Origin of the sequence: Thioalkalivibrio sp. ALMg3 (assembly GCF_000381225.1) — a bacterium.
Classification (GTDB): domain Bacteria; phylum Pseudomonadota; class Gammaproteobacteria; order Ectothiorhodospirales; family Ectothiorhodospiraceae; genus Thioalkalivibrio; species Thioalkalivibrio versutus.
Genome location: NZ_KB906222.1, coordinates 134,341 through 189,703 on the forward strand (window position 1 = coordinate 134,341; position 55,363 = coordinate 189,703).

A 55,363-nucleotide genomic window follows, 5' to 3' on the forward strand; every position below is an offset into this window, starting at 1 on the left:
CCTCGCTGGGTCGATTCTTTGCACTCAGTCGTTCATTCGACATGCCGATTCCTCACTACCTTGAGATAGGGTGTATCGGCCGCTGTCCCCGTGTCGGCCTGCTGCTCCAGCAGCACCTTCTTCAACTGCGCCCGAGCCCGGCTCAGGCGACTCATCACGGTGCCGATCGGTACGTCCAGCACCTCCGAGACCTCGGAGTAGGCAAAACCCTCCAGGTCCACCAGCGCGACCACCTGCCGGTGATCGGTACTCAGTTCGGCCATGGCCCGGTGAACATCCGCGACCATGCGATTGCGCTCGGTCTGCTGCTCCGGGCAGTCCTCGCAGGACAGCTCCATGCTGTCCACATCCACCGTGTCCTTCTGCCGCCGGCCCCAGTCGCGGTAACAGTTGGTCATGATGCGGAACACCCAGGCCTTCAGGGCGTTCTCGTCCTGCAACGACTTCAGCCGGGTCAGGGCCTTCATCATTGCCTCCTGCACCAGGTCATCCGCCAGCGCGGCATCGTGACACCACGCGAATGCCATGCGGTACATCTGTGGCCGCAGGTCGCACACCTTCTGACGCAGCCTGCGCTGCGCGAACCAGTTCGCCATGTTGTCGATTCCTCCATCCGCAGGCCGTACATGCGGCCTTGCTTGTTCTTGTACCCTGTAGGACGCTACGGGGCGCGAGGCTATTCCGGCCCCTCCACCGCAGACGCCGCACATCCCGGGCTTCGTCGATCAGGATACCCAATGCCATTCGATCCGCAACAACTGGAGCGCGCTTTCGCCTTTGACCCCGATACCGTGCGGGATCTGCGCGAACGCTGGGCGCGCCTGATCACCGATGCCGTCTGGGGCGAGCTCAAGACCGGCACCATCGGCGCCGTCCCGCGCCTGCGCAAGCGCCTGCTGGAACTGGGTGAGAACCTGCGCTCCATGCTGTCGGACCGCGCCTGGATCCCGCACGAGCGCGAACGCGTCAAGGGTGCGATGGCCGCCAGCCTCAACCTGCGTGACAGCCTGCAGCAGACCGACCGCGCTGCCAAGCTGCTCAATGGCGGGGCGGACTTCGAAGCCTTCGAGGCCGACTATCTCGCCTTCCGCAAGAGCCTGCTGACCTTCATCGAGCACCACGAACAGATCTGGGGCGATCTTCTGGAGAGCCTCTATGACGACGCACCGGACGACGACCGGGACGAGGACTAGGCCTTGGGCCGCGAGATCCGCGAGGAGCACTTCGGCGCGGCGGACTTTGACCGCTTCCACCAGGCCCTCGCGGACGAGACGGCCCAGCTGCTGGACTGGCTGCGCACGCAACCGCCCGAGGACCCCGCCCCACCCCCGCGGCTGGGCTTCGAGATCGAAGCCTGGCTATGCGACACCCAGGGGCGACCGCTACCGGTCAATGACGCCTTCCTCGCCGCGATGGACAGCCCGCTGGCCACCCTTGAACTGGCGCAGTTCAATGTCGAACTGAACAGCGGCGTCTTCCGCGCCGGTCCCGGCTGCTTCAGCGCAATCCTCGACGAATTGAACGAGACCCTGCGCCGCGCGCGCCGGGCCGCCCGCCACGCCGGGGCGGAACTGCTGATGGCCGGCAGCCTGCCCACCCTGGAACCGGACGACCTCGGGATCCACCACATGTCGCAGCAGGCCCGCTACCGGGCCCTGAACAGCGCGATCCTGGAACAACGCGCCCAGCGCCCGCTGCAGGTGGATATCGTCGGTCACGAGCACCTGCAGCACCGCCACGCGGACGTGATGCTGGAGGCCGCGGCGACCTCCTTCCAGGTGCATATCGAGACCCGCCCCGAGGTCGCCCACCGCGCCTACAACGCCTCTCTGGTCGCCGCGGCACCGGTGCTGGCCGCCGCCGGCAATACGCCCTACATCTTCGGCCACGACCTGTGGGCCGAGAGCCGCATCCCGTTGTTCGAGCAGTCGGTGGAGGTCGGCGGGTTCGCCAACTCGGCGCGTGGCCCGATCCGCCGCGTGACCTTCGGCACCGGCTATCTGCACGCATCCATCGGCGAGTTGTTCACCGAAAACCTCGAGCACTTCCCGGTGTTGTTGCCGGTAGCCCTCGACGAGCCGGCCGATCAACTGGCCCACCTCGCCTTCCACAACGGCACGATCTGGCGCTGGAACCGGCCGATCGTCGGCTGCGACGCGGATGGCCGACGCAGCCTGCGCCTGGAGTTTCGCTGCCTCCCGGCCGGCCCGTCGCTGATCGACATGCTGGCCAACACCGCCTTCACCCTGGGCCTGATCGAGTACCTGGTGGCCGAATCGCCCAACGGAACGCTGGAGACCCCGTTTTCTGAGGCCCGCGACAACTTCTACAATGCCGCCCGCTACGGGCTGGATGCTCGCCTGCGCTGGGGCCATCGCGACCCCGTCCCGGCGCCACGCCTGATCACGCGGGAGCTGCTCCCCCGGGCGGCCGAGGGTCTGGAGCGCCTGGGCATCGACCGCAGCGAACGCGACAACCTGCTTGGCATCATCGCTGCGCGCGTCGCCAGCCGCCAGACCGGCACGCACTGGCAACGCGACTGGGTCGCGCGCCACGGCCGCGACTGGCCGGGCCTGGTCCACGCCTACCGCGGCTGGCAGAACACCGGCGCGCCGGTTCACACCTGGGGACTTTGAGGAAACCCGTGACTCTCTCGATCAACGAATACTTCGAACTACCCGACGGCTTCCTCGAGGCCACGCCCGCCACCCTGCACCAGTACGTGCCCGGGCCGGCGCTGATCCACCTGGAAGGCCAGCGCGAGCCTGCGGTGGCCGTGGTCCTTCTGCTGCACGGAAACGAGCCGGTGGGCCTGCACGCGGTGCAGCAACTCCTGCGCCACTACACCGGGCGCCCGCTGCCGCGCGCGCTGACCCTGGTCGTGGGCAACCCGCAGGCCGCAGCGCTCAACCAGCGCCACCTGGACGACCAGCCGGACTTCAACCGCATCTGGCCGGGGACCGAGCAGGGCGGCTCTCGCGAGGCCGACGTCTTCGCCGAACTCTGCCGGCGCCTGGAAGGACGCGGCCTGTTCGCCGCAATCGACCTGCACAACAACACCGGGCGCAATCCCCATTACGCCTGCATCAACCGTCTGGAGGCGCCGTTTCTCAATCTGGCCGCGCTGTTCGGACGCACGGTGGTCTACTTCACCCGGCCGCGCGGGGTCGCCTCCATGGCACTGGCGCGTATCGCACCGGCCGTCACAGTGGAATGCGGCCACCCCGAGGACGCGGCCGGCGTGGACCACGCGCGCGAGATGATCGATGCAGTGCTGCACCTGGACCACTTCGCCCAGGAGCCGCCGCGGACGGGCGCCATCGAGATCTTCCACACCGTGGCCCAGGTACGGGTGCGCCCCGGACTACAGGTCGGACTGGACGCGCAGCACGACGTCCGCCTGGAACCCGACCTGGACGGCCTGAATTTCCAGCTACTGCCCGCCGGCTCGCGCCTGGTGAATGTGCACGCGGACGCCCAGGACCCGCTGATCGCGATCGCCGAGGACGGTTCGGAGGTGACCGGGGAATATCTGGAGCGGGCCGGTCAGGAGATCCGCCTGAAGCGCCAGGCGATGCCGTCCATGCTCACGCTGGACACCCGCGTGATCGCCCAGGACTGCCTGTGCTACCTGATGGAGCCGCTGACGCTCTGATCCCGCCGCTGTTCGCGACGGATTCGAATCCGGCTCAGGCGTCGCGTTCGACGCGCTCGAGGACCTGGGCGACGTGATCGCCCTTGCGGTAATTCGGGAGGTCGCGCTGCATGTCCGCCAGCGCCTTGTCACGCTCCAGCGCACTGTCATACCAGCGATAGGATTCCCAGTCCGCCCCCAGCAGGTGCGGCATGGAAAGGGTGCTGCCTTCCGGCAGGCGAATGCGGATTCCGTAACGTTTCATGGCGTTCATCCGAGGTTGGTCCCAGTGAGCCGGGCCGGCCGGCGCGCAGTCTAGCCGAGCCCCGAACAGGCGGCAATAAAGCCCTCCGGCGCGCCTATTGGCCCCGGCCGACCACAAAATCGAAATAGTGATCCGGAAAGGGCTCGTCCGCCAGGGTGAAATGCCACCACTCCTGCTCGTAGGGCTCGAAGCCCGCCTCTACCATCAGCCGCTGCAGAAGCATGCGGTTGGCCCGCTGCTGTGCGGAAACACCGTCATCCCCGGGCCAGGAGCGCGGACTGAACCGGTCAAATCCGGTGCCCATCTCCAGCGCCTCGCCGGAATCGCGATCAATCAAGGTCAGATCGACCGTCGAGCCACGCGAGTGACTCGACCGGGCCGCGATATAGCCATGCTCGAACAACTCGTCCTTGGCAACTTCCGGGTAATACCGTGCCTGCATGCGGGTATCGCCGAGGTCCTCAGCCCAGCGCACGAAGTGCGCGACGGCCCGCGCGGGCCGATAGCAGTCGAATACCTTGAGACCAAGCCCGAACGCCGCGAGACGTTCCTGCACCCGGGCGAGGGCATGGGCGGCCGGGGACGTCAGGATGCAAACGGGGGACTCGTAACCATCGATCCGTTCGCCCACGAAGTTGTCGTCGCCAAAGTACCGGATCTCCTCGACCAGGTCCGTTACCACGTCACCCGCCGCAACAAACCCTGCCGGGCGCCCATCATCCGCGACCGTGGCCCCACTTGCCGCCATTGCGACCAGCAGCCCAAGCCCCGCCAGAATCGTCCGCTTGCTGCGCATACCGCCCCCTTGCCCACGCCTTCGTCACTGCCAGGATACGCAAAGCCAAAACCGGTAGCAGCGCCCAACACCAAAAAGGGCTGCCGGAAGGCAGCCCTTTTGGAGAATTCGGTGGTGGCTACGCCCTGATTCGAACAGGGGACCCCATCATTATGAGTGATGTGCTCTAACCAGCTGAGCTACGTAGCCACGCGGGCTGCGAATTCTCCGGAGGCCGGCGCATAAAGTCAAGCCAGCGCGGCGCCCGGCGGGGTTCAGATCTGCAGGCGCTCGACCACGCGGCCGTTCTTGAGGTGCTCTTCCAGGATCTCGTCGATGTCGCGTTCGTCCTGGTAGGTGTACCAGACGCCCTCCGGATAGACGACCGCGACCGGTCCCTCGTTGCAGCGGTCCAGGCAGCCGGCGGTGTTCACCCGCACCTGGCCCTTGCCGTGGATGCCCATGGCCTTGGCCTGGTTCTTGGCATAGGCGCGCATCTCGGTCGCCCCGTGGTCCTCGCAACAGTTGCCGTCCTCGCGGCAGTTGGTGCAGAAAAAGATATGGCGCTGGTAGTAGCCCATGGAAGTCTCCGGTGATCCCTGCGGCTCATGATAACGCTGCCACCGGCAAAACGGCGGGTGGCAGCGTGCGCTGTCCGTGCATTCAGCGGAAGCGGTAGACCAGGCTCACGTCCGTGATGGTGTCGGTATTCTCCACGCCGGGCTCGACGTCGGTGTTGTGCTTCACGGTGAAGCTGGTACGCAGGGACATCCGGCTGGTGACATCCGCGGTCAGGGCGAGGATGTTCTCGATCTCGGTGTTGTCGCTACCGGTCAGGATCAGCAACTCGTCGGTGAGGCGGGCGCTTTCGCTGATCTCCCAGCGGAAGTTGCCGGCCAGGCGGCCGACCGGTTCGCTGTCGGTCTCCCCGGTCGTGCGGATGCGCACCTGGCGCATACCGGCACCGATCTCGCCGTCCAGCTGCACCCGCTCGCCGTCGATCAGGCGACGACCATAACCAGCCGTGGCCGAACCCTGGTAGTCATAGTTGCTAAAACGGTCACGCTCGTAGCGCAGCGCCCCGAACAAATAGTCGTGCTCGCCCAGCTTGCGGTCCGCCTGATAACCGGCGATGTAGCGCTCGCCGGTGGTTTCGTCGTCTTCCTCGTGAAAGTACGCGTCCAGGCGGATGCGATTGCGCCAGTCAATGGTGGTGTGCTCGGCGCGGAAACGGCCCGTGGCCGTGGTGGACTCGGTGTTCCCGGTGGTCTTGGAGGCCCCGAGCTCGATCGTCGATTGCCAGCCCTCGGCCTCCCAGGCCAGGGCCTGCGAGACTGGTATGCTCAGCAGGATGAGCGAGGCAAACGCAGACCCGACGGGCCGGAACGAACGCACGAGCATGGGAGACCTCCCGGAATCGAATGAGGGCAAGACCCTAGCAAAGCCGCTCGGCGCATCGGACCAGCCCCTGAGATTCCGGGGACTTTCCGCCGCGGACCAGTGCGTGCACTGCGGGCTGTGCCTGCCGCACTGTCCGACCTACGGCTGGCACGGGGTCGAGGGCGACTCCCCGCGCGGGCGGCTGACCCTGATGCAGGGCCTGGCCCAGGGCCGGCTGGAGCCGGAATCCGAACGCCTGCGCAGCCATCTGGAAGGCTGCCTGGGTTGTCGCTCCTGCGAGACGGTGTGCCCGGCACGCGTGCCCTTCGGGGCACTGATGGACCGCGCCCGCGAGATCCTGACCGAACACCCCACCACGCCGTCGCGCGGGGAGCGCTGGCGCCAGGCGCTACAGCACCAGGCCCTGCTACATCCGAGCCTGCGCAGCCTCGGGGGGCTGGCGGCGCGCACTGGCGCCCGCCTGGGTGTAGACCGCCTGCTGCCGCGCGGCGGCTGGGAACGCAGTCTCGCCCACACCCGCGACTCCCTGGCACCCGCCCCCCGGCTGCGAGCGACCGCGACCCCGGAAACGGCCGACGCCTTGCTGTTTACCGGCTGCATGGACCGCTTCTTCACCGGACCCGACCTGGAGGCCGCGCTGGAGGTCCTCGACGCCCTCGGCGTGCGCATCGCCATCCCGCAGGGCCAGGTTTGCTGCGGAGCGCTGGACCAGCACACCGGCCACCGCGCGGCGGCGCAGGCGCTGCAGGCGCGGAATGGCAAAGCCTTCGGCACCCGCGAGGTGCCGGTGATCGCGCTGGACAGCGGTTGCGAGGCCACGCTGCGCGAATACCCCGAGGGCACTGTGTCGGCACGCAGCCAGAGCCTCACCCGGTTTCTGGCGCAGTGGCTGGACACCAACACCAACGGAGATATCTGGGACGCCACACCGATACGCATCGCGCTGCATCGGCCCTGCACCCTGCGCAACGTCACCCGCGAGGCCCACGAGCTGCCCGCGCTCCTGGCACGCCTGCCTGGGGTCACGCTGGCGCCGGTCGCCGACGCGCCGAACTGTTGCGGCGCCGGCGGCACCGCGATGCTGACGCAGGCAGCCATGGCCGACGACCTGGGCACCGAGACCCTGAAGGTCCTGACCGCCGATGCGCCGGACGTGATCATCAGCCCCAATGTCGGTTGCAGCGTGCACCTGCGGGCGCTGGCCAGCGAACAATCGGGCCTGCCGGAGATCCTGTCGCCCGCCCGCTTTCTGGCACGGCGTCTGAAAAACCACACCCACCACTCCGCCGGGCGCTGATCCCTGCCCGCGCTTGCGGTACCCTTGAGGGGTACACCACGACGCCCCAACCGGACCGGAACCATGCGCCGACTTTCCCCGCTGGACCACCTGATCAACCAGGCCGACGCCTTCGTGAAGGTCGTCTCCGGACAGGCCCGCTCCACCGGCCGGCCATCCCCGGGTGGGGACGACATCGGGCCGCACCTGGAGGATCACGAACGCGACCTGTCCGCCCGCCTGATGCGGGTCAATCATGCCGGCGAGGTCGCGGCGCAGGGGCTGTACCAGGGCCAGATGCTGACCGCCCGCAACCCGGAGATCCGCGGCCACCTGGACCAGGCCTCGCGCGAGGAGGGCGATCACCTGCACTGGTGCGCCCGCCGGGTACACGACCTGGGCGGCCGCACCAGCCTGCTGGGGCCGTTCTGGTACATGGGTTCGTTCGGGATGGGCGCGCTCGCCGGCCTGACCGGCGATGCCTACAGCCTGGGCTTTATCGACGAGACCGAGCGCCAGGTGGAACGCCACCTGGACCGCCACCTGGAGCGCCTTCCGGCGCACGACGAGGTCTCCGCGCGCATCCTGGCGCAGATGAAGCAGGACGAGGTGGAACACGGCGCGCACGCGATGGCACTGGGCGGCAAGGCGCCCCCGTGGCCGGTGCGCAACCTCCTGATGCCGCTGACGTCCAGCGTGATGACGCGCACCGCCTACTGGATCTGACCCGCAACACGGGACGCCCGAAGATCATCGCCGCGTGCAACACGCGGCGAGCACGGCCTCAGCCCGGACTGCTCATGTTCTTGCCGTAGAAGATCTCCATCATCTCGTGCTTGAGCAGCTTGGAGATGCGCTTGGCCTCCTTGGCCGAGTAATCATCCTTGCCCAGCCCGAACAGGTAGCTGTCCAGGTCGAAGTCCTTCAGCACCATCTTGGTGTGGAACAGGTACTCCTGGTACACGTTCACATCCACCATCTGGTACTTCTCCTGGGTGTCACGCGACAGGAAGTCCTGGATGGAGTTGATCTTGTGATCGATGAAGTGCTTCTTGCCACGCACGTCGCGGGTGAAGCCGCGCACGCGGTAGTCCATGATCACGATGTCGGACTCGAAGCTGTGGATCAGGTAGTTCAGGGCGCGCAGTGGCGAGATACGCCCGCAAGTGGACACGTCGATATCCGCGCGGAAGGTCGCGATCCCGCCCTCCGGGTGCGCCTCCGGGTAGGTGTGCACCGTGATGTGGCTCTTGTCCAGGTGGCCGACCACGGTCTCCGGCAGCGGGCCGGGGCCTTCGGTGTAGCCGATCTTTTCGGTGGCCACCGGCTCTTCCGAGATCAGCATGGTCACCGACGCGCCCTGCGGATCGTAGTCCTGGCGGGAGATATCGAGGATGTTGGCCCCGATCAGGTGGGCCACATCGGACAGGATCTGCGTCAGACGCTGGGCGTTGTACGCCTCGTCGATGTACGCGATGTATTCATCGCGATGCCGGTCACCCGAGGCATAGCAGATATCGTAAATATTGAAGCTCAAGCTCTTGGTCAGGTTATTGAAACCGTGGAGCTTGATCTGCTTCTTGTGACGAGGCATGGCGTGTCCTCTTGGCCCGGGCCGCAGCGAGCGGCGAATTGTAGACGCCCCGGCCCGCAAGTCCAAGGACGGGCCCAGGGAGACGCGGCTTCAGCGCGGCGCCGGCCCCTCGATGATCTCGAAGTCATGGGTCACCTTCGCCGAGGCCCCCAGCATCAGCGAGGCCGAGCAGTACTTCTCGGCCGAGAGCCCCACCGCACGCCCGACCTGCTTCTCCGACAACGCGTGGCCGTACACGCGAAAATGCACATGGATGTCGGTAAAGACCTTGGGCACGGTCTCCGCCCGCGTGCCCTCCACGGTCACCTCGCAGTCCAGCACCTGCTGGCGCGCCTTCTTCAGCATCGCAATCACATCGAAGCTGGTACAACCGCCCATCCCCAACAGCAGCATCTCCATCGGGCGTGCGCCCAGGTTGCGCCCGCCAGCATCCGGCGCCCCGTCCATCACCACCGCGTGGCCGCTGTCGGTCTCGCCGACAAAGGCCACCTGATCCAGCCATTTCACTTTCACCTGCATCGGGCTTGTCCTTTCACACTGTTGGATGGAGAAATCCACGCCTATACTCGGGTAGAACTCTACTCAGGGCGGACCTGCTGCACAAAACAGGGCCCTGCCGGCAGATTTTGTGAACGGTGCCAGTTACCCCGGGGTGCAGGGCACGGATGCTGCATTACACTGGCGCTCATCCTCAGGAAGCTGATATCGGACGTGACCATGGAAGCCTTGAACAACCCGTTCATTTACCGCCCGGCGCAGCCATCGCCCGCGCTGGAGCGTTTCCTCGGCTACTGCCACCGGCGCCAGTACCGCAAGCGCACCACGATCATTCACTCGGGCACCGTACCCGACACACTGTATTACGTGGTCAGTGGTTCGGTCTCGGTACTGGGCGAGAACAACGGACATGAGCTGGTACTTGCCTACCTGAACAAGGGCGAGTTTTTCGGCGAGCTGGGCATGTTCGAGGACGACCCGCGCAGCGCGACGGTCACCACCCGCGAGGACACCGAGACCGCGGAGATTCCCTACACCCAGTTCCGCGAGATCGCCCAGCGCGACCCCGAGATCCTGATGCTGCTCACCAGCCAGATCGCGGCCCGCCTGCGTCAGACCTCGCGCAAGGTGATGGACCTCGCGTTCGTGGATGTCACCGGCCGCATCGCCCACACCCTGCTGGACCTGGCCCAGCAGCCCGACGCGATGACTCACCCCGACGGCATGCAGCTGCGCATCACCCGGCAGGAGATCGCGCGTATCGTGGGTTGCTCGCGCGAGATGGCCGGACGCGTGCTGAAGGATCTGGAAGAACGCGGCCTGATCACCGCCCACGGCAAGACCATCGTGGTGTTCGGCACCCGCTGACACGAGCCCGCCCGGGTCGGGCCCGCGGGGCCGTTATTCGCCGCGGAACAGCCGGCCCAGGGCCGCGCCCGGGTCCTCGGTGCGCATGAAGGCCTCTCCCACCAGAAAGGCATTCACCCCGGCCGCCTGCATGCGCGCGACATCCTCGCGCGTGTGGATGCCGCTTTCGGTCACCAGCAGGGCCTCCTCCGGCACCTGATCCTTCAACTCCAGCGTCGTCTCCAGCCGCGTCTCGAAGCTGTGCAGGTCGCGGTTGTTGATGCCGATCAGGTCGGCCCCGATGCGCTTGGCCCGCTCCAGCTCCTCGGCGTCATGTACCTCCACCAGGGCATCCATGCCCAGCTCGCGGGTCAGGAAGAAGAGCTCGTGCAGCGCCGTGTCATCCAGCGCCGCCGCGATCAGCAGCACGCAATCCGCACCCAGCACCCGCGCCTCGTAGACCTGGTAGAGATCAATCACGAAATCCTTGCGCAGGATCGGGATCGTGCAGGCCACACGCGCGTCGCGCAGGTCGCCGTCGCGTCCCTTGAAGAAGTCCACGTCGGTCAGCACCGACAGACAGGTCGCACCATGCTCCTCGTAGCTGCGCGCAAACGCCTCGGGGTTGAAGTTCGGGCTGATCTGGCCCTGGCTCGGGCTGGCCTTCTTGATCTCCGCGATCACCGCAGGGCGCCCGGCGTCGATATCGCGCTGCAGGGCCGCGCGAAAACCACGCGGCGCCGGGGCGGACCCCATCCAGCCGCGCAACTCGCGCAGTGGCCAGTACACCTCGCGTTCCTTCAGCTCCTCGCGCTTGCGCTCCAGGATGCGCTGCAGGATGTCGGGTACTGCGTTGCCTTCACTCATTGTGCTTCCTTGTTTGCCAGTCTTGCGCTGGTCGCTTGCAGGCGCTCCAGCCGTTCGCGCGCCGCGCCGGAATCGATCGCCCGGGCGGCGGCCTTGATCCCCGCTGGGAGTGTGTCCGCCCCGCCACCGGCGTAGATCGCCGCCCCGGCATTCAGCAGCACGATGTCGCGTGCCGCACCCGCCTGTCCGTCCAGCACGCCGCGCAGCATGCTGGCCGAGGCCTCCACGCTGTCGACCCGCACCGCATCCAGCGCCGTGGTGGTCAGCCCGAAATCCTCCGGACGGATGGTGTATTCGCGGATCTCGCCATCCTGCAGCTCCGCCACCCGGGTCGGCGAGGCGATGCTGATCTCGTCCAGACCATCCTCGGCATGCACCACCAGGACGTGCTCGCTACCGAGCCCCTTCAGGGCCTCGGCCAGCGGGCGCACCCAATCCTGGGAAAACACGCCGAGCACCTGATTCGGCGCCCCGGCGGGGTTGGTCAGCGGCCCCAGCACATTGAACAGCGTACGCACGCCAAGTTCCTTGCGCGGACCGATCGCGTGCTTCATCGCGCCGTGGTGGGCGGGAGCGAACAGGAAGCCAACACCGACCTCGTCGATGCAGGTCCCCACCGCTGCCGGCGACAGGCCTAGCGAGATCCCCAGCGATTCCAGCACGTCGGCACTGCCGGATTTCGACGACACCGAGCGATTGCCGTGCTTGGCGACCCGCACGCCGCCCGCCGCCGCCACCAGCGCCGCGGCGGTGGAGATATTGAAGGTGCCCGAGGCATCGCCGCCGGTTCCGCAGGTATCCACCAGCCCGGTACGCGGCACATCCACGCGCGTGGCCAGCGAGCGCATCACGCCGGCAGCCGCGCGGATCTCCTCGATGGTCTCGCCCTTCATGCGCAGGGCCACCAGGAACGCGCCGATCTGGGCATCCGTGGCCTCGCCGGTCATCACCGCCTGCATCACGGCGGTCATGGTCGCCTCGTCCAAGTCGCGGCGCTCGATGAGGGCCGCTATCGCTTGCTGCACGGTCACGGGCTTGCTCCTGCGGAAATTCGAAGCGGCTAGTGTAACGTCCGCGCGGTGCCCGCACGACCACCGCCCGGCGCGACCAGCCAGGCGACCAGTGCCAGGGCCCAGATCAGCAGCGCGGCGAGGACCAGGTGGCCCATGGCCTCGTCCAGCCAGTCGACCAGGAACAGCGCCAGCAACGCACTGAAGCCCAGTTGCACGAAGGCCTGCATGGCCGCGGCCATGCCGCGCGCGCCCGGGTAACAGTCCAGCGCCAGCAGGGTCAGCGACGGCATCGCCGTGGCCAGGGCGAAGCTGTATAGCGCGAACGGCCCGGTGATCGCAGCCACCGGGCCGTCGGCCAGCACCGCCAGGCCCACCAGCGCCAGCGACAGCCCGGACAGCCCGAGCCCGATCGCCACGGCCCGCCGCGGGCTCACCGCCCCGGCCACGCGCCCGGCGACGAAGCCGCCCACCACCAGCCCGGCGACCAGCGGCCCGAACAACCACCAGAAGTCCTGTTCCCCGCCTTGCAGGTGCTCGTAGATGATGGTCGGGGACGCGGCAATGAACAGGAACATCGCCCCGAACATCCCCGCATGGACCGCGACCGGGAACAGGAACGCCGGGTTGTGCAGCGTGCCCAGGTAGCCCCGGATGACCGGACGCGGGTGACTGGAGACGCGGCCGACCGGCGGCAGGGTCTCCGGCATCCAGGCGCGCACCGCCAACAGCAGGAAGACGCCGTAGAGTGTCAGGAAGGCGAACACCGAACGCCAGCCAAACGCCGCCTGCAACCAGCCGCCGATGATCGGCGCGGCGGCCGGCCCGATCGCGAACATCATGGTGACCAGCGCGAACACCCGCCGCGCGTCGGTGGGATCAAAGCGATCGCGGATCAGCGCTCGCCCGACCACCACCCCGGCCGCCGCCGCCAGCCCCTGTCCCATGCGCAACGCCAGCACCTGCCAGTACTCCATCGCGAACACCAGCAGCACCGAGGTCAGCACGTAGGCCAGCAGGGCCCACAACACCACCGGGCGCCGGCCATAGGCATCCGACAGCGGGCCGGCAATCAGGGTGGCAACGGCGAACGCGACCAGATAGGCGGACAGCGTCGCCTGCATCGCCACACCATCGACGGCCAGGGCCTCGGCCATCGCCGGAAACGAGGGCAGATAGGTATCCAGCGAGAACGGCGCCAGCATGGACAGCGGCGCTACCAGCAGGGCGAAGCGCAGCCGCGTGCGGCGTTCCGTGGCGGCGCCCCTCAAGCGAGGCATGCGCGCCGGAATCGAGAGTGAACACCGGTCGGGCACGACCCGCGAGAGGCCGCCGCGCGAGCGGTGCGAGCCGCAATACCGCCAGCAGGCGCGGCCAGGCGAACCCCACCTGCCGTCCAGAACAAGCAGTAAGGGCCGCGTGAAAAGGTGTCTATTGACCTGCGCTTCACGCCGGCTGGGGCAGGCGACTCAGGAAGTTGCCGAGCAGTTCGTGCCCCTGGCGGGTCAGGATGGATTCCGGGTGAAACTGCACGCCCTCGACATCCAGCTCGCGATGACGCAGGCCCATGATCTCGTCGCGCGAGCCGTCTTCGCGCTGGGTCCAGGCGGTGACCTCCAGACATTCCGGGAGGCTTGCGGCCTCGACCACCAGCGAGTGATAGCGCGTGGCCTCCAGCGGATTCTCCAGCCCGGCGAACACCCCGGCCCCGGTGTGATGCACCGGCGAGGTCTTGCCGTGCATGATCTCGCGCGCCCGCACCACGCGGCCACCGAAGACCTGGCCGATCGCCTGGTGCCCGAGGCAGACCCCGAGGATCGGGATCTCGCCGGCAAAACGCCGGATCACCTCCAGCGACACCCCCGCCTCGTTCGGCGTACAGGGGCCGGGGGAGATCACGATACCGGTGGGGTCGAGCTCCGCAATCTGTTCCGGGGTGATGCAGTCATTGCGGTGCACCACCACCTCCGCCCCCAGCTCGCCCAGGTACTGGACCAGGTTGAAGGTGAACGAGTCGTAGTTGTCGAGCATCAGGATCATGGCGAACGTCCCTGGAGGCCGAAAGAAACGGGCAGACGAATGAAACCGAGGTCATGCGCACCCAGGCAGGAACCAAGCATACCCCGGGTCCCGAGTGGTTGCGCCGCAACCGCAATCGCGCTGGCGAAACCGTGCGCCCTCATCGGGGCAGCAACAGCGCCACCAGCAGGGTACCGTCGGCGGCCTCCAACCGGTGCCCGCCAGGGCTGGGCAGGGTATGCGCCCGTCCGCGCAAGGCCGGGAGACGGTTCATGTCCTGACTGGCGGCATCCACCCACGGATCCGCCAGCCGCACCACCGATACATAGCGGATGGGCGGATGCTCCCGCGTGTTCAGCCACTCCAGGTGCGTCGCATCCGGCGAGCCGCCCTCCGGCCCCCACAGCCCCTCGCGCCGGTGCAGCCCCTGCATTCCGGCGAACGGGGCGTACAGCCCCAGTGGGGAATCGGCCAGCGCATCCGTCACCGAACGCGCCAGCGCAGACCAGCCGCCCCCCGCATGCGGCGCGGAGAAGGTCACCAGGGTGGAGATGGCCGGGTGCGGCTGACGCACCAGCAGCTCGCGCGCCACGACCCCGCCGGTGGAATGCCCGACCAGCACCAGCTCGCGGCCGGGGTGGCGCCGGGTCAGACCATCGACCACCTGGCCGAGCGCCCGCGCCCGTTCCGGTGGAGCCACAGCGGTCGGCAGATCCACGGTATAGAACTGGCGTGCGGCGGGGTCGGGGGCTCGCTCGAAGTGCGCAGCGCCCACGTTTGCACGGGCACGCCCGCCATCAGCATAGCCGGCGGCGTTCAGGGCCGCGGTGAACCCGGCCTGGCGAAAACCGTCACCGCGATCCCAGCCCCCGGGTACCAGCACCACGATCTGCGCCGCCGCCAGCCCCGGCAACAGCCAGAGCCCGAGCACCACCAGCAACAGGATGCGAAGGCCACCGCACCGCATGACCGGCCCTCAGTCGCGGTGGCGCCGGGGCCCCAGACCGCCCAGGGCAGTCTCGGCCGCACGCACCACCGCGCGCCCCTTGTTCAGGGTCTCCTGCCACTCGTTTTCCGGCACCGAGTCGTGGACTACACCGGCCCCGGCCTGGATGTGCAACTCGCCGTCGTGCAGCACGGCGGTGCGGATCGCGATCGCGGTGTCCATATTGCCCGACCACGAGAGGTACCCCACCGCACCGGAGTAGGGCCCGCGCTTGACCGGTTCCAGCTCGTCGATAATCTCCAACGCGCGGATCTTCGGTGCCCCCGAGACGGTCCCGGCCGGGAAGGTCGCGCGCAGGACATCCATCGGCGAGTGGCCCGGGGCCAGCCGCCCCTCCACGTTGGAGACGATGTGCATCACATGCGAGTAGCGCTCGATACTCATGGTGTCAGTCACCTCCACCGAGCCGATCTCGCAGACCCGGCCGACGTCGTTGCGCCCCAGATCGATCAGCATCAGGTGCTCGGCACGCTCCTTTGGATCCGCCAGCAGTTCGGCCTCCAGCGCGCGATCTTCCGCCTCGGTACGCCCACGCGGGCGGGTGCCGGCGATCGGACGCACCGTCACGCAGTCGTCCTCCAGGCGCACCAGGATCTCCGGCGACGCACCGACCACGTGGTGATCGTCCAGGTCGAGGTAGTACATGTAGGGCGACGGGTTGAGCGCCCGCAGGGCACGGTAGAGGTTCAGCGGCGGTGCGGAGAACGGCACGCTCATGCGCTGTGCCAGCACTACCTGCATCACGTCGCCGTCCATGATGTATTCCTGCGCCCGCTTGACGGCGGCCTGATAGCCCTCGGCCGACCAGCCGGACACATACTCCGGCACCGCGTGTGGATGCGGCGGATCCTCCGGCGGTACCAGCGGCTCGCCCAGGCGGGTCTCCAGCTCGTCCAGGCGGGCGGCGGCCACGGCCTGGCCACCGGCCTGGGTCGTATCCGCGTGTACCACCAGATACAGCCGCCCGGAGAGGTTGTCGTAGACCACGACCTCCTCGGAGACCATCAGCAGGATATCCGGCAACCCCAGGGCATCCGGCTTCTCCGGCCCCTCCAGGCGCGGCTCGATCAGGCGCACGGTCTCGAACCCGAAATAGCCGACCAGGCCACCGGTGAAACGTGGAAGCCCCGGCAGCTCCGCGGCCTTGAAGCGCGCCTGATAGGCCTCGATCCAGGCCAGCGGGTCCGTCTCGGTGGTCTGCTCCACCACCGCACCGTCGGTCTCCACGGTGATGTCGTGGCCATGCACGCGCACCAGGGTGCGCGCCGGCAGGCCGATGAAGGAATACCGCCCCCAGCGCTCCCCGCCCTGCACGGACTCGAACAGGTAGGAATACGGCCGGTTGGCCAGCTTGAGGAAGATGGACAGCGGGGTCTCGAGATCCGCCAGGACCTCGCGCACCAGCGGGATGCGGTTATAGCCCTCGCGGGCCAGCTGATCGAACTGTTCGGGGGTCATCACAACGGTTCCTGACAAGGGGGATGGATGGCGTGGCGGTTCATTCGCCGTCTCGCCATCGCCCCATTGTCCGGTCCGTTGCCGACATCACGGATCACGCCGCCCGGGCGGGCAGCAGGTCCGGCAACTCGTCCAGCCGATCGAGCACCGCGTCCGGGTGCTCGTCGCGGATATCCTTGCCGTGGTTGTAGCCGTAGGTCATGCAGACGATCTGGAAGCCAGCGGCGCGGGCGGCCTTCACGTCGCTCTTGGAGTCCCCGACCATCAAAGCCTCGGACGGGTCCACGCCGAGCTTGTCGGCCGCGTGCAGCAGCGGGGCCGGATCCGGCTTCTTCTGCGGCAGGGCATCGCCGGCGACCACGATCTCGAAGTCGTCGAGGATGCCCTTCTCGCGCAGCAGCGGCACGGTGAAGCGCTCGGCCTTGTTGGTCACGCAGCCCAGGCGGTAGCCCGCGGCCTTGAGCTGGTCCAGCCCCTCGCGCACGCCCGGGTAAAGCGGCGAACGCCCGGCGGTGTTCTCCTGGTAGATACGCATGAACACGGGCAGCGCACGTGCGAACTGCTCCGCGTCCGGCTCGCCGTCGAGGTCGTTGACCAGCGCACGCTTAACCAGCCGTTCCACGCCGTTGCCGACCCAGTTGCGCACGGCCGGCTCGCCGCGTTCGGGCAGGCCCAGCTCGCGCATCATCGCATCCACGCTAAAGGCCAGGTCCGGCACGCTGTCAATCAGCGTGCCGTCCAGGTCGATCAGGATCATGCGGGGGCGTTTCAGGGACATCCCGGTCTCCGGTAACCGTCGATTCAGGCCTTGGCCAGCTCGTCGCGCATCTGCTGGATGATGCTGTCGTAGCGGTTCGGGTCGGTGTCGCTGCCGGCGCCGAAGATCGCGGACCCGGCCACAAAGGTATCGGCACCGGCGGCCTTGATCTCGCGGATATTGTCGGCCTTCACGCCACCGTCGATCTCGAGGCGGATATCACGCCCGGAGTCGTCGATCATCTTGCGCGCAGCGCGCAGCTTGTCCAGCGTATTCGGGATGAACTTCTGGCCACCAAAGCCCGGGTTCACCGACATCAGCAGGATCATGTCGACCTTGTCCATCACGTACTCGAGATAGGACAGCGGGGTTGCCGGATTGAACACCAGCCCGGCTTTGCAGCCCTCGGCCTGGATCAGCTGCAGGGTGCGATCGATGTGGTCCGACGCCTCCGGATGGAAAGTGATGTAGCTGGCACCGGCCTGGGCGAAGTCCGGGATAATGCGATCCACCGGCTTGACCATCAGGTGCACGTCGATCGGCGCGGTCACGCCGTGCTTGCGCAGGGCATCGCAGACCAGCGGGCCGATCGTCAGGTTCGGCACGTAGTGGTTGTCCATCACGTCGAAGTGCACGGTATCGGCACCGGCCGCCAGGACGTTGTCGACTTCCTCGCCCAGGCGGGCGAAGTCGGCGGAGAGGATGGACGGAGCGATGAAATCGGGTTGTGCCATGGAAAGCCTCGCAGGGATCGCTGGTGAAGCAGGGCCGACCGTCGACCGTGCTCTCGGAATCGCCGAACTTTACCGGATGCCGGGATGCCAGGCAAAAGCCAGTGGTCGCAGCGGGCGGCACTCCAACGCAAACGGGCCGGGGAAACCCCCGGCCCGTTTGCTGCCTTCGCTTGCCTCTACCAAGGCGCCCGGATCAGTTGAACTCGGTCGCGATGTAGCTGGACAGGTTGGCGATGTCGTCGTCGCTCAGGCCCTGGGCCTGCGGACGCATCAGCGCGGTATGATCACCGACCTCCTCGCCGGCGCGATAGCGCTCCAGCAGGCTGGCCACGGTTTCCGCGTCCTGGCCGACCAGCGCCGGGAAGATCGCCTGCCCCTTGCCCTCGGCGCCGTGACAGCTGGCACAGGTGTTCTGGTACTTGGACTGGCCGGCCTGGATATCGGCGGCCTGGGCCGCGGTGGACAGCATCAGAACGCTCCCGGCAATACCGGCCAGCACGAACAGCTTGGTTTTCATTGTTGTGGTCTCCTCGTTCAAGTTCCTGGACGGGGTCCTCGCCCCGTCTTGATGCGAACGTTAGCAGGGCTTTCCTGAATGGTGCATTAACATATAACGCAACAAGGAAATGCCCGCAGGGCGCCGCATGTCGCCGATCGCGACATCAGCGTCCGTGGATGTAGCGCTCGTCCGACCAGGTCGCCAGCCATTCGGGACGCACCATCACCAGCCCGGTAACCACGATGCCGTTGATCACCGCCTCGGGCAGCACCAGCAGGGCCAGGTAGCGCAGGTAGTCGCGATAGATATCCGCCCAGGCGAGCTCGGTGAACAGGCCGTAGGTCGCCGCCGAGGCCAACACGGTGGCCACCACCGACAGCGCCCCGCCGAGGAAGCCGACGGCATAGAGGTAGATGAACATGTGCGCGGGCAGGCGCGCCTCGGACAGCCGCAACAGCCCCCAGGTGACCGCGACCGGAAGGATGCCCGCCAGCAGCACCGTCAACGGGAAGGCGGCCAGCGGGAGCACGCCGAACAGGGCCAGGATCGCCACTACCAGGAAGACCATCAGGATCGCCAGCTGCCAGCCGAACATCAGGGTCACGGTGGTCATGCCGAGGAAGTGCAGGGCCAGTCCATCCAGGGTCTGCGCCCGCAGGCTCCAGATCAGCAGCAGGCACAGCGTGGCGATCACGAACAGCTGGGCGCGGCCGGGCACGAAGAAGGTCTCCCAGGGCATGCGCCGCAGCATCACCAGCATGCCGCCACCCAGCAGCACGGCGGACAGCACCCGGAGCGCAACCGGCAGTTCGCCCGCCCCCTCGACCATGCTCAGTCGGGCTCGCGCACCGCGGCCGCGACAGTGTACTCGCGGCCCTGCTTGACCTTGTCGTAGTTGCCGAACACTTCCTTGAACCCCTTCTCGATGAACCGCCGCAACCCGGTAATGGTTACGACATAGATGCGTCCACCCGGGTTCATCTGCTCGTGGGCGTCCAGCAGGTAGGTGTAGAGCATCTCGCGCCCCACCTTGGCCGGCAGGTTCGAGGTGACCAGATCGAAACGCCGGTCACGGATCTGCGCGAAGCCGTTACTGGTCACGCAGTCCACATTGGTGATGCCGTTCAGCTCGGCGTTACGCCGGCTGTACTCCACCGCCAGGAAGTTGGTGTCCACCAGCGTGCAGTGTCCCTGCGGCGCCTTGCGCGCCAGCGTCAGGCCGATCGGGCCATAGCCACAGCCCAGATCCAGGCAGGCATCGGTTGGCTCCACCTCGATGCGCTCCAGCAACATCCGCGTGCCATCGTCGATGCGGCGCGGCGAGAACAGACCCCAGGTCGTGCGGAACCGCAGGTGTTCTCCGGCCAGCGTGTCCTCGAACTCCAGGTCGCGCTTCAGCTCCGCCTGACGGGTACGCCGCGCCTGGATCGTGGGGAAGCCCTCCTTCATGCCACCCCTCCGTCCGCAGTCCGCTCCACAGCCTCGGCCAGACCCTGCCACAGGGCCTCGGCGGTGGAGGCCGCGGCGCCGGCGTCGTCCTCGCCCGGCAGACCGAGCACGTTGACGTGCCCCATCTTGCGGCCGGACCGGGCCTCGGCCTTGCCATACAGATGCAGCCGCGCGCGGCCGGCAGCCAGCACGCCCTGCCAGTCGGGTTCCGCTGCGGCGGGCCACAGGTCACCCAGCAGGTTGACCATCGCCACCGGCGTGGTCAGCAAGGCCGGGGCCAGCCCCAGCCCGCAGACTGCGCGCACCTGTTGTTCGAACTGGCTGATGGTGCAGGCATCCTGGGTGTAGTGCCCGGAGTTATGCGGACGCGGCGCGATCTCGTTGACCAGCAATTCACCCTCCACCGTGAGGAAGAACTCCACCGCCAGCAACCCCTGGTAGTCGAGCTGCTCGGCAATGTGCCGCGCGATCGCCGTGGCGCGTTCGCGCGGCTCGTCGCCGACTCGGGCCGGCACCCGCGTCAGGTGCAGGATGCCCTCGTGATGGGTGTTTTCCGCCACCGGAAAGGCCTCGTTCGCGCCGTCCGCGGTTCGCGCCACCAGCACCGAGAGCTCGCGCTCCAGCTCGACCTGGGCCTCCAGCACGCAGTCCACCAGCCCCAGCTCGGCATGCGCCGCGGGCAACTCGCCGGCCTGCGCCAGCCGGACCTGGCCCTTGCCGTCATAACCCAGGCGCGCGGTCTTCAGGATCGCGGGGAACGTCGGCCCCCCCGCGTCCGCTCGCACTTCGGGCGTCTGGCCGGCCAGGACCGCCTGCCAGGGGGCTACCGCCACATCGATCTCGCCGAGGAAGGCCTTCTCCTCCAGGCGATCCTGGGCAATGCTCAGGGCGCGCGGCCCCGGGCGCAGACAGGCGCGGGCATCCAGCCACTCCACGGCCGGGCGCGGGATGTTCTCGAACTCGGTGGTAATGACCGCGCAGGCCCCGGCCAGGGCCTGCAGCGCATCGGGGTCGTCGAAGGCCTGGCACAGGTGCCGCGCCGCCACTCGCCCGGCCGGGCTCGCCGGGTCCGGGTCCAGGACCCATACGGGATAGCCCATACCCTGTGCGGCCTCCACGAAATAGCGGCCGAGCTGCCCGCCACCGAGCAGCCCGAGGGTCGCAGGGGGCTGGATCATGACGGGTCCGGTGGCAGGGTCTGCCCCAGCACGGCCTGACTCTGGGACTGGCGAAAGGCATCCAGACGCTCACGCAGATCGAGATCGTGGTTCGCCAGCATCGCGGCGGCGAACAAGGCGGCGTTCGCCGCGCCCGCCTCGCCGATCGCGAAGGTCGCCACGGGGATGCCGCGCGGCATCTGCACGATGGACAGCAGCGAGTCCTGCCCCTTCAGGTGGCGCGAGGCGACCGGCACGCCGAGCACCGGAACCGGGGTCTTGGAGGCCAGCATCCCCGGCAGGTGCGCCGCCCCCCCGGCCCCGGCGATGATCGCCTGGAGGCCCCGCTCGCGTGCCTGCTCGGCGTACTCGAAAAGCAGATCCGGTGTTCGGTGAGCCGACACCACCCGGGCCTCGAACGGGATCCCGAGTTCGTCCAGCACATCCACCGCCCGCTCCATGGTCGCCCAGTCGGAGGTGCTCCCCATCACGACGCCCACGCGAGGCGCCGCCGAATTGCCTGCCATCTCAGTCATGGCCCGAACGATAGCGACCCCGGCCCCACCCGACAAGCCATGCGCACCACGAAGCGCTCCCGGACGCGCAGAAAAGCCCGGTCAAGGAGCGATCCACAGGGAGACCCAAAGGCCGGAAGGGCTCACTGGTGAGAGCGAAGCGGGGGGCGTGAATGGCCGGTGGATAAGGCTCGACGCGCCCATGCGCTTGCTGCCGATCGTCGCGTCTCCTTGTGGATCGCTTTTCTTCGTGTCTTCGTCCGCTTCGTGGTGCGCAAGGCCCGCGCCCGGTAGAATCGCGGCATGACTGACACCCTGCTTGAAAGCCAACTCCCCGACCTGGAACTCGTGCATCGCGGCAAGGTACGCGATCTCTATGCGGTGGACGCCGACCACTGGCTGATGGTCACCACCGACCGCCTGTCCGCCTTTGACGTGATCCTGCCCACGGCCGTGCCCGAGAAGGGCCGAGTGCTGACGGAGATCACGCAGTTCTGGATGCACAAGGTGGAGCGCGAGCTGGGCATCCCCAACCAGTTGACCGATATCCCACTGGAACAGGTGATTCCGGACCCGGCCGTTCGCGCCCCGCTGGAAGGACGCAGCCTGGTGATCCGCCGGCTCGAGGCCCTGCCGGTGGAGGCAGTGGTACGCGGCTACCTGATCGGCTCTGGCTGGAAGGACTACCAGGCCAGCGGCGCGGTCTGCGGCATCCCGCTCCCGGCCGGCCTGGAGCTCGCCTCGAAGCTCCCCGAGGCGATCTTCACCCCCAGCACCAAGGCCGACGTCGGCGACCACGACGCCAATATCGACTTTGATGCCGTGGTGGCGACCATCGGCGAGGACCGGGCGCGGCAGGTGCGCGATGCGGCACTCTCGATCTACGCGATGGCCCGCGACTACGCCGCCGAGCGCGGCATCATCATCGCCGACACCAAGTTCGAGTTCGGCGTCGATGCCGCCGGCACCCTGCATCTGATCGACGAGGTCCTGACCCCGGACTCCTCGCGCTTCTGGCCGGCCGACCGCTACGCGCCAGGCACCAGCCCGGAGTCCTTCGACAAGCAATACGTACGCGACTACCTGGAGACCCTGGACTGGGACAAGCAGCCGCCCGGCCCCGAGCTGCCCGCGGAAGTGGTGGAACAGACCGCGGCGCGCTATCGCGAGGCCCTGGAGCGCCTGACCCGCGACGCATGAGCCCGGCACAGACAGGAGCGCCCCCGCAGGGCCTGTTCGTCACCGGCACCGACACCGGCGTCGGCAAGACCTTCGTCAGCTGCGCGCTGCTGGAACTCTGGCGGGATCGTGGGCTGCGGCCGCAACCGCGCAAGCCGGTGGAATCCGGCTGCCCGCCGGGCCCCGATGGGCTGTGGCCCGAGGACGGGATGAACCTGACCCACGCGGCGGGCCTTCCGGACGCCGCCATCGAGCAGGTCACGCCCTGGCGCTTCCCCGATGCCATCGCCCCGGACCAGGCCGCCGCGAACCAGGGCGTGCGCCTGACGATCGCGGAGCTGGCCGCGGCCTGCGCAGCCGACGGCACGGGCCCGCGGCTAGTGGAGGGTGCGGGGGGCTTCTACTCGCCGCTGTGTACCGATGGGCTGAACGCGGACCTCGCCGAGGCCCTCGGGCTGCCGGTCCTGCTAGTGGCGGAGGACCGCCTGGGCACACTGAACACCTGCCTGTTGACCCTGGAGGCCCTGGAACGACGCGGCCTGCAACTGGCCGGGATCGTGCTCAACCGGCGCCGGGAGGATGCCGACCCGCGCCTCGACAATGCGGCCGCGCTGCGTTCACGCACGAGCGCCCCGATCATCGAGTCAGCCGAAGGCATCACCCGCGCGGCGCTGGTTCAGAAGCTCTCCACCTCGAAGTTGTCCGGGCGCACGCCGCCGGAGGACTCGCGCCCCTGACCACGGGACTCGGAGGCCGCAGGGGCTTCCTCTTCGTCAACCCGGAACCCGGCCAGGGTCTCGCGTAGGGCACGGGTCCCTTCACGGTCGACGCGGCGGCTCTCGATGATATGCACCGGGCGCTGGGACTCGCCGTAGTACGCCTCGTTGAAGTCGTCGCGCACGGTCATGCGCGAGCCGGACAAGCTCATGCCCAGGTAGGCACCCCGCGCCCGCGAGTAGGACAGGAAGTCGGCCGTCGGGGTGGCGCTCCGGCCCGCACCCACCGGACCGGCAGCCACCGAGGCATCGCCCCCCAGGCGGATGGCGGACCCGAACATCGAGTCCACCGCATCCTGGGTGCGCGCGACCATCACCACCTCGGCGGCATCACCACCGAACTGCATGCCGAAGCTGACCGAACCGAGGGAGTAGAACGCCACCGGCGAATAATCGCCGCGCTCGTCGTCCCAGGCAAGGAACACGCCGATGCCGCCGGAGCCTCCGATCAGGAAGGCCCCGCGAGCCACGCGCGGGAAGATCACCACGCCGCGGGCGTCGCGCAGGTCCTCTTTAAGGGACTCGTACTCGGGGTGGGTCGCCATGTTCTCCACCGTCGCCTGGGCGCGATCGATGATGTCCTGCGGATCGATCTCGCGGCTGAACGGGTTCGCGTGAGCGCTCCCCACTATGGCGGCAAACACCAGCGTCGTCAGGCAGAAAAGGATCAGTCGTTGCATCGTGGAAACCTCCAGAAAGGCCAAGGGAGACGCGGCCGCGCGAATGCGTCGGCGTCTCCCTAACGAATACATTCATCATGGCACAAAAAAAGGGGGCCGAAGCCCCCTTTTTCGTGCTGCAACCCGCAGGATCAGTTGACCTTGGGATCCAGCTCGCCGGACAGGTAGCGCTTGACCATGTCGTCCAGGGAGATCGGCTTGATCTTGGACGCCATGCCGGCGCAACCGAAGGCCTCGTAACGGGCCTGGCAGAGGTCCTTCATTGCGGCGGTCGAGGCCTTCAGGAACTTGCGCGGATCGAATTCCTTCGGGTTCTCGGCCAGGAACTTGCGCACCGCACCGGTGGAGGCCATGCGCAGGTCGGTATCGATGTTGACCTTGCGCACGCCGTGCTTGATGCCTTCCTGGATCTCTTCGACCGGCACGCCGTAGGTCTCGCCCATATCGCCGCCGTACTTGTTGATGATCTGCAGCCACTCCTGCGGAACGGAGGAGGAGCCGTGCATGACCAGATGGGTATCCGGGATGCGGGCGTGGATCTCCTTCACGCGCTGGATGGCCAGGATGTCACCGGTCGGCGGACGGGTGAACTTGTAGGCGCCGTGGGAGGTACCGATGGCGATCGCCAGGGCATCGCACTTGGTGTTCTTCACGAAGTCGGCGGCTTCGTCCGGGTCGGTCAGCAGCTGGTCGTGGGACAGCTGGCCCTCGGCACCGGAACCGTCTTCCTCGCCGGCCATGCCGGTTTCCAGGGATCCCAGGCAGCCCAGCTCGCCTTCCACGGACACGCCACAGGCGTGGGCGATCTCGGAGACCTTGGCGGTCACGTCACGGTTGTAGTCGTAAGAGGCCGGGGTCTTCATGTCAGGCATCAGGGAGCCGTCCATCATCACCGAGCTGAAGCCGGACTGGATGGAGCGCAGGCAGACTGCCGGCTCGGAGCCGTGATCCTGGTGCAGCACAACCGGGATGTCCGGGTACTGCTCGATGGCGGCGATGATGTTGTGGCGCAGGAAGGGCTCGCCGGCGTACTTGCGGGCACCGGCGGAGGCCTGAATGATCACCGGGGAGTCGACCGCAGCGGCCGCTTCCATGATCGAATGGACCTGTTCCATGTTGTTGGCGTTGTACGCCGGCATGCCATAGCCATGTTCGGCGGCATGGTCCAGAAGCTGGCGAAGTGAGATTAGAGCCATGGATTCCTCCTTACGGGATTCGGACTGAGGTAGTGAAAAAGTCGATTAATCTGGTTGGCGACTGCGGGCGGTGCGCGGTTCAGGCCAGTTCGCCGACGCGCACGATCTTCATGGCGTTGGTGCCGCCATGCTCGCCCTGCAGGTCGCCCTTGGTAATGATGACCAACTCGCCATCCTGCACGACGCCCTCGCCCTTGAGCAAGTTCACCGCCTCACGGTTCACGCTTTCGTGGCTCTCGGGGATCGGCTTCAGAGTCACCGGATAGACGCCGCGATAAAGCGTCATGCGGCGGCTGGTGGATTCGTGCTGGGTGAGCGCGTAGATCGGGATGCCCGAGCTGATGCGCGACATCCACAGCGCCGTGGAACCGGACTCGGTCAGCGCGGCGATCGCGGAGACATCGAGATGGTTGGCGGTGTACATGGTGGCCATCGCGATGGCCTCGTCGACCCGGCCGAAGGTCGAATCCATGCGATGGTCCGACTGGCGTGCGGCGCGCTGGCGCTCGGCAGCCTCGCAGATCCGGTCCATGCTGGTGACCACGCGCGCAGGATAACGCCCGGTCGCGGTCTCGCCGGAGAGCATCACCGCATCCGTGCCGTCCAGCACCGCGTTGGCCACGTCGAACACCTCGGCGCGGGTCGGGATGGGGTTCTGGATCATGGTCTCCATCATCTGGGTCGCGGTGATGACCAGACGATTGAGGCTGCGCGCGCGCGTGATCAGGGTCTTCTGCACCCCCGGGAGCTCGGCGTCACCGATCTCCACACCCAGATCGCCGCGGGCGATCATGATGACCTCCGAGGCGGCGATGATCTCGTCGATCACCTCCAGGGCCTCGGAGCGCTCGATCTTGGCGCAGATCCCGGCCTCCCAGCCGGCATCCTTCAACAGGCCCCGCGCCAGGTGCAGGTCCTGGGCGGAACGCGGGAACGAGACGGCCAGGTAGTCCACCTGCAGCTCGGCCGCCAGGCGGATATCGTCGCGGTCCTTGTCCGTAATCGCAGGAGCGGACAAGCCGCCACCCTGACGATTGATGCCCTTGTTGTTGGACAGCTCGCCGCCGACCTCGACGGTGGTCTCGATCCGGCTGCCATTGACCGCCGTGACCTTGAGCACGATACGGCCGTCATCCAGCAGCAGGATGTCGTCCGTGCGCACGTCGTCCGGGAGGTCCTTGTAGGTCAGGCCGACCTGGGTGGCATCGCCCGCGTCGCGATCCAGCTCGGCATCCAGCGCGAAGGGCGCGCCCTCTTCCAGCTGCACCTTGCCCTGCTGGAAGCGGTCGATGCGGATCTTGGGGCCCTGCAGGTCGCCCAGGACACCGACGCAACGGCCGGCGCGCTCGGAGGCGGCCCGCAGCCGCGCCAGGCGCTGGCGGTGGTCATCCGGATCGCCATGCGAGAAATTCAACCGGACCACATCCACACCGGCCCGGATGATGGCCTCCATGGCCTCGTCGCTGTCCGTTGCCGGCCCCAGCGTGGCTACGATCTTGGTACGTCTCATCCGCGCGTGTCTCCGTCAGCGGGGAAGGACAAGGGCCTCAGCCCTTGGCCCGTTCTTCCAGGATGGCGACGGCCGGCAGGGTCTTGCCCTCGAGGAACTCGAGGAAGGCGCCGCCGCCGGTGGAGATGTAGCTGATGCGATCCGCCAGGTTGTACTTGTCGATCGCGGCCAGGGTGTCGCCACCCCCGGCGATGGAGAACGCATTGCTCTCGGCGATCGCCTCGCCCAGGGCCTTGGTGCCACCGGCGAACTGATCGAACTCGAACACGCCCACCGGGCCGTTCCAGACGATGGTGCCGGCATTGCGCAGAGCCTCGGCATAGGTGGCCGCGGTCTCGGGGCCCACATCGAAGATCATGTCGTCGTCCGCAACGGCGTCCACGGCCTTGGTCTCGGCCGGGGTGGATTCGGAAAACTCCTTGCCCACGGTCACGTCGGTCGGGACCGGGATCTCGCCGCCCTTGGCGCGGGCGGCCTCCATCAGGCGCTTGGACTCTTCGACCAGATCCGCCTCGTACAGCGACTTGCCGACACCATGGCCCTGGGCCGCGATAAAGGTGTTGGCGATGCCGCCACCGACGATCAGCTGATCGACCACCTTGGACAGCGACTCCAGCACGGTCAGCTTGGTCGAGACCTTGGACCCACCGACGATCGCCACCAGCGGGCGCTTCGGGGTCTCCAGGGCCTGCCCCAGGGCCTCCAGCTCCTTGGCCAGCAACGGGCCGGCGCAGGCCTGCGGGGCGAATTTGGCCACGCCATGGGTGGAGGCCTGGGCGCGGTGGGCGGTACCGAAGGCGTCCATCACGAACACGTCGCACAGCGCAGCGTACTTCTTGGCCAGCGCCTCGTCGTCCTTCTTCTCGCCGGCGTTGAAGCGCACGTTCTCGAGCAGGATCACCTCGCCCGGCTTGGCATCCACGCCGTCGAGGTAATCCCGAACCAGGCGCACTTCGCGCCCGAGCAGGCCACCCATATGCTCGGCGACCGGGGCCAGAGAGTCCTCCTCGGAGAACTCGCCCTCGGTCGGGCGGCCCAGATGCGACATCAGCATCACGGCCGCGCCGGCGTCCAGGGCCTTCTGCACGGTCTCGAGGCTCGCGCGGATACGGGCGTCCGAGGTGACCTTGCCGCCCTTCACCGGGACGTTGAGATCCTGACGCACCAGCACACGGCGACCCTGCAGGTCGAGATCGGTCATCTTGATGACAGACATGGGAGTACCTCTCGAAATACGGTTGGAAAGAGAAAAGGCTTCGGGCGAGCCCCCGCAGGGACTGGCCCCAGGCCTCTTGGACCCAGGCAATGCAAATGGCCGGACCCCGAGGGGCCCGGCCATCCGGCCTTACTTGGCGACGTGCTCCACCATGCGCAGCATGTTGCAGGTGTAGCCGTACTCGTTGTCGTACCAGGCGACGACCTTCACGAAGGTCGGGTCCAGCTGGATGCCGGCACCGGCGTCAAACACGGACGGGGCGGTGTAGCCGCGGAAGTCGGTGGAGACCACCAGGTCTTCGGTGTAGCCCAGCACGCCCTTCAGCTCGCCCTCGGAGGCCTTCTTCATGGCCGCGCAGACGTCGTCGTAGTTGGCGTCGCTGTTGAGCTCCACGGTCAGGTCGACCACCGACACGTCGGAGGTCGGCACGCGGAAGGCCATGCCGGTCAGCTTGCCGTTCAGTTCCGGCAGCACCTTGCCCACGGCCTTCGCGGCACCGGTGGAGGACGGGATGATGTTCTCCAGGATGCCGCGACCCCCGCGCCAGTCCTTCATGGACGGGCCATCGACGGTCTTCTGGGTCGCCGTGGCGGCGTGCACGGTGGTCATCAAACCACGCTTGATGCCGAACTTGTCGTTCAGCACCTTGGCCACCGGGGCCAGGGCGTTGGTGGTGCAGGACGCGGCCGAGACCATGGTCTGGCCGGCGTACTCACCATGGTTCACGCCAAAGACGAACATCGGGGTGTCGTCCTTGGACGGCGCGGACATCACGACCTTCTTGGCGCCAGCGTCCAGATGCTTCTGGGCGGTCTCGGCGGTCAGGAACAGACCGGTGGATTCGATCACGATGTCGGCGTCGATATCGCCCCACTTCAGCGCGGCCGGATCCTTTTCGGCGGTCAGGCGGATGCGGTTGCCATTGACCACCAGGTCGTTGCCGTCGACGCTGACGTCGCCTTCGAAGCGGCCATGGACCGAGTCATAACGCAGCATGTAGGCCAGGTATTCCGGGTCCAGCAGGTCGTTGATGCCGACCACCTGGAGGTTCGGGAAATCCTTGGCGATGGCACGGAAAGCCATGCGGCCGATACGACCGAAGCCGTTGATACCAACCTTGATAGACATGAGAGTCTCCTCTTTATTGCTTAAGCGAAATCGATTCGGGCTCAGCCGTTCATCACGTCACGTGCGACCTGGGCGACGTTCTCCGGCTTGAAACCGAAGTAATCGAGCAGGGCACCACCCGGGGCGGATTCGCCGAAGCGATCCAGGCCAAACACCGCGCCGTCGAGGCCGGTGAACTTGTGCCAGGTCGTGGTCGCGCCGGCCTCGATGGCGACACGGGCCCGCACGGCCTTCGGCAGCACGGCTTCGCGGTAGGCCGGATCCTGCTGGTCGAACAGCTCGACACAGGGCATGGAGACCACGCGGACCTTCTTGCCCTCGCCGCTCAGCACGTCGGCGGCCTGCACGGCCAGTTCAATCTCGGAACCGGTGGCGATGAAGATCAGGTCCGGGGTGCCGTCGCAATCCTTCAGCACGTAACCGCCGCGGGCGATGTTGGCGAGCTGCTCGCCGTCACGCTCCATGTGCGGCAGGCCCTGACGCGACAGGATGAACGCGGACGGGCCGTCGGTACGCTCGATGCCGGCCTTCCAGGCGACCGCGGTCTCGACCGCATCGCAGGGGCGCCAGACGTTCAGGTTCGGGATCAGACGCAGGCTCGGGGTCTGCTCGATGGGCTGGTGGGTCGGGCCGTCTTCGCCGAGACCGATGGAATCGTGGGTCAGCACGTACATCACGCGCTGCTTCATCAGCGCGGACATGCGGATGCCGTTACGGGCATAGTCGGAGAAGATCAGGAAGGTACCGCCGTACGGGATGAACCCGCCGTGCAGGGCGATGCCGTTCATGATTGCGGCCATGCCGAACTCGCGCACGCCGTAGAACACGTAGTTGCCGGCGGCGTCGTCACGGGTGACGCCCTTGGACCCGCCATACATGGTCAGGTTGGAGCCGGCCAGGTCGGCGGAGCCGCCCAGCAGTTCCGGAACGGCCGGGGCCATGCCGGCGATCGCGTTCTGCGAGGCCTTGCGCGAGGCGACCTTCTCGGCCTTCTCGATGGTCTGCTTGATATAGGCGTTGGCCTTCTCGCTCCAGTCGGCCGGCAGATCACCGGCAATCCGGCGCTCGAACTCGGCGGCCAGTTTCGGATGGGCGGCCTTGTAAGCGGCGAAGCGTTCCTTCCACTCGGTCTCGGCCTTGGCACCCTTGTCCTTCGCGCTCCAGCCCTCGTAGATGTCGCCCGGGATCTCGAACGGGCCGTGCTCCCAGCCCAGTTCCTTGCGGGTCAGGGCGACCTCGTCGTCGCCCAGGGCGGCGCCGTGGCACTCTTCCTTGCCGCACTTGTTCGGGGAACCGAAGCCGATCACGGTCTTGCAGCAGATCAGGCTCGGCTTGTCGCTGTTCTGGCGCGCCTCTTCGATCGCGGCCTTGACCGCGTTGGCGTCGTGGCCATCCACGCCGCGCACGACGTGCCAGCCATAGGCCTCGAAACGGGCCGGGGTATCGTCGGTGAACCAGCCCTCGACCTCGCCGTCGATGGAAATGCCGTTGTCATCCCAGAACGCGACCAGCTTGCCCAGGCCCAGGGTGCCGGCCAGCGCGCAGGTCTCGTGGGAGATCCCTTCCATCATGCAGCCGTCGCCGAGGAAGGCGTAGGTGTTGTGGTCGACGATGTCGTGACCGGGCTGGTTGAAGTGGGCGGCCATCATCTTCTCGGCCAGCGCCATGCCGACCGCGTTGGAGATGCCCTGGCCGAGCGGACCGGTGGTGGTCTCGACACCGGCGGTGTAGCCGTATTCCGGGTGGCCCGGGGTCTTGGAGTGCAGCTGACGGAACTGCTTGATCTCGTCCATCGGCAGGTCGTAGCCGCTCAGATGCAACAGCGAGTAGACCAGCATGGAGCCGTGACCGTTGGACATCACGAAGCGGTCGCGATCCGGCCAGCTCGGGTTCGCCGGGTTGTGCTGCATGTAGTCGTTCCACAGCACCTCGGCGATGTCCGCCATCCCCATCGGCGCTCCCGGGTGACCGGAATTGGCCTTCTGAACTGCGTCCATCGAAAGGGCGCGGATGGCGTTTGCAAGCTCTCTACGGGTCGGCATGCTGATCTCCTGCTCTAAGTAGTATTGGGTTCGGCTGATGGCGGGCGGCGGCGCGAGGCGCCAGCGGCGGCAGACCCGGACGAGTCGACCGAACGAGGGCTCACCAGTACCGGCCGGCGCGCCAGCGCACGGCGGTGGCCCGAGCAGCCTGCGGGAGCGGGCCCTTACTCGGCCACGCGAACGCGCGGCGGGCAGCACTCCCCATCAAAGGCGGTGCATTTTGGCCACTTTCGGGCACCGGGGCAAGTCGGCCCCAAACCGCGCCACGCTGCGCCCTCGCCGCCGGCCGGGACACCGATGCCCTGACTGTCGCGGGGGAGGGGCTTAGAAAAATCCTGCGAGTCGCGTTACACTAGAGGTCGTTTTGCGCAAAACTAAATCGAAACGACCCCAAAAGGAACGCTTAATGTCCAACGACTATATCTTTACTTCGGAATCTGTCTCTGCCGGTCACCCCGACAAAATGGCCGACCTGGTGTCCGACACCATCGTCGACGCCATCATCGAGCAGGACCCGCATGCACGCATCGCCTGCGAGACCGCCACCAAGACCGGCATGGTCATGCTGCTGGGCGAGATCACCACTGGCGCGCAGATCGACTACGAGCGCCTGGTGCGCGACACCGTCGTCGAGATCGGCTACAACGATTCCGACGTCGGCTTCGACGGCAAGACCTGCGCCGTGCTGAACGTGCTGGGCGAGCAGTCCCAGGACATCGCCATGGGTGTGGACCGCGACGTCTCCGACCGCGCCACCCAGGGCGCTGGCGACCAGGGCCTGATGTTCGGCTACGCCGCCCGCGAGACCGACACCCTGATGCCCGCCCCGATCTTCTACGCCCACAAGATGGTGCGCATCCAGTCCGAACTGATGAAAAGCGGCAAGCTGCCGTGGCTGCGTCCGGACGCCAAGAGCCAGGTCTCCCTGCGCTATGAAGATGGCAAGCCGGCCGGCCTGGACGCCGTGGTCCTGTCGACCCAGCACAGCCCGGACATCTCGCAGAAGGATCTGAAGGAAGCGATCTACGAAGAGATCTTCAAGAAGGTCCTGCCGGCTGAATGGCTGAGCCAGGTCGCCGACGACAAGCTCCACATCAACCCGACCGGCAAGTTCGAGATTGGCGGCCCGGTGGGCGACGCTGGCCTGACCGGCCGCAAGATCATCGTCGACACCTACGGCGGCATGGCCCGTCACGGTGGTGGCGCGTTCTCCGGCAAGGACCCGTCCAAGGTGGACCGTTCCGCAGCCTACGCCGGTCGCTATGTGGCCAAGAACATCGTTGCCGCCGGCCTGGCCGAGAAGTGCGAGATCCAGGTCTCCTACGCCATCGGCGTGGCCGAGCCGACCTCGATCACGATCGACACCTTCGGCACCGGCAAGCTGGACGATCGCAAGATCGAAGGCTTTGTGCGCGAAGTGTTTGATCTGCGCCCGTGGGGCCTGATCCAGATGATGGATCTGCTGCGTCCGATCTACAAGGCGACGGCCGCCTACGGTCACTTCGGCCGCGAAGATGTCGACCTCCCCTGGGAGCGTACCGACAAGGCCGAGGAACTTAAGAAGATGGCGGGCCTCTAAGAGCCCCGACATTTCTTGAAAGAAATACCCATCCGGCTGAGGAGCGCTGCAGCGGTTTTACCGTCAGGCTCAGCCGGATGCACCCTGAAACATGAACACGGCGCTCATCCAGATAAACGGAGAAGTTGATCCATGAATGCTGTGATGAACGACAAAAAGACCACCGATTACGTCGTCAAGGACATTAACCTTGCCGAATTCGGCCGCAAGGAAATTGCGATTGCCGAGACCGAAATGCCCGGTCTGGTCCAGACTCGCGAAGAGTACGCGGCCTCCAAGCCGCTGAAGGGCGCCAAGATTGCCGGCTCCCTGCACATGACCATCCAGACCGCGGTGCTGATCCAGACCCTGGAAGCCCTGGGTGCCGACGTGCGCTGGGCCTCCTGCAACATCTACTCCACCCAGGACCACGCCGCGGCCGCGATTGCCGACGCCGGCACCCCGGTCTTCGCCGTGAAGGGCGAGACCCTGGAAGAGTACTGGGACTACTGCCACCGGATCTTCGAATTCGACGGCGGCGCCAACATGATCCTGGACGATGGCGGTGACGCCACGCTGCTCCTGCACATCGGCGCCAAGGCCGAGAAGGACCAGTCGGTCATCTCCAACCCGGAGAACGAAGAAGAAGTCGCCCTGTTTGCCTCGATCAAGGATCGCCTGGCCAAGCAGCCGACCTGGTACTCCGAACAGCTCGCCAAGATCAAGGGCGTGACCGAAGAGACCACCACCGGTGTGCATCGCCTGTACCAGATGGCGAAAGACGGCGAACTGGCCTTCCCGGCGATCAACGTCAATGACTCGGTCACCAAGTCCAAGTTCGACAACCTGTACGGCTGCCGCGAGTCCACCGTGGACTCCATCAAGCGCGCCACCGACGTCATGATCGCCGGCAAGATCGCCGTGGTCTGCGGCTACGGTGACGTCGGCAAGGGTGCCGCCCAGTCGCTGGCCGGCCTCGGTGCCACCGTGTGGATCACCGAAATCGACCCGATCTGCGCCCTGCAGGCCGCGATGGAAGGTTTCCGCGTCGTCACGATGGAAGATGCGGCCGACAAGGCCGAGATCTTTGTCACCGCGACCGGTAACAAGGACGTGATCACCGAAGATCACATGACCCGCATGAAGAACCAGGCCATCGTCTGCAACATCGGTCACTTCGACTCCGAGATCGCCGTGGCCGCGATGCGCAAGTACGAGTGGGAGAACATCAAGCCGCAGGTTGACCACATCATCCTGCCGAATGGCAACCGGATCATCATGCTGGCCGAAGGCCGCCTGGTGAACCTGGGCTGCGGTACCGGCCATCCGAGCTTCGTGATGTCCAACTCCTTCACCAACCAGACCCTGGCTCAGATCGAGCTGTGGACCAAGGGTGACCAGTACGACAAGAACGTCTTCGTGCTGCCGAAGCACCTGGACGAGAAGGTCGCACAGCTGCACCTGTTCAAGCTGGGCGCCAACCTGACCCGTCTTACCGACGATCAGGCGAAGTACCTGGGTATGTCGGCGGATGGCCCGTTCAAGCCGGAACACTACCGCTACTGATCGGCCAGCCTCACATTTCAATTCGTTGGTAATGTGAACGCCGAGGCGGGCCGCATGTTCGTGCGGTCCGCCTTCTTTTTGTCTGGAGGACAAACATGTCTGCACAAGAACGCGTCTACAGCGTTGAATTTTTCCCGCCCAAGGACGAGGCCGGAGCCGAACGCCTGGCCAAGGCCCGCAAGCGTCTGGGCGCACTGAATCCCGAGTTCTATTCCGTCACCTTCGGCGCCGGGGGATCCACCCGCGACCGCACCCTGGAGACGGTCCGGGACATCATCGACAACGATGGCATCCCCGCCGCCCCGCATGTCTCCTGCATTTCGTCGACCAAGGACGAGCTGCGGGACCTGCTGTCGACCTACCGCGATTCCGGGGTCAAGCGCATTGTGGCGCTGCGCGGCGACCTGCCGTCCGGCACCAAGCATTCCGGCGGTGATTTCCGTTATGCCTCCGAGCTGGTGGAGTTCGTCCGCGCCGAGTTCGGCGACCAGTTCAAGATCGAGGTCGCGGCCTATCCGGAGTTCCATCCGCAGGCACCGAATGCCGAGAAGGACCTGGAGAACTTCAAGACCAAGGTGGATGCTGGCGCCGACGCCGCGATCACCCAGTACTTCTACAATCCCGACGCCTACGTGGCCTTCATGGAACGGGTAGAGAAGATGGGCATCACAATCCCGATCATTGCCGGGATCATGCCGATCACCAACTACACCCAGATCGTGCGCTTCTCCGAGATGTGCGGCGCCGAGATCCCGCGCTACATCCGCAAGCGGATGGAGGCTTATGGCGACGACAAGGAATCGATCCGCAAATTCGGGATCGAGGTCGCCACGCGTCTGACCGACGACCTGCTCGATAACGGCGCGCCTGGAATCCACTTCTATTCGATGAACCAGGCCGGACCGACCGAACAGATCTGGAAGGCCCTGGACCTCGACAACCGGAAGTAGACGGCATGCGCTGCCCCCGGCTGCTGCTCGAATCCGAGGCACTGGCCGCGGGGCAGTCGCTCCCCGCCCCACAGGACCGGCTGCATTACGCCACCACCGTCCTGCGTCTGAAAAGCGGCGCCCCCTGCCGCGTCTTCGACGGCCTCGGCAACGAATTCGACGCGACCCTCGAACTCACCGACCGACGCCACGGCACCTTCCATCTGGGCGAACGTGCCGCCGCCCCAACCCATCCCGCGTTTCCGATCCACCTGCTGCAGGGCATGGCCCGCGGCGACCATATGGACCTGGCCATTCAGAAGGCCGTGGAGCTCGGCGTTCAGTCCATCCGCCCGGTGCTGTGCGAGCGCTCGCGTTCGGCTGCCGCCCACAAGGGACTGGAGAAGCGCCAGCGGCACTGGCAGGGCATCCTGCAGGCCGCTGTGGAGCAATGCGGCCGCAATGAACTGCCCGCGCTACATCAACCGGCCCTGCCCGCGGCCGCACTCGCGGAATGCCCGGACAGCCTCGGGCTGCTCGCCGAGGAAGGCGCGCCCGGGCTGGACGACCGCCTGGTCGCCCGCGGGCACCCGCCCGGCGCAGTGGCGCTGTATATCGGACCGGAAGGGGGGCTAACGCCTGCGGAGCGCGACCAGGCCCGGGCAGGTGGATTTCTGGGCGTCGGCATGGGCCCGCGGACCCTGCGCACCGAGACGGCCGCGATGGCCCTGATCACCCTGGTACAGGCGCGTCTCGGAGACCTTCGAGGCTAGTCACAACAGGCGGGAACCCCCCCGGTGGTGTCGTCTCGAGTCGCCGCCGCACTGATCAGGCTGGCTGCGTCTCCGCAAGCTCGAGCAGACGTTGCTCGAGGGTATCCAGCCGAAGCAAGTGAGTCGTCACGCCCGAGGCCTTCACCCGCCAGGACCACGGAGTGGCGTCGACGTCCTCCAGCGCGTAGATATTCTGCGCGGTGATCTGCACCGGATGTGGCGTACCGCGCACCTCCAGGGCATAAAACGGCAGGTGATCCGGCTGCATCACCGCCTGCATCACCAGAAGGCGGGTGAACCGCCGGCGATCCTCGCCGCTGTCGCGGCCCGGATCCAGCAACTGGTTCACGTTGATCACCGGCACCTGCACGTCCTGCCAGACCAGGCTGGGCTGCAGCCACGGGACATCCGGATGCTCGGATTCCTGCTGGACGGCCCCGGCGCGGGTGGTCACCTCGAGAAAGGCGCTGCGCGGGAGCAGGATGGAGCCGCTATCCAGCTGAACGATCACCGCCTCGACGGCCTGACCCTGTGCTTCCTCGCTCATGCCGGTATCCCTTCGAGTTGCTCGCGGATCGCGTTCAGCAGGTCATTCTCCAGATACGGTTTCCCGAGATAACCGTTGACCCCGAGACGGTTGGCGCGCTCGCGGTGCTTGGTCCCGCTGCGCGAGGTGATCATGATGATGGGCACCCCCCCGAAGTCCGGATGATCGCGCACGTGGGCGGCGAACTCGAAGCCGTCCATGCGCGGCATCTCCACGTCCAGCAGGATCAGCTGCGGGCGCCGCTCGTCCAGCAGGCCCACCGCATCGAGACCGTCACGGGCCGTGACCACGTCGTAGCCGTGGCGCGTCAGCAGGCGCGCGGTGACCTTGCGAATGGTAATCGAGTCATCCACCACCATGATCCGTTTCGCGCTCGCCGTCTCGACAACAGCCTGCGGCGCCTCCGCCAGCGACGCCGTCGCGGAGGCAAACCGCACCAACATGCTCAGATCAAGAATCAGCATGACCGAACCATCGCCCTGGAGGGTGGCACCGGCCACACCCGGGATACGACTGAGGACCGGGCCCACCGACTTCACCACAACCTCCTGACTACCCAGCAGGCCGTCAATGCGCAACGCGATACGCTGATCATCGGCGCGCACGAGCAACAACGGGAACGGATGATCCGGCAAGTGTTCGACGCCCGCCTGACTCTCCACACCCATCAACTCACCGAGCCCGCGCACTGCGTAGTCCTGACCGATGTAGTTGTAGATTGCCTCGTCGTCCCGGCGATCGATCTCCTCGGCTCGCGCGCGAACCACGCCCTCCACCGAGGCCATCGGGACGGCAAAGGTTTCTTCGCCCACCTGCACCAGCAAGGCCTGCGAGATCGCCAGGGTGAACGGCAGGCGCATGATGAAACGCGAGCCCTTGCCCGGCGTCGACTGGATCTCCAGCGTGCCGCCCAGCTGTTTCACGTCGCTGTTCACCACGTCCAGGCCAACGCCGCGCCCCGCCACCTGCGAGACTTCGGCGGCGGTGGAGAAACCGGACTGCAGGATGAGCTGCAGGGCCTGGGCATCCGTGACCTCGGCATCCGCCGCGATGAGCCCGCGCTCCGCCGCGCGCGCCCGGATCGCCTCGGCATCGATGCCCCGACCGTCATCCGTGACCTGCAACCGGATCTCGCTGCCGGACTGCTCCAGACTGACATCGATCTGGCCCTGCGCCGGCTTGTGCGCCTGTTCCCGCTCGGCAGCGCCTTCGATACCGTGCGCAATGGCATTGCGCAGCAGGTGCTCCAACGGCGACACCAGGCGTTCCAGCAGGGCACGGTCCAGCTCGGCCCCCTGGCCGGTGAACTCGACGCGGACCTGTTTGCCCAGGTCCTCGCCCGCCTGGCGTACCACCCGTCGTAGCCGCGGCGCCATACGCGCGAAACGCACCATGCGCTGACGCATCAACTGGTCCTGCAGATCGGTTCCCACGCGCCGCTGCTGCAGAAGGATGCCCCCGGCATTCTGCAACTCGTCACCGACTTCCTGCTTCAGGGCCTCGAGGTCACTGACACTCTCGGCGAGCGCGCGGGACAGCTGCTGGATGCCGGAATAGCGGTCCATTTCCAGCGGATCGAAGTCGAGGGCGTCCTCCCCACTCTCCTCCTCCACCCGGAACAGGATCTGGGTCTCGGTTTCGATCTCGAGCTTGCGCAGCTGGTCGCGCAGACGGGCGATGGTGCGCTCCAGTTCGTCGACCTGGCTCTCGACCCGCCCAACCGTCTGTTCGAAGCGGCGATGGAAGGTCGCCAGCTCGCCGGCATTGTTCACCAGGCTGTCGAGGACCTCGGCATCCATGCGCACCTGGTCCTGGATCCGCCGGCCCTCGGTCTCCGGCGTCTCGTGGCTGCGCCGGTCCGTCTCCGCTCGGGCCTCCTCGACCACCAGATCCTTCCCGGAGGTGGCTTCGGCTTCGGAGTCGTCGCTCTCAAACGTATCCGTCTCGGGCTCCGCTTCGGTCGATTCGGCGTCCGCTTCACCCCCGGCCCAGGCGCGCAGCGCGGGCAGCGATTCGCTGGCCGATTCGTCCATCTGCCAGGCCCCGACCCCGCGCTCGACCAGGCGCTGTACGTCGCTCAAGGCCCGCTCGGTAAGCTGGAAGAAGCCGTCGCGCGGCTCCAGACCGGTCTCGGTCTCCACACTCAACGCACTTTCCAGGGCGTGCGCAATGGCTCCGACCACGGTGAAACCGGCCATGCGGGCGCTGCCCTTCAGGGTGTGCACTTCGCGCTGGAAGGCATTCTGATCGGGCCCCGGGCGCCCCCCAGTCTCGCGCCAGCCATTCAGGGCCGTGAACGCAGACTCGAGGATATCGCGCGCCTCCTCGATGAAGACCTCGGCAAACTCCCAGTCGATCTCCGGTTCCGGTTCCGGCTCTGCGGTCGACTCGGCGACATCGAGGTCGTCGAAGTCGGGCGACTCTTCCTCGCTGGCATCATCTTCTGTTCGCAGCAGCTGTTCCGCGGTCGCATTATCCAGCAGGGCATAGACCTCGGGGGCCCAGGGCGGCGGGTCCAGGACCTTGAGCGGGTCCGGTGCCTCGTCGCCGACTGCATCGGCCACGTACGTCTCCAGCTGCCGCAGCAACTCGATGGCCTGCGGCAGCAGCGCCCATTCCATGTCGCGATGGATCCGGATCAGCCGTTCGAACGGTCCGCACACCGAATAAATGCCACGAATATCGGCCGTCCGGGCGCTGCCGTTCAGGGTATGCAGCGCCCGCTCGAGGTCATGATTCGGGACCCGGTCCGGGCGCCACTGGGACTCGTCCAGCCAACCACGCAGCGCGAGCAGATGGACCTGCGCCTCAGCGGCAAACACCTGCCACAGCTGGGGATCCGTGTCCATGCGAGCGGCCATGGGCTCGGACGGAAGTTCCGGCTCTTCAGCCTCGGCCTCTCCTCCGTCTACAGGACCCTCGAGGGCACCCTCCTCGACGGCGCCGGAATCCTCCCCGACCTCGGCCGCAACATCCGGGGCCATCGTGTCGCCCTCGGTCAGCGCCTCTTCGGTCACCTCGAAGGCATCGGCGGGAAGCTCCAGGGCGTCGAGATCCAGCGGTTCAGCAGACCGCTCAGCCGCCGACGGCTCTTCCGTCTCCCACGGCGAATCCAGGGTTCCGCCGTGCTCGGACTCGGCGGATTCCGTTTTGTCGGTCGCCGCTGCAAGGGCATCCGGCGGCAGATCGGGCACAAAGGCGCCCGGCTCCTGCAGGAGCTCGTCGGCCGCCGCGTCTTGGTCGGGGGCCGCCGTCTCGGCGCCTGCGAGCGAATCCGGTGCGTCCAGTTCGTCGAGGGTACGCGCCAGGGCCTCGAACTCCGCGTCCGCACCCGGCGGCGCAGCGCGCACAGCCGGCTCGTCATCCTCCGCCTCGGCCTCGGGTTCCGGCTCGCCGCCGGCCAGAGCCCGCAGGCGCAGGGCAATGTCCAGAACCGGCGTAACCGGCCCGGTATCGTCACGCACCTCCGCCACCAGTCCGGGCAGGACCCCGATGCCATCCTCAATCACCTGCAACGTGGCGTGGTCCGCCTCCTGGCCGGAATCCAGCTGGCGGTTGAGGAACGACTCCACGGCCCAGGCGAACTCGCCCAGGCGCAAGGCGCCGGCCAACCGGCCCGACCCTTTCAGTGTGTGGAAGGAACGACGAATGACCGAGAGGCTGTCGAGATCGGCCGGGTTGGCCTGCCAGCGCGGGAAATGTTCACCCAGGCTGGCTACCTCCTCGTCCGCCTCCTCGAGGAAGATCTCCAGGATTTCCAGGTCGACCTCCGGACCGCGGACCTGCTCCGCCAGCACGGTGTCGTCGAAAGGCAATGAATCGCGACCGGCCGCGGGCAGCGGGCTCGCCGGTTGCACGACAGGCGTGGCATCGGCATCGGCATCGGCATCGGCGGCGAGCGTGTCCAATGGCTCTTCGCCAGGTTCGTCGTTGGGTGTGAGATCGAAAACCGGCGGTTCGGCGAGGCCGGCGGGGTCCAATTCAGCCCCGGTGTCTGCCGCCGGCGCATCCGGGACCGCAGCCAGATGAACGGCGGCGACGTCGCCGCCGGAGATCGCACCAATGCGCTGCAGGGCCGAAATCCCCCGCTCGTGGACACTGTCCAGTTCACGCCAGGGCTGTCCGGAAGACTCCAGGGCGACCTCGATACTGCTGAGGACCTCGGCAAGGGCGTCGATCTCGCCTTCGTCGAGTTCGGCCGCTGCCATGCCGGCACGGGAATCGAGATGACGGATCAGCGGGCCCAGCAGGGCGTGCAGGGCCTCGAAGCCGGACATCGACATCGCGCCCTCGATCCGGCGCAGCCCCTCGCGGGCCTCGTCGAGTCCATCGCCAGAGGCGTCCGCACCGGCATCAAGGAATCCGAGGAAGATGTCGCGGACCCGGCGCACATCCACCAGGGCCTCCTTGTAGACGGCCGCCGCCAGCGCGCGATCGAATTCGGCCTGGGGCGAGGGGCTGGCGCTCTTGCGGCGCAGACCCGATTCCAGCAGGGACTCCAGCGCCAGCAGGTGCTCCGCCAGCACCATGTCGACCTGTTCATCCGCCGCGCCCGCGCGCTCGGGAGTGAGCGATGCCATCAGGGCGTCGGTGTGGTCCTGTCCGGCATCCAGCCCGAGAAGACTGAGTGTCGAGCCAATACGCTCGACCTGCCCGCGCAGGCTCTCGAGGTCGTCGACACCCCGCACCTGTGACCGCATCAAGACATCCAGCCGCTCGCGGACCTCGGCAAGGTCGTCTTCCAGGGCCTGGCGCAGGTTGTCGTAGACCGAACGGCCCACCCCGGTACCACCTTCCACGAGGCTCAACTGGTCGAGCCCGAATACCTCGCGCACGGCGAGGGTCTGTTCGCCCTCGGAGGTCGCACAGGCAACGTGGAACAGAAGGGTCTTGATCAGGTCGGGCGATGCCTCGTATTCCGGTTCCGATCCGGCATTACCGGCCTCCACATGGGCCGACAAGGCGTTCAGATAGCGTCCGAGTTCGCGATCGACCCGGCCGACCAGTCGGCGCACGTCGGTATCGGCTTCAACACCGCCCTCGGCGACCGCCTCGAGCATCGCACCGGCGACCCAGAACAAGCGCCGGGCCTCGCCCGCCGGAACGGCCTCCTCCACCACGCGGGCAGTCGCCTGCATTCGGGCGGCTGGTTCGGTCGCATCTTCGCCGCGCACCAATTCCAGCAGATCGCGCTGAAAGCGCCGACGCGCCTGTTGCAGCAGCGGGACGCGAGATGCCGGATCGAGCACATCGCCACCCGAGCCTACACGCTCGTCGTCCACTGTCTGCGGGTCCGGCATCAATGCCGCGACATCCAGCAGCAACGAAGCGCCGCGACTGGTGCGCAACTCATTCAGCAGAGGGACAAGGATCATGGGCGACGGCAATTCGCCATCGCCCTCGTTCTCGAGGTAGTCGGGCAGCTGCAGGGCGGCCCGCAGCAGCGGCTCGGTGGCGGCCACATTCGGCTCGTCAGCGCGTTCGATCTGCCCCAGGACCTGCAACATCTCGTCGCAGATCAGGACCACGCTGTCGACCTGGACCATGACCAGGGTGTTGCGGATCTGTTCGACACGACTGCGCGCCTCGGCCAGACAATCGCGACAGTCCGGATCGTCGGAGTACCGTCGCAACGCGTCCTGGACCTCGACAAACAGCTTGTCGAGCTCGTCGCGGACCCAGTTCAGTGCGCTGGATGCCATCGGCCGCGTCCGCCGTCAGGCTCGTTGTTCGTCGGAAGAGGTCGGATCGGAGTCGGAAGTCCGCTCCTCCTCGATCACAGCATCGACACGCTCGGTGGTCCCGCCCGGCTCCGGCAGCTTGAAGTCCGATACCGAGGACTGCAGCTGGGCCGAGAGCTGGGCCAGGTCGCCAATCGCCGCCGCGGTGGACTGGGTCCCCTGCGTGGTCTCGGAGGTGATCTCGCGGATCTGGGCCATGATGGAGGTCACATCCTGCGCCATCTCGGACTGCTTGCGCGCCGACGAGGAGATCCCGTCGATCAGATCCGCCAGATCGCTGGAGACCTGCTCGATCTCGGACAGGGCCTCACCCGCGGCCTGGGCCAGCTCGGCCCCCTGGACCACGTTGGCGGTACTCTGCTCCATGGAACTCACGGCCTCGCTGGTATCCGCCTGGATAGCCTTGACCAGCCCCTCCACCTGACGGGTCGCGCTGGAGGAGCGCTCCGCAAGGCGCTGGACCTCGTCGGCCACCACCGCGAAGCCTCGCCCGGCCTCGCCCGCGGCGGAGGCCTGGATCGCGGCATTCAGCGCGAGCACGTTGGTTTGTTCCGCGATGTCGTTGATCAGGCCGATGATGTCGCCAATCTCCTGCGACGATTCACCCAGGCGCTTGATCCGTTTCGCCGTCTCCTGGATTTGTTCGCGGATATTGTCCATGCCCTCGATGGAACGGCGCACGGTGCCCGCCCCGCGGGATGCAATCTCCACCGAGTTACGTGCCACGGAGGCCGACTGTTCGGCATCCTGGGCGACCTTGTCGACCGAGCCCGACACCTCCTCGATCGCGTCGTCCGCGCGCTGGATCTCGCGGGCCTGCTCTTCCGACTTCTCGGCCAGCCCCAGCACCTGGGACCGCGTGGAAGCCGAGGATTCGCTGATATCGGCCGCCACCGTGTTGATGGTCGCGACCAGGGTGCGCAGGTTCTCGATCGCGTAGTTCATCGAGTCCGCGATGGCCCCCGTGAAGTCCTCGGTCACCGTCGCGTTGACCGTGAGGTCGCCATCCGCAAGGTTCATCATTTCATCGAGCAGGCGCAGGATTGCCTGTTGGTTGCGTTCGTTCTGCGCCTCGGTCTCCGCCAGCTCGCGCTTGGTATCGCGGTAGAGGAACAGACCCATCGCGATCAGCAGCAGCAGCGCGAGGCCACCGAAGCCGAACCCGATGAACGCGATCACGCCCGCGCGTTCGGCCTCAACGGTGATGGCGTTTTCGAAGTCCCCGGTGGTCTCCAGCATCGCACCACTGCTGGCCTCGACATTGGAGGCCGCCGCATTGACCTCGAACACCTGGGTGGAGGTATCCAGAACGCCTTCCACCGCCTCGCTAAAGGCGACGAACAGCGTGGCGATCTCCATCAGCAAGGCACGCGCTTGCGGGTCATCGACCGGTTCGACCCCCAGCGGGGCGAACCCCTCGATCAGGCCGTCCAGCACGCGGCCGTACAACGTTGCATCACGCTCGAAGCGCTCGATCGCGGGGGCCGCCTCGGCGCCCCCCTGGAGCACGCGACCCAGGCTGTTGGCGATACGCTGAATCAGCATGGTCTGGCGCGCCGCCACATAGACCTGCTCCGGCGGCTCGCCGATCCGGGTCATGCGCCGCACCACATCGTCGGACAGGCGCGAGAGCTCCGGCGAAAACGCGGCCACCGCATCGGAAAATTCCGTGATCAACTGGATATCCGAACGCCCGAGGATGACGGTGTTGATGTTGTCCCGGTACGCCGACCATTCGCGATCCACCGCGGCGATATCCTCTTGCAAGGGTTCCGGAAGTGGCTGCAGACCGTCACCCCCCTGGCGGATTCGGTCCAGGCGGGCCTCGAAGTCATCGCGCAGGGACTGCAGATCGCGGAATCCCTGCTCGGAGCCGGCTGCCGCCTCCAGCGAGCTGGTGGCGAGACGCTGCGATAACAGACGCAAGTCATTGGCCAGCGCGATCCGGTCACGGTACTGACTCTGTTCGTACTCGTGGTAGGTAAAGGCCCCGCCTGTCGCGATCAGGGCCAGCACCAGCAAGCCCCCGAGGACGAAGTTACGTGCGCGACGACTCGATCCCATCAGTTCATACTCCCTGTCGCAGCACCGCAAACCCCGTCATCAGACGGTAGCTGCGGACTGTTCGCTATTGGATGCACCGGCCAAACCCGTGCCGGTAAAGCGATTGTTGTCATTGAGTAGCAGGTCCAGATCCAGCACCGGGTGCAACCGGTGCCCCAGATCGAACCCGCCGGTAATGAACGGGCGGACGGCCTCGGGTACCGAGACCTCCAGGCGCCGCTGGGAGGGGATGCAGCGGCGCATCCCCTCGACCTGGCTGACCAGAAGCCCGGCCATGCCCTGGCCCTGAGGCGCCACCACGATGCGCTGCCCGGTCGCGTCGTCCGGCAATGGCCGGTCCAGCAGCAGCCTGCCCATGTCGAAGACCGGCAGCACCAGCCCCCGCAGATTGCCCACACCGAGCACGGCGGAATCCGCCAGCGGCACGCGGGTCAGCGCCATCGGGTCGGCGACCTCCGCGATCGAGTCCATATCGACCAGGAAGCGGAAATCGCCAACCCGCAACAGGACGCCGCGCCAGCCGGTGCCGATGTCCCGCCGCAATTCGCGATTGACGCGGCGCCCTTCACGATCAAGGCTCGCAATCAGCGCAAACGGCGAGGACAGGTCGGTCTTCATGCCGACAGATATTTCCCGATGGTGGCCAGCAGGTCCTTCTCGACCACTGGCTTGGTGATGTAGTCGCGAGCCCCCTGACGCATCGCCCAGACCCGGTCGGTGGCCTGATCCTTGGTGCTGACCACAACCACCGGGACATGCGCGGTTTCATCCGCCTGGGAAAGCTGGCGCGTGGCCTGGAAGCCATTCAGGCCCGGCATCACCACATCCATCAGGACCAGATCCGGCACCTGCGACTTGGCGGCGGCGACCCCATCCTCGCCGCTCTCGGCGGTGGTCACCGAGTGCCCGTTTTTCTCGAGCATGGTGCGCAGCACATGGATTTCGGTCGGCGAATCGTCAACGATCAGAATGCGGGCCATGGGGTTCGTCTTTCCTTGGTTAGTGTGCAGTGGCGACGCTGTGCATCACGCCGCAGGACTGGCGTATCGGCGCATGGCGCCCAGGAGGTCATCCCGGGTAAACGGCTTGGTGAGGTAGTCCTCCGACCCCACAACGCGCCCCTTCGCCTTGTCGAACACGCTGTCCTTGCTCGACAGCATGATGATCGGCGTGGCACGGAATTCCCTGTTGTTCTTGATCAGTGCGCAGGTCTGGTAGCCATCCAGGCGCGGCATCATGACGTCGATGAAGATAATGTCCGGGCGCGACTGCGCGACCTTGGACAGCGCCTCGAAGCCGTCCACGGCGGTGATGACTTCGGCCCCGTGCTTCTGCAGCAAGGATTCGGCGGTACGCCGAATGGTCTTGCTGTCATCGATCACCATGACCTTGAGCCCCTGAAACTCGGTGGCCGAGTCCGCTTCGGCAAGCGCGTTAGACACCTTTTCCCCCTGAGGTCATTTCGCCCCGAATCTAGCGGAACCGGGGCTCTGTGACAAACAGCACACAATGATATTGCATACCGGGGGCCGCAACGCGCGCGGCGCTGATCCAGCTTGCGGGGTCACCGACGGCCCCGGCGGGCATGGCATACTCCCCCGGAACATCCCGTTCGTGCGAGGCAACGTGGCCCAGAACATCGCCATCCTGATGGACCCGATCGCGGGTATCAAACCATGGAAGGACACCACTTTCGCCATGATGCTGGCGGCACAGGCCCGCGGCCATCGCCTCCACTACCTGGAGCCGGCCGACCTGTGGATCGAGGCGGGCCGGGCGGCGGCCCGGAGCCGCCCGATCGAGGTGCACGACCGGCGCGAGGACTTCTTCACCCTGGGCGAGCCCGTGACGGGTCCGGCGGCGCGCTTCGACCTGTTATTGATGCGCAAGGACCCGCCGTTCGATCTGGAGTACATCTACGCGACCTACGCCCTCGAGCTCGCCGAGCGCGACGGCGTACGGGTATCGAACCGCCCGCAGGCCCTGCGCGACGTCAACGAGAAGGCCTTTACCGTCCACTTCCCCCAGTGCTGCCCGCCCACCTTGATTACCCGTGACCGGGGCCGGATCCGCGCCTTCCTCGAGGCGCAGGGAGACATCGTGGTCAAGCCACTGGACGGCATGGGCGGGGCCTCGATATTCCGTGTCCGCGAGGGCGACCCGAACACCTCGGTGATCCTCGAGACCATCACCGAGTTCGACCAGCGCAGCGTGGTCGCGCAGCGCTTCCTGCCGGAGTTCACCGCTGGGGACAAGCGCATCATCCTGATCGGTGGCGAGCCCTACGACCACGCCCTGGCCCGCATCCCGGCCGCGGGCGAAAGCCGCGCCAACCTGGCCGCCGGCGGCCGGGGCGAGGCCGTGCCCCTGACCGAACGCGATCGCTGGATCTGCCGCGAAATCGCCCCGGAGCTGAAGGCCCGCGGGCTGGACTTCGTCGGCATCGACGTGATCGGGGATTCCCTGACCGAGATCAACGTCACCAGTCCCACCGGTGTCCGCGAACTGGACGCGGCAGGCGGAGACGACCTGGCCGGCCAGTACATCGACTACCTCACTCGCCCGATCGAAGGATGAGCGGCATGCGCTCCGTATTGATTCGAACCCTGCCCCTGCTGCTCGCGGCCGCGCTCCTGGCCGCCTGCGGCCGCGAGGAACCGGATACCGAACAGCTTGGCTTCTACGCCTTCGGCACGCTGGTGGATCTCAGCCTTTACCCGGCCGGCGAATATGACGTGGAGGCGATCGGAACCGCGGTTCAGGAGGAACTGGAAATCCTGCATACCTCCTGGCATGCATGGGAACCCGGGTCACTCGGGCGCACCAACGAGCTACTCGCCCTGCAGGGCGAGTTCAGCGCCCCGCCGTCGGTGCTGCCGCTAATCGAGCACGGCCGCGAGATGGAGGCGTTGAGCGACGGCCTGTTCAACCCCGCACTGGGCAAGCTGGTCGCCGCCTGGGGCTTCCATCAGGACGAACCCGACGGCCCACCCCCGGACGAGGCCACCCTGGCCGAGCTGCTGGACGACCCGCCCCGCATGCAGGACATCGAACGCAACGGCGTACGCCTGCGCGGGACGCATCCGGACCTGCAGCTCGACTTCGGCGGGCTGGCCAAGGGCCTGGCGGTGGAGCGCGTACTGGAGCTGCTGGCGGAACGCGGTGTCGAGGCCGCGATCTTCAACGCCGGCGGCGACCTGATGACCTTGGGACGACCGGGCGAACGGCCCTGGCGGGTGGGCATCCGTCATCCGCATGGCGGCGTGCTTGGCAGCATCGAACTGGACGCCGGCGAGGCCCTGTTCACCTCCGGCGACTACGAGCGCGGCTACGAGTGGGAAGGCGCGCGCATCCACCACGTCATCGACCCGCGCAACGGCCGCCCGAGCCAGGGAATCGACAGCGCCACAGTGCTCCACCACGACCCGGCGCTGGCCGATGCCGCCGCCACCACGCTAATGATCGCCGGGCCCGACGCCTGGCCGGAGTACGCCCGCAAGATGGGCATTGAACAGGCCCTGGTGGTTCTGGGCGACCGCATCGAGGCCACGCCTGCGCTCGCCGAGCGCGTGCGACCCGGCCCCGACCGGGAACCGTTCGTGGTACGCGAACTGCCGTGAACCACAGGCTGCTGCGCTGGGGCGATACCCTGATCGGGGCTCTGGCTGCGGGGGTCGTAGTCGCGGCCTTCGTTTTCGCCTACAGCCCTTCGGGAGAGGCCCGGGTACTGGTCATCAGCCAGGCCGGGGCCACCCCACAGCACGAGCCGCTGGACCGAGCCCGGGTCGTCGAGATCCACGGTCCGGCCGGGATCACCCACATCGAGATCGAACCGGGCCGGGCCCGCTGCGCCGACTCCCCCGGGCGCCAGAACATCTGCGAGGCCAGCGGCTGGCTGCAGGCCCACGGCGAGGTCGCCGTCAGCCTGCCCAATCGACTGACCCTGCAAGTCCTCGGCACGGAACCGGGCTTCGACAGCATGCATTACTGATGTGGCCACGATGACCGGCGATCCGCATGCCGGGACCGACACCCGCGACCGCGCGATCGCTGCGCTGGCCGCCATTGCCATCGGGATCCAGATCCTCGAGGCCGCCATCCCCAGCCCGGTCCCGGGCATCAAGCCGGGGTTGGCCAACATCGTCACCCTGATCACCCTGCTGGTCCTCGGCTGGCGCGCGGCCGTCGCGGTCACCCTGATCCGGGTGGTCGGCAGCAGCCTGCTGCTGGGGACCCTGCTGAGCCCGGCGTTCTGGTTGTCGCTGGCCGGCGCCCTGGCGAGCCTCGTCCTGCTGGCCGCCCTGCGCCCCTTCGCCCCCCGGCATGTCGGCCCGGTGGGCCTGGCCATCGCTGCCGCGATGGCTCACATCACCGGGCAGTTTCTGCTCGCCTGGGCAATCATCATCCCGCACCCCAACCTGCCGCTGGTGTTACCGCCCCTGTTGCTCGCCGCTCTGATCACCGGCGGCCTGACCGGTATACTGACCGCCCACGTACTCGCCGACCCGCGAATCCAGCGCCATGCCCACAACCCCACACCCAATGATTAGCACCAGCCCGGCCCGCCCCACGGGCCCCGGGGCCGTGTGCGTCCGCCGTGGGCCGGAGGGGGCATGACGGCGAATACCGCTTCGAACGCCCTCGCCGGACGGCCAGCCGGCACGCCCCCGCCGGAGGCGCCCCGCGTACAGGACCACCTGGGGACCATGATCTTCCTCGCGGTGGTCGCGCACGCGCTGATCATCCTGGGGATCGGCTTCGCGGTCGATCCGATCGAGGCACCCACCCGCGAGCCCCTGGACATCACCTGGGTCACCGACCCCGATGCCCCGCCGCCAGAACTGGACGACGAGGTCGAGCACATCGCCACCCGCGACCAGGCCGCGAGCGGTGAAGGCGAGGAGGTCCGCGAGGCGCAGGCCCCGGATGCGGAGGATGCCGGCGTCGGCGAGCCCGCGCCGGAGGGCCTCGACGCACCCTTGCCGGAGGCCGGCCCGCTGATCATGGACCCGGCGCTCCCGGAGCCCGAGCCGGAACCGGAACAAATCGCCGCCGACACTCCGGACGAGCGCGCCACGCCCCCCGAGGTCGCCGACCCCGAGCCGCTGGAGTCCCTCGATGCCGAGGACCGACCCTCCGCCGCGACACTGATGAATCGCGGCCTGGAGAGCGCGCGGGCGGCACCGGCGGAAGAGCGCCAGACATTCTCCACCCGCGCCAGCCGCACCCGCTATCTGGACAGCCTGGCCGCGCGCAGCGCCCCCGAAGCCGCCTATCTGCAGGCCTGGATCAACAAGGTGGAACGCCTGGGCAACGTGAACTATCCGGACGAGGCGCGGCGCCGCGGTCTCTCCGGGACCCTGGTCCTGTCGGTCCGCCTGAACCCGGAGGGCGAACTGATCAACATCGAGGTCGCCCGCAGCTCGGGCGAGCCGGTCCTGGACCAGGCCGCCATCCGCATCGTGGAGCTGGCGGCCCCGTACGCGCCGTTCACCGAGGCGATGCGCGAGGAATACGACGAACTGGTGATTACCCGCACCTGGGCCTTCCGCCGCGACCAGATGGAACAGATCCGCTAGGGAGACACGAATTAACGGCGCCGCACACGGGATCGGGAAAACCGGCCCGGCCTTCCTTGCGACCTGCAGAGTCAGCATCGATACTGGTGGCATGAAGCCGACGCCCGCCCGTCACGAGCCCGACTGCCTGCGCGATCATTTCCTGATCGCCATGCCGAGCCTGAACGATGGCTATTTCAGCCATGCGGTCACCTATATCTGCGATCACGACGAACAAGGTGCGCTGGGCCTGGTCATCAATCAGCCCACCGAGTTCTCCCTGCGCGAGCTGCTGGAACATGTGGAGCTGGAACCCGGCGAGGATCTGCCGGAGATGCCGGTCTATCGCGGCGGCCCGGTGCAGCCGGAACACGGTTTCGTTCTGCACTCCGCCGAGCAGACCTGGCGCGGCAGCCAGCCCATCACCGACTCCATCGTGCTGACCACCTCGCGCGACATCCTCGAGGCGATCAACGCGGGCCATGGCCCGCGCCGGGTTCTGGTCGCATTGGGGCACGCTGGCTGGGGCCCCGGCCAACTGGAAAGCGAGCTGGCCGATAACGCTTGGCTCACCGCTCGCGCCGACGCGGACATCCTGTTTGATCGCGCCAGCGCCGAGCGCTGGCGCGCCGCCGCGGAACTGATCGGCATCGACGTCAACCTGATCAGTTCGGCCTCCGGCCACGCCTGACGGTGGGGCTGCTGGCGTTCGACTACGGGCGGCGCCGGATCGGGGTCGCGGTGGGCGAGGAACTCACGGGTTCCGCGCGCGGCCTGCGCACGCTCACCAACGATGCGCCCGCCCTGTGGCCCGCGATTGATGCCCTGGTCGCGGAATGGGGCCCGGAGGGGTTCGTGGTCGGCTGGCCAACCCAGGCCGATGGCAAGCCCACGCCGCTGGCCCGACGTATCCGCGCCTTTGCGCGCACGCTCGAAGAGCGCTACGGGCAACCGGTATACTGGTGCGACGAGCACCTGACATCTCATCTGGCCCGCGAGCGACGCCGGCCGGGACGCCATGACCCGGGGCTGGACGCCCACGCCGCCGCGGTCATCCTCGAAGGCTGGTTTCTGGAGAATGCATCATGACGACACCGGACGTCCCGACCCTGCTCGACGACATGGCCGAGCAGGCCCGCCACTACCTGAAGACCCACGGGATCGCCGCACCCATCGTGGTCGGCATCCATTCCGGCGGGGTCTGGATCGCGGAGCACCTGCGCGAACGCCTGGGGGTGGAGCGCCCACTGGGCAAGCTGGACATCAGCTTCTACCGCGACGACTTCTCGCGTATCGGCATGCACCCGCAGGTGCGCCCGTCGGAACTGCCGGAAGATCTCGACGGGGAACACGTGCTGCTGGTGGATGACGTCCTGTACTCCGGCCGCACCATCCGCGCGGCGCTGAACGAGCTGTTCGACTATGGCCGCCCGGCCTCGGTGACCCTCGCGGTGCTGGTCGAGCGCGACGGGCGCGAGCTGCCGATCGCGGCGGCGATCGTTGGCGCCCACATGGAGCTCGGCAAGACCGAACAGATCAAGCTGCGCGGCCCCGAGCCACTGCGCCTGGAACGGGTGACGATCGATCCCGAGGACCTCAAGGCCTGACCCGCCGGATGCACAACGGATGACCGAGACCCAGATCGCCCACCCCGGCGCGCGGCTGCCCGAACCGGGCCCGCTGCCCAACCGCCTGCAGCTGACCGATGACGGCCAGCTGCGCCACATGCTGACCATCGAAGGGCTGAACCGGGAGCTCCTGACCGAGATCCTGGACACCGCCGAATCGTTCGCCAACATGAACGAGAAGGCGGTGAAGAAGGTCCCGCTGCTGCGCGGCAAGACCATCGTCAACCTGTTCTTCGAGGCCAGCACCCGCACCCGCACCACCTTCGAGCTGGCCGCCAAGCGCCTGTCCGCCGATGTATTGAACGTGAACATCAACACCTCTTCGGCAGTGAAGGGTGAGAGCCTGCTGGACACCCTGCGCAACATCGAGGCGATGAATGTCGACATGTTCGTCGTGCGCCACGAGGAGAGCGGGGCCGCCCATTTCATCGCTCGCCACGTAGCCCCGGGGATCAGCGTGCTGAACGCTGGCGACGGCCGCCACGCGCACCCGACCCAGGCGCTGCTGGACATGTTCACCATCCGTCGCCACAAGGGCGACTTCACCAAGCTCAAGGTCGCGATCGTCGGCGATATCCTGCATTCGCGGGTCGCGCGCTCGCAGATCCACGCGCTGAACATCCTGCAGACCGGCGAGGTCCGCGTGGTCGCGCCCTGCTCGCTGCTGCCGGCGGATGTCGACCAGCTGGGCGTACACGTCTACAACGACCTCGACGCCGGCCTGAAAGACGTCGATGTGATCATCATGCTGCGCCTGCAGCGCGAGCGCATGGAACACGCCCACCTGCCCTCCGAACACGAGTACTACCAGCTGTTCGGCCTGACCTCGCGGCGGCTGCAACTGGCGCACCCGACCTGCCTGGTCATGCACCCCGGCCCCGCCAACCGCGGGGTGGAGATCGAATCCGCCGTGGCCGACGGACCGCACTCGGTGATCCTCGAACAGGTGACCTACGGGATCTCGGTGCGCATGGCGGTGATGTCCATGGTCATGGGGGCCCACCAGGCATGAGCGTGCTGATCGAGAACGCCCGCATCCTCGATCCGGTGGACGGCTTCGACACGGTCGGGGCGCTGTGCGTGCAGGGCAGCGAGATCCTCGCCCGCGGCCAGATCCCGGACGGCTTCGAGCCGCGCCGGCGCATCGACGGCAGCGGGCTCTGGCTGATCCCCGGCCTGATCGACCTGGCCGCGCGCCTGCGCGAACCGGGCCAGGAACACAAGGCCACCGTCGCCAGCGAGACCCTGGCCGCGGCCCGCGGCGGCATTACCAGCGTGGTCGTCCCGCCGGATACCGAGCCGCCGATCGACTCGCCCGCCGAGATCGAGCTGATCAATCGCCGCGCCCGCCAGGCCTGCGGCGTACGCGTGTACGTACTCGGCGCGCTGACCCATCAGCTGGAGGGCCAGCAGCTGGCCGAGATGGCCGCCCTGATGCAAGCCGGCGCACGCGGAGTCAGCAACGCGAGCAAACCACTGGCCAGCCTGCTGGTACTGCGCCGGGCACTGGAATACGCCACCACCTTCGGGCTGACCATCGTGCTCTCGGCGCAGGACCCGGCCCTCACCGGCTCCGGTTGCATGCACGAGGGCGCAGTCTCCACCCGCCTGGGGCTGGCCGGCATTCCCGAGGCCGCCGAGACCGCGGCGCTGGGCGCCATCCTGGCGCTGGTGGAGCAGACCGGGGCGCGGGTCCACGTGGCCCGGCTGTCGACCCGCCGCGGCGCGGAGATGATCGCCAAGGCGCGTGCCGACGGTCTGCCGGTGAGCGCAGACGTGGCCGCCCACCAGCTGTTCCTGACCGAGGTCGACGTCGCCGAATACGACCCGAACTGCCACGTGATCCCGCCACTACGCGGCCAGCGCGACCGCGACGGCCTGCGCGCGGCCGTCGCGCGCGGCGACATCAGCGCGATCTGCTCCGACCACCAGCCACATGAACCGGATGGCAAGCTGGGCCCATTCGCCAGCACCGAACCCGGCATCTCGGCGCTGGAGACCCTCCTGCCGCTGACGCTGCGCCTGGTCGAGGATGGACTCCTGAGCCTGCACGACGCACTGGCCCGGGTCACCACCGGGCCGGCGGATATCCTCGGCTTTGCCCAGGGACACCTGAGCGCGGGCGCGCGCGCCGACTTCGTGCTGTGGGACCCGACCGCAATGCACGAGGTCCGCCGCAAAGACTGGCTGAGCGCAGGCCACAACACGCCCTTCTTCAACTGGACCTTCGCCGGACAGGTCCGCGAGACCTGGGTCGCCGGGCGCCCGGTCTGGACCCGCCCCGCCGAGGACACCGCATGAGCACGACCCAAACTGCCGACCGGAACCACCGAGGCACGATCTTCCAGGAGGAAGGCCGCATCCTGGACCATCACGACGCAGGGGCGGACCAATGGATCCTGCGGGTCTCCGCGCCCAAATGCGCCCGCGCGGCACAGCCCGGGCAGTTTGCCCATCTGCAATGCGCCCCGCGCCTGCTGATGCGCCGCCCGCTGTCGATCCAGCGCGTGGACCGCGAGGCCGGCTGGGTGGAGTTCCTCTACAAGGTGGTCGGTGACGGCACGCGCGCCCTGTCGCAGCAGGCTAAGGGCGATACCCTCAGCGTGCTGGGCCCGATTGGCCAGCCGTTTCGCCTGAATCCGGAACGCCCGAGGCGCCTGCTGCTGGGGGGCGGGGTCGGCATCCCCCCGATGATCTTCCTCGCCCACCGCCTGCATCTTCAGGGCGAGGCGGGAAAGACCCATGCGGTGCTGGGCTCCGAGGTGCCGTTTCCCTTTCATGCCCGCCCGTCGGAGATCCTCTGGTCGGGCCTGCCGGACGGGGCAATCGCGACCCTGCCGCTGCTGGAAGACTGGGGGGTCGCCTGCCGCCTGACCTCCAAGGCCGGGCTGCCGGGCGCCTATGACGGTTTCGTCACGGACCTGGGGCGCGCCTGGCTCGCCGGACTCGCACCCGAGGAGCGCGCCCAAGTGGAAATCTTCGCCTGCGGCCCCCATCCGATGCTCGCCGCCTGTGCCGAACTGGCCGCGGAGTTCGATCTCCCCTGCCAGGTTTCGCTGGAGGAGTTCATGGCCTGCGCGGTAGGCGGCTGTGCCGGCTGCACGGTACCGGTGCGCACTCCGAATGGGGTAGCGATGAAACGGGTCTGCGTGGACGGCCCGGTGTTCGCGGCCGCCGATGTATTCCCGGAGCCGACGAGCGCCTGAAGCAAAATCCCGGAACCGGCTTTGGCAGGGACTTCGCCTGCGAACAGGCTCCTTGTGTCTTGCGGTTCACGGATCGCTACCATGAACCGCATTGGGCTCGGGGTAACCCGTCAGGCTCCTGAGGTCACGAACCTGTTCTGTAGATTGGCCCCCGAGTCCTTTCTCATCTCGAAGTTTGAACGGTATCCAAGACCCCCCTCCGTGATGGACGGGTGAGGCTGTACGGACAAGGCGAGAGGACGAGATGGCTCATATTGGCATTGATGTTAGCAAGAACAAGCTCGACTGCATGTGGGTCCGGGACCT

General features: G+C 67.2%; 56 protein-coding genes, 1 tRNA gene and 1 riboswitch (1 of these 58 cut by a window edge). Of the genes, 23 read left to right on the forward strand and 34 right to left on the reverse strand.

Annotated features, from left to right (window positions below; translation table 11 throughout):
* Both F622_RS0106145 and F622_RS0106150 read right to left on the reverse strand, forming a co-directional pair.
* Positions 1-43 carry the beginning of a hypothetical protein gene (locus F622_RS0106145; RefSeq protein WP_018175649.1) on the reverse strand. Its footprint begins 785 nt before the window's first position, so 43 of the gene's 828 nt are visible here — the first part of the coding sequence; its start codon is at positions 41-43; its stop codon lies beyond the left edge, outside the window.
* Positions 33-596, reverse strand: coding sequence for an RNA polymerase sigma factor (locus F622_RS0106150; protein WP_018145185.1), 564 nt, complete (start codon positions 594-596; stop codon positions 33-35). Before F622_RS0106150 ends, F622_RS0106145 begins: the two co-directional genes overlap by 11 nt.
* 141 nt (positions 597-737) lie before the next feature.
* Here F622_RS0106150 and F622_RS0106155 point away from each other — a divergent pair, with 141 nt between their 5' ends.
* The 3 genes from F622_RS0106155 to F622_RS0106165 are packed head-to-tail and all read left to right on the forward strand — an operon-like array spanning position 738 to position 3,655.
* A complete protein-coding gene (locus F622_RS0106155; RefSeq protein WP_018951673.1) occupies positions 738-1,193 on the forward strand; it encodes a hypothetical protein in 456 nt (151 codons plus the stop codon).
* Positions 1,194-1,196: 3 nt separating this feature from the next.
* Positions 1,197-2,636 (forward strand): glutamate-cysteine ligase family protein, encoded by a 1,440-nt coding sequence (locus tag F622_RS0106160; protein WP_018948106.1) that lies wholly within the window; start codon positions 1,197-1,199, stop codon positions 2,634-2,636.
* Between the two features lie 8 nt (positions 2,637-2,644).
* Complete coding sequence (locus tag F622_RS0106165) at positions 2,645-3,655, forward strand: M14 family metallopeptidase (RefSeq protein WP_018951674.1); 1,011 nt, start codon at positions 2,645-2,647, stop codon at positions 3,653-3,655.
* A 34-nt stretch (positions 3,656-3,689) separates the two neighbouring features.
* Here F622_RS0106165 and F622_RS0106170 read toward each other — a convergent pair whose 3' ends face one another.
* The 5 genes from F622_RS0106170 to F622_RS0106190 form a co-directional block, all read right to left on the reverse strand.
* The gene (locus F622_RS0106170; protein ID WP_018168968.1) at positions 3,690-3,899 is read right to left on the reverse strand and encodes a hypothetical protein; all 210 of its coding nucleotides are present in this window, start codon (positions 3,897-3,899) and stop codon (positions 3,690-3,692) included.
* Positions 3,900-3,993: 94 nt separating this feature from the next.
* The gene (locus F622_RS0106175) at positions 3,994-4,695 is read right to left on the reverse strand and encodes a M15 family metallopeptidase (RefSeq protein ID WP_019567590.1); all 702 of its coding nucleotides are present in this window, start codon (positions 4,693-4,695) and stop codon (positions 3,994-3,996) included.
* A gap of 112 nt (positions 4,696-4,807) precedes the next feature.
* A tRNA-Met gene (locus tag F622_RS0106180) sits at positions 4,808-4,884 on the reverse strand.
* Positions 4,885-4,949: 65 nt separating this feature from the next.
* On the reverse strand, positions 4,950-5,255 hold the full coding sequence (locus F622_RS0106185; RefSeq protein ID WP_018168966.1) for a ferredoxin: 306 nt from the start codon (positions 5,253-5,255) through the stop codon (positions 4,950-4,952).
* A gap of 82 nt (positions 5,256-5,337) precedes the next feature.
* Positions 5,338-6,075, reverse strand: coding sequence for a YdiY family protein (locus F622_RS0106190; RefSeq protein ID WP_018948109.1), 738 nt, complete (start codon positions 6,073-6,075; stop codon positions 5,338-5,340).
* 103 nt (positions 6,076-6,178) lie between these two features.
* Here F622_RS0106190 and F622_RS0106195 point away from each other — a divergent pair, with 103 nt between their 5' ends.
* Both F622_RS0106195 and coq7 read left to right on the forward strand, forming a co-directional pair.
* A complete protein-coding gene (locus F622_RS0106195) occupies positions 6,179-7,372 on the forward strand; it encodes a (Fe-S)-binding protein (protein ID WP_196799427.1) in 1,194 nt (397 codons plus the stop codon).
* A gap of 63 nt (positions 7,373-7,435) precedes the next feature.
* Positions 7,436-8,077 (forward strand): 2-polyprenyl-3-methyl-6-methoxy-1,4-benzoquinone monooxygenase, encoded by a 642-nt coding sequence (gene coq7 / locus F622_RS0106200; protein WP_018937367.1) that lies wholly within the window; start codon positions 7,436-7,438, stop codon positions 8,075-8,077.
* A 58-nt stretch (positions 8,078-8,135) separates the two neighbouring features.
* On the opposite strand, the gene speD is transcribed toward coq7, so the two are convergent.
* Both speD and F622_RS0106210 read right to left on the reverse strand, forming a co-directional pair.
* A complete protein-coding gene (gene speD, locus F622_RS0106205) occupies positions 8,136-8,945 on the reverse strand; it encodes an adenosylmethionine decarboxylase (protein ID WP_018937368.1) in 810 nt (269 codons plus the stop codon).
* Positions 8,946-9,035: 90 nt separating this feature from the next.
* Entirely contained in the window at positions 9,036-9,464 is a 429-nt protein-coding gene (locus F622_RS0106210) for an OsmC family protein (RefSeq protein WP_018168962.1), read from the reverse strand.
* 198 nt (positions 9,465-9,662) lie between these two features.
* Between F622_RS0106210 and crp the strand changes: the two genes are divergently transcribed.
* Positions 9,663-10,310 (forward strand): cAMP-activated global transcriptional regulator CRP, encoded by a 648-nt coding sequence (gene crp / locus F622_RS0106215; protein WP_018145159.1) that lies wholly within the window; start codon positions 9,663-9,665, stop codon positions 10,308-10,310.
* Between the two features lie 33 nt (positions 10,311-10,343).
* Here crp and trpC read toward each other — a convergent pair whose 3' ends face one another.
* The 13 genes from trpC to purE form a co-directional block, all read right to left on the reverse strand.
* Positions 10,344-11,156 (reverse strand): indole-3-glycerol phosphate synthase TrpC, encoded by an 813-nt coding sequence (gene trpC / locus F622_RS0106220; protein ID WP_018145158.1) that lies wholly within the window; start codon positions 11,154-11,156, stop codon positions 10,344-10,346.
* A complete protein-coding gene (gene trpD, locus F622_RS0106225) occupies positions 11,153-12,187 on the reverse strand; it encodes an anthranilate phosphoribosyltransferase (RefSeq protein ID WP_018168961.1) in 1,035 nt (344 codons plus the stop codon). The genes trpC and trpD overlap by 4 nt, the downstream gene beginning before the upstream one ends.
* 29 nt (positions 12,188-12,216) lie before the next feature.
* Complete coding sequence (locus F622_RS0106230) at positions 12,217-13,446, reverse strand: multidrug effflux MFS transporter (RefSeq protein ID WP_019571528.1); 1,230 nt, start codon at positions 13,444-13,446, stop codon at positions 12,217-12,219.
* 166 nt (positions 13,447-13,612) lie between these two features.
* Positions 13,613-14,206 (reverse strand): aminodeoxychorismate/anthranilate synthase component II, encoded by a 594-nt coding sequence (locus tag F622_RS0106235; RefSeq protein WP_019571529.1) that lies wholly within the window; start codon positions 14,204-14,206, stop codon positions 13,613-13,615.
* A 139-nt stretch (positions 14,207-14,345) separates the two neighbouring features.
* Complete coding sequence (locus F622_RS0106240; RefSeq protein ID WP_018952355.1) at positions 14,346-15,152, reverse strand: triacylglycerol lipase; 807 nt, start codon at positions 15,150-15,152, stop codon at positions 14,346-14,348.
* Between the two features lie 9 nt (positions 15,153-15,161).
* Entirely contained in the window at positions 15,162-16,649 is a 1,488-nt protein-coding gene (trpE, locus tag F622_RS0106245) for an anthranilate synthase component I (RefSeq protein ID WP_019571530.1), read from the reverse strand.
* A 94-nt stretch (positions 16,650-16,743) separates the two neighbouring features.
* Positions 16,744-17,427: a phosphoglycolate phosphatase gene (locus F622_RS0106250; protein WP_019571531.1), complete on the reverse strand. Its 684-nt coding sequence runs from the start codon at positions 17,425-17,427 to the stop codon at positions 16,744-16,746.
* Positions 17,428-17,450: 23 nt separating this feature from the next.
* Positions 17,451-18,140, reverse strand: a complete 690-nt coding sequence (gene rpe / locus F622_RS0106255) for a ribulose-phosphate 3-epimerase (RefSeq protein WP_019568870.1) — start codon at positions 18,138-18,140, stop codon at positions 17,451-17,453.
* A 193-nt stretch (positions 18,141-18,333) separates the two neighbouring features.
* Positions 18,334-18,657 (reverse strand): c-type cytochrome, encoded by a 324-nt coding sequence (locus F622_RS0106260; RefSeq protein WP_019571532.1) that lies wholly within the window; start codon positions 18,655-18,657, stop codon positions 18,334-18,336.
* A 145-nt stretch (positions 18,658-18,802) separates the two neighbouring features.
* Positions 18,803-19,468 (reverse strand): energy-coupling factor ABC transporter permease, encoded by a 666-nt coding sequence (locus tag F622_RS0106265; RefSeq protein ID WP_019571533.1) that lies wholly within the window; start codon positions 19,466-19,468, stop codon positions 18,803-18,805.
* Positions 19,469-19,470: 2 nt separating this feature from the next.
* A complete protein-coding gene (locus F622_RS0106270) occupies positions 19,471-20,088 on the reverse strand; it encodes a class I SAM-dependent methyltransferase (RefSeq protein ID WP_018168954.1) in 618 nt (205 codons plus the stop codon).
* The gene (locus tag F622_RS0106275; protein ID WP_018168953.1) at positions 20,085-21,266 is read right to left on the reverse strand and encodes a 5-(carboxyamino)imidazole ribonucleotide synthase; all 1,182 of its coding nucleotides are present in this window, start codon (positions 21,264-21,266) and stop codon (positions 20,085-20,087) included. The genes F622_RS0106270 and F622_RS0106275 overlap by 4 nt, the downstream gene beginning before the upstream one ends.
* The gene (gene purE, locus F622_RS0106280; RefSeq protein ID WP_018649625.1) at positions 21,263-21,772 is read right to left on the reverse strand and encodes a 5-(carboxyamino)imidazole ribonucleotide mutase; all 510 of its coding nucleotides are present in this window, start codon (positions 21,770-21,772) and stop codon (positions 21,263-21,265) included. The genes F622_RS0106275 and purE overlap by 4 nt, the downstream gene beginning before the upstream one ends.
* A gap of 291 nt (positions 21,773-22,063) precedes the next feature.
* Between purE and F622_RS0106285 the strand changes: the two genes are divergently transcribed.
* Both F622_RS0106285 and bioD read left to right on the forward strand, forming a co-directional pair.
* Positions 22,064-22,960 carry a phosphoribosylaminoimidazolesuccinocarboxamide synthase gene (locus F622_RS0106285; protein ID WP_018168951.1) on the forward strand — a complete coding sequence of 299 codons (897 nt, stop codon included), beginning with the start codon at positions 22,064-22,066 and terminating at the stop codon, positions 22,958-22,960.
* Positions 22,957-23,676 carry a dethiobiotin synthase gene (gene bioD / locus F622_RS0106290; RefSeq protein ID WP_018168950.1) on the forward strand — a complete coding sequence of 240 codons (720 nt, stop codon included), beginning with the start codon at positions 22,957-22,959 and terminating at the stop codon, positions 23,674-23,676. The genes F622_RS0106285 and bioD overlap by 4 nt, the downstream gene beginning before the upstream one ends.
* Here bioD and F622_RS0106295 read toward each other — a convergent pair.
* The 6 genes from F622_RS0106295 to tkt all read right to left on the reverse strand — a co-directional run bounded on the left by F622_RS0106295 (position 23,616) and on the right by tkt (position 31,487).
* Entirely contained in the window at positions 23,616-24,395 is a 780-nt protein-coding gene (locus F622_RS0106295; RefSeq protein WP_018168949.1) for a lipid-binding SYLF domain-containing protein, read from the reverse strand. The two genes, bioD and F622_RS0106295, sit on opposite strands and share 61 nt — an antisense overlap.
* 131 nt (positions 24,396-24,526) lie before the next feature.
* Positions 24,527-25,591, reverse strand: a complete 1,065-nt coding sequence (gene fba, locus F622_RS0106300; protein WP_018145142.1) for a class II fructose-bisphosphate aldolase — start codon at positions 25,589-25,591, stop codon at positions 24,527-24,529.
* Positions 25,592-25,670: 79 nt separating this feature from the next.
* Entirely contained in the window at positions 25,671-27,101 is a 1,431-nt protein-coding gene (pyk, locus tag F622_RS0106305; protein ID WP_019571534.1) for a pyruvate kinase, read from the reverse strand.
* A 37-nt stretch (positions 27,102-27,138) separates the two neighbouring features.
* Positions 27,139-28,317 carry a phosphoglycerate kinase gene (locus tag F622_RS0106310; RefSeq protein WP_018951005.1) on the reverse strand — a complete coding sequence of 393 codons (1,179 nt, stop codon included), beginning with the start codon at positions 28,315-28,317 and terminating at the stop codon, positions 27,139-27,141.
* A 129-nt stretch (positions 28,318-28,446) separates the two neighbouring features.
* On the reverse strand, positions 28,447-29,445 hold the full coding sequence (gene gap / locus F622_RS0106315) for a type I glyceraldehyde-3-phosphate dehydrogenase (protein WP_018145139.1): 999 nt from the start codon (positions 29,443-29,445) through the stop codon (positions 28,447-28,449).
* A gap of 41 nt (positions 29,446-29,486) precedes the next feature.
* Positions 29,487-31,487 carry a transketolase gene (gene tkt / locus F622_RS0106320; RefSeq protein ID WP_026331546.1) on the reverse strand — a complete coding sequence of 667 codons (2,001 nt, stop codon included), beginning with the start codon at positions 31,485-31,487 and terminating at the stop codon, positions 29,487-29,489.
* A 406-nt stretch (positions 31,488-31,893) separates the two neighbouring features.
* Between tkt and metK the strand changes: the two genes are divergently transcribed.
* From metK to F622_RS0106340, 4 genes are all read left to right on the forward strand, one after another.
* Positions 31,894-33,066 (forward strand): methionine adenosyltransferase, encoded by a 1,173-nt coding sequence (gene metK, locus F622_RS0106325; protein WP_019571536.1) that lies wholly within the window; start codon positions 31,894-31,896, stop codon positions 33,064-33,066.
* A 32-nt stretch (positions 33,067-33,098) separates the two neighbouring features.
* Positions 33,099-33,179: riboswitch (S-adenosyl-L-homocysteine riboswitch) on the forward strand.
* 19 nt (positions 33,180-33,198) lie between these two features.
* Positions 33,199-34,611: an adenosylhomocysteinase gene (ahcY, locus tag F622_RS0106330; RefSeq protein ID WP_018937383.1), complete on the forward strand. Its 1,413-nt coding sequence runs from the start codon at positions 33,199-33,201 to the stop codon at positions 34,609-34,611.
* Between the two features lie 95 nt (positions 34,612-34,706).
* Complete coding sequence (metF, locus tag F622_RS0106335; protein ID WP_018145135.1) at positions 34,707-35,561, forward strand: methylenetetrahydrofolate reductase [NAD(P)H]; 855 nt, start codon at positions 34,707-34,709, stop codon at positions 35,559-35,561.
* 5 nt (positions 35,562-35,566) lie between these two features.
* Positions 35,567-36,313, forward strand: a complete 747-nt coding sequence (locus tag F622_RS0106340) for a 16S rRNA (uracil(1498)-N(3))-methyltransferase (protein ID WP_019571537.1) — start codon at positions 35,567-35,569, stop codon at positions 36,311-36,313.
* Between the two features lie 55 nt (positions 36,314-36,368).
* Here F622_RS0106340 and F622_RS0106345 read toward each other — a convergent pair whose 3' ends face one another.
* The 6 genes from F622_RS0106345 to pilG are packed head-to-tail and all read right to left on the reverse strand — an operon-like array spanning position 36,369 to position 46,107.
* The gene (locus tag F622_RS0106345) at positions 36,369-36,860 is read right to left on the reverse strand and encodes a hypothetical protein (protein WP_018168944.1); all 492 of its coding nucleotides are present in this window, start codon (positions 36,858-36,860) and stop codon (positions 36,369-36,371) included.
* The gene (locus tag F622_RS0106350) at positions 36,857-42,562 is read right to left on the reverse strand and encodes an Hpt domain-containing protein (RefSeq protein WP_019571538.1); all 5,706 of its coding nucleotides are present in this window, start codon (positions 42,560-42,562) and stop codon (positions 36,857-36,859) included. Before F622_RS0106350 ends, F622_RS0106345 begins: the two co-directional genes overlap by 4 nt.
* A gap of 15 nt (positions 42,563-42,577) precedes the next feature.
* Positions 42,578-44,665 (reverse strand): methyl-accepting chemotaxis protein, encoded by a 2,088-nt coding sequence (locus tag F622_RS0106355; protein WP_018175662.1) that lies wholly within the window; start codon positions 44,663-44,665, stop codon positions 42,578-42,580.
* 39 nt (positions 44,666-44,704) lie between these two features.
* Complete coding sequence (locus F622_RS0106360; protein WP_018145130.1) at positions 44,705-45,283, reverse strand: chemotaxis protein CheW; 579 nt, start codon at positions 45,281-45,283, stop codon at positions 44,705-44,707.
* Complete coding sequence (locus tag F622_RS0106365; RefSeq protein ID WP_018145129.1) at positions 45,280-45,645, reverse strand: PleD family two-component system response regulator; 366 nt, start codon at positions 45,643-45,645, stop codon at positions 45,280-45,282. The genes F622_RS0106360 and F622_RS0106365 overlap by 4 nt, the downstream gene beginning before the upstream one ends.
* A gap of 45 nt (positions 45,646-45,690) precedes the next feature.
* Complete coding sequence (gene pilG, locus F622_RS0106370) at positions 45,691-46,107, reverse strand: twitching motility response regulator PilG (protein WP_018175663.1); 417 nt, start codon at positions 46,105-46,107, stop codon at positions 45,691-45,693.
* A 172-nt stretch (positions 46,108-46,279) separates the two neighbouring features.
* Between pilG and gshB the strand changes: the two genes are divergently transcribed.
* The 11 genes from gshB to F622_RS0106425 all read left to right on the forward strand — a co-directional run bounded on the left by gshB (position 46,280) and on the right by F622_RS0106425 (position 55,057).
* On the forward strand, positions 46,280-47,242 hold the full coding sequence (gene gshB, locus F622_RS0106375) for a glutathione synthase (RefSeq protein WP_018168940.1): 963 nt from the start codon (positions 46,280-46,282) through the stop codon (positions 47,240-47,242).
* Between the two features lie 5 nt (positions 47,243-47,247).
* Positions 47,248-48,285 carry an FAD:protein FMN transferase gene (locus F622_RS0106380; protein WP_018168939.1) on the forward strand — a complete coding sequence of 346 codons (1,038 nt, stop codon included), beginning with the start codon at positions 47,248-47,250 and terminating at the stop codon, positions 48,283-48,285.
* The gene (locus F622_RS0106385) at positions 48,282-48,656 is read left to right on the forward strand and encodes a NusG domain II-containing protein (protein WP_018175665.1); all 375 of its coding nucleotides are present in this window, start codon (positions 48,282-48,284) and stop codon (positions 48,654-48,656) included. Before F622_RS0106380 ends, F622_RS0106385 begins: the two co-directional genes overlap by 4 nt.
* Before the next feature lie 10 nt (positions 48,657-48,666).
* Entirely contained in the window at positions 48,667-49,215 is a 549-nt protein-coding gene (locus F622_RS0106390; protein WP_018175666.1) for a Gx transporter family protein, read from the forward strand.
* A 156-nt stretch (positions 49,216-49,371) separates the two neighbouring features.
* Positions 49,372-50,244: an energy transducer TonB gene (locus tag F622_RS0106395; protein ID WP_026304741.1), complete on the forward strand. Its 873-nt coding sequence runs from the start codon at positions 49,372-49,374 to the stop codon at positions 50,242-50,244.
* A 91-nt stretch (positions 50,245-50,335) separates the two neighbouring features.
* Positions 50,336-50,914: a YqgE/AlgH family protein gene (locus F622_RS0106400; RefSeq protein WP_019571539.1), complete on the forward strand. Its 579-nt coding sequence runs from the start codon at positions 50,336-50,338 to the stop codon at positions 50,912-50,914.
* A gap of 2 nt (positions 50,915-50,916) precedes the next feature.
* Positions 50,917-51,312: a Holliday junction resolvase RuvX gene (ruvX, locus tag F622_RS0106405; protein ID WP_019563071.1), complete on the forward strand. Its 396-nt coding sequence runs from the start codon at positions 50,917-50,919 to the stop codon at positions 51,310-51,312.
* Positions 51,309-51,830: a bifunctional pyr operon transcriptional regulator/uracil phosphoribosyltransferase PyrR gene (pyrR, locus tag F622_RS0106410; protein WP_018145120.1), complete on the forward strand. Its 522-nt coding sequence runs from the start codon at positions 51,309-51,311 to the stop codon at positions 51,828-51,830. Before ruvX ends, pyrR begins: the two co-directional genes overlap by 4 nt.
* A gap of 19 nt (positions 51,831-51,849) precedes the next feature.
* Positions 51,850-52,863 (forward strand): aspartate carbamoyltransferase catalytic subunit, encoded by a 1,014-nt coding sequence (locus F622_RS0106415; RefSeq protein ID WP_018145119.1) that lies wholly within the window; start codon positions 51,850-51,852, stop codon positions 52,861-52,863.
* Positions 52,860-54,152, forward strand: a complete 1,293-nt coding sequence (locus tag F622_RS0106420) for a dihydroorotase (protein WP_018950995.1) — start codon at positions 52,860-52,862, stop codon at positions 54,150-54,152. Before F622_RS0106415 ends, F622_RS0106420 begins: the two co-directional genes overlap by 4 nt.
* Positions 54,149-55,057 (forward strand): dihydroorotate dehydrogenase electron transfer subunit, encoded by a 909-nt coding sequence (locus tag F622_RS0106425; RefSeq protein ID WP_019571540.1) that lies wholly within the window; start codon positions 54,149-54,151, stop codon positions 55,055-55,057. Before F622_RS0106420 ends, F622_RS0106425 begins: the two co-directional genes overlap by 4 nt.
* The last annotated feature ends 306 nt before the right edge of the window (positions 55,058-55,363 follow it).

Coding starts and splice junctions, on each gene's coding strand:
- F622_RS0106150 (WP_018145185.1), bottom strand. CDS start 596: ATGGCGAACTGGTTCGCGCAGCGCAGGCTGCGTCAGAAGGTGTGCGAC.
- F622_RS0106155 (WP_018951673.1), top strand. CDS start 738: ATGCCATTCGATCCGCAACAACTGGAGCGCGCTTTCGCCTTTGACCCC.
- F622_RS0106170 (WP_018168968.1), bottom strand. CDS start 3,899: ATGAAACGTTACGGAATCCGCATTCGCCTGCCGGAAGGCAGCACCCTT.
- F622_RS0106175 (WP_019567590.1), bottom strand. CDS start 4,695: ATGCGCAGCAAGCGGACGATTCTGGCGGGGCTTGGGCTGCTGGTCGCA.
- F622_RS0106185 (WP_018168966.1), bottom strand. CDS start 5,255: ATGGGCTACTACCAGCGCCATATCTTTTTCTGCACCAACTGCCGCGAG.
- F622_RS0106190 (WP_018948109.1), bottom strand. CDS start 6,075: ATGCTCGTGCGTTCGTTCCGGCCCGTCGGGTCTGCGTTTGCCTCGCTC.
- coq7 (WP_018937367.1), top strand. CDS start 7,436: ATGCGCCGACTTTCCCCGCTGGACCACCTGATCAACCAGGCCGACGCC.
- speD (WP_018937368.1), bottom strand. CDS start 8,945: ATGCCTCGTCACAAGAAGCAGATCAAGCTCCACGGTTTCAATAACCTG.
- F622_RS0106210 (WP_018168962.1), bottom strand. CDS start 9,464: ATGCAGGTGAAAGTGAAATGGCTGGATCAGGTGGCCTTTGTCGGCGAG.
- crp (WP_018145159.1), top strand. CDS start 9,663: ATGGAAGCCTTGAACAACCCGTTCATTTACCGCCCGGCGCAGCCATCG.
- trpC (WP_018145158.1), bottom strand. CDS start 11,156: ATGAGTGAAGGCAACGCAGTACCCGACATCCTGCAGCGCATCCTGGAG.
- F622_RS0106230 (WP_019571528.1), bottom strand. CDS start 13,446: ATGCCTCGCTTGAGGGGCGCCGCCACGGAACGCCGCACGCGGCTGCGC.
- F622_RS0106235 (WP_019571529.1), bottom strand. CDS start 14,206: ATGATCCTGATGCTCGACAACTACGACTCGTTCACCTTCAACCTGGTC.
- F622_RS0106240 (WP_018952355.1), bottom strand. CDS start 15,152: ATGCGGTGCGGTGGCCTTCGCATCCTGTTGCTGGTGGTGCTCGGGCTC.
- trpE (WP_019571530.1), bottom strand. CDS start 16,649: ATGACCCCCGAACAGTTCGATCAGCTGGCCCGCGAGGGCTATAACCGC.
- F622_RS0106250 (WP_019571531.1), bottom strand. CDS start 17,427: ATGTCCCTGAAACGCCCCCGCATGATCCTGATCGACCTGGACGGCACG.
- rpe (WP_019568870.1), bottom strand. CDS start 18,140: ATGGCACAACCCGATTTCATCGCTCCGTCCATCCTCTCCGCCGACTTC.
- F622_RS0106260 (WP_019571532.1), bottom strand. CDS start 18,657: ATGAAAACCAAGCTGTTCGTGCTGGCCGGTATTGCCGGGAGCGTTCTG.
- F622_RS0106265 (WP_019571533.1), bottom strand. CDS start 19,468: ATGGTCGAGGGGGCGGGCGAACTGCCGGTTGCGCTCCGGGTGCTGTCC.
- F622_RS0106270 (WP_018168954.1), bottom strand. CDS start 20,088: ATGAAGGAGGGCTTCCCCACGATCCAGGCGCGGCGTACCCGTCAGGCG.
- F622_RS0106275 (WP_018168953.1), bottom strand. CDS start 21,266: ATGATCCAGCCCCCTGCGACCCTCGGGCTGCTCGGTGGCGGGCAGCTC.
- purE (WP_018649625.1), bottom strand. CDS start 21,772: ATGGCAGGCAATTCGGCGGCGCCTCGCGTGGGCGTCGTGATGGGGAGC.
- F622_RS0106285 (WP_018168951.1), top strand. CDS start 22,064: ATGACTGACACCCTGCTTGAAAGCCAACTCCCCGACCTGGAACTCGTG.
- bioD (WP_018168950.1), top strand. CDS start 22,957: ATGAGCCCGGCACAGACAGGAGCGCCCCCGCAGGGCCTGTTCGTCACC.
- F622_RS0106295 (WP_018168949.1), bottom strand. CDS start 24,395: ATGCAACGACTGATCCTTTTCTGCCTGACGACGCTGGTGTTTGCCGCC.
- fba (WP_018145142.1), bottom strand. CDS start 25,591: ATGGCTCTAATCTCACTTCGCCAGCTTCTGGACCATGCCGCCGAACAT.
- pyk (WP_019571534.1), bottom strand. CDS start 27,101: ATGAGACGTACCAAGATCGTAGCCACGCTGGGGCCGGCAACGGACAGC.
- F622_RS0106310 (WP_018951005.1), bottom strand. CDS start 28,317: ATGTCTGTCATCAAGATGACCGATCTCGACCTGCAGGGTCGCCGTGTG.
- gap (WP_018145139.1), bottom strand. CDS start 29,445: ATGTCTATCAAGGTTGGTATCAACGGCTTCGGTCGTATCGGCCGCATG.
- tkt (WP_026331546.1), bottom strand. CDS start 31,487: ATGCCGACCCGTAGAGAGCTTGCAAACGCCATCCGCGCCCTTTCGATG.
- metK (WP_019571536.1), top strand. CDS start 31,894: ATGTCCAACGACTATATCTTTACTTCGGAATCTGTCTCTGCCGGTCAC.
- ahcY (WP_018937383.1), top strand. CDS start 33,199: ATGAATGCTGTGATGAACGACAAAAAGACCACCGATTACGTCGTCAAG.
- metF (WP_018145135.1), top strand. CDS start 34,707: ATGTCTGCACAAGAACGCGTCTACAGCGTTGAATTTTTCCCGCCCAAG.
- F622_RS0106340 (WP_019571537.1), top strand. CDS start 35,567: ATGCGCTGCCCCCGGCTGCTGCTCGAATCCGAGGCACTGGCCGCGGGG.
- F622_RS0106345 (WP_018168944.1), bottom strand. CDS start 36,860: ATGAGCGAGGAAGCACAGGGTCAGGCCGTCGAGGCGGTGATCGTTCAG.
- F622_RS0106350 (WP_019571538.1), bottom strand. CDS start 42,562: ATGGCATCCAGCGCACTGAACTGGGTCCGCGACGAGCTCGACAAGCTG.
- F622_RS0106355 (WP_018175662.1), bottom strand. CDS start 44,665: ATGGGATCGAGTCGTCGCGCACGTAACTTCGTCCTCGGGGGCTTGCTG.
- F622_RS0106360 (WP_018145130.1), bottom strand. CDS start 45,283: ATGAAGACCGACCTGTCCTCGCCGTTTGCGCTGATTGCGAGCCTTGAT.
- F622_RS0106365 (WP_018145129.1), bottom strand. CDS start 45,645: ATGGCCCGCATTCTGATCGTTGACGATTCGCCGACCGAAATCCATGTG.
- F622_RS0106380 (WP_018168939.1), top strand. CDS start 47,248: ATGCGCTCCGTATTGATTCGAACCCTGCCCCTGCTGCTCGCGGCCGCG.
- F622_RS0106390 (WP_018175666.1), top strand. CDS start 48,667: ATGACCGGCGATCCGCATGCCGGGACCGACACCCGCGACCGCGCGATC.
- F622_RS0106395 (WP_026304741.1), top strand. CDS start 49,372: ATGATCTTCCTCGCGGTGGTCGCGCACGCGCTGATCATCCTGGGGATC.
- F622_RS0106400 (WP_019571539.1), top strand. CDS start 50,336: ATGAAGCCGACGCCCGCCCGTCACGAGCCCGACTGCCTGCGCGATCAT.
- pyrR (WP_018145120.1), top strand. CDS start 51,309: ATGACGACACCGGACGTCCCGACCCTGCTCGACGACATGGCCGAGCAG.
- F622_RS0106415 (WP_018145119.1), top strand. CDS start 51,850: ATGACCGAGACCCAGATCGCCCACCCCGGCGCGCGGCTGCCCGAACCG.
- F622_RS0106420 (WP_018950995.1), top strand. CDS start 52,860: ATGAGCGTGCTGATCGAGAACGCCCGCATCCTCGATCCGGTGGACGGC.
- F622_RS0106425 (WP_019571540.1), top strand. CDS start 54,149: ATGAGCACGACCCAAACTGCCGACCGGAACCACCGAGGCACGATCTTC.